Raw genomic sequence first — 57671 nt, forward strand, 5'->3', positions numbered from 1 at the left:
CATTATCCGTCGTGCTGTCGACGCGCCTCCGTTCAAGGCCGATGTGCCAAACGACCTAAGAGCCGCTGTGATAGCTCAGGTCTACATACTGCTTTACCTCGTCGGCGAGGCGGACTTCGATCGGGCGGGTCTGGAGCAGTTCATCGAAGAGGCCACCGCCTACACCGAGCAGTGGCTTGCGGCACGGCAAAGCGAGCAGCGATAGACGACCTGCTGTGCAGGGCGTCTCCACCCGCTCGAAGACCGGCCGGACTTCCGTGTCAGGCCGACCAGTCGGTCGTGATTCTCACGACAACGGGTCACCTGTGCTCGGTTGAACGAAACGGTTTCAGGGGGCCCGTGGATGGGCGCATGAGGGCCTGGAAGTGGCAGACGATCCCCAACGACCGGCGAATGCCGGACGAGGGCCTGGGGACGTACGGCAGACTAAACGCGAGCGAAATGATTGGCGAAGGCTTTGCGGAGTGGCGGGTCAGTCCTCATCCGCGTTCGATATCACGGCCATCGGTCGGTTCATCGACGAGCACTTCAAAGGTAAGCGATGACGAGTATCATCCCGCCGCTGAGCAGTTGCGACTCCTGCATCCGATTGAAGTGGGTTCCGGATCCGGACTATGACCCCGAGAAGAGCCACGACCCGCTGGATACGGGGTCCATCTACTTCTGCGAAGCGTTCCCGGACGGGATTCCCAAGGACATCAGCCGCCTGGGATTCGACCATCGGCTTCCATACCCCGCGGACGGCGGTGTTCGTCACGAACTCCGTCCGGACAGGGCGAATATTCTCGCTTCCTTCGAGCGGGAGACTCCCCTCGGCGTTCGTACCAGGGATGTCAGCGCGAGCGCCCGGGAGTGGATGCGGCAGGTGACCATGCTGAAGGGGCGTCGGCTCAGACTTGCCGAATCTCTCATGGACGCGAAGGAACTCGTCGTGCCGGTCCGGGGTGACGGCAGACCGGCGACCTGGGATTTCGACGACTTCCGCATGCTCGGAGTGAGCAGTACAGGCCCGATCGAACTCGACTTCGATGAGTCCAGCGATTTCAGGGGGTGGAGCGCCAGTTCCCTGGAGCAGATCTCTACCGAGGTCGGTGAAGACGTGCTGCTGTACGTCGACAAGAAAGGGCCGCTGCTTCCCGTAGGCGCACTCCGGAGCTTCAACTTCTCCTTGTTCCGCGCGGCACGAGAGGCTTCCATCGAGCGGCTGCGTGAGGAGTTCCCCGATACCTTGGTCTACCGGCCGGAGGGAGAACGTGTGGCCTTCACATCGCTGCTGGCGCTTGAGGCCGCGAGAGGGTTCGGCGCCAAATGGGAGATGGTACGCGGCCGGGAACTGCTGGTGGAGGGCGCGGTGGCCCTCGATCCCGGCTACCCGCATCAAGTATTCCTGGAGCCGTAGTTCGACGGGGACTCGGGTCGCCGCTCCGTATGACAGCTGTGGTGTCGGCGGTAGTCCACCCCGAACTTGCCACGCATCTCGTCGCGCCACCTGACGGGGCAGCCCGGCCGGGCGCACGGAGCATGGGCTCCCGCATCACCAGCCCGGCCTCGATGGTCTGCCGCGGCCAACGCCGGCGGCGATCAGCAGGGTGACGTGGGGCAAGACAGGGCGGCCACAGTCAGCCGCTCCGGCACTGTGTGCATTTTTCCTCAAACTCTAGGTTGATTGAGTTCACGTGTGCTCTACTTGACGCCATGACATTACAACGTTGGACTGCGCCTGACGGGTTTCGCGGCGAGCCGCACGTCATCCGGCTCTCGGCGAGCGCGCTCGACCTGGACGGCAGGCACTGCCCCCAGCACACCGCTCTCAAGGCCCGGCCTCTGCTCCGGCCGCGCGTGTACGAGAAGCGCCGGTATGCGCCCTGGGAGACGTTCCCGCTGGGCTTGGTCCAGGCCGCGCTCGACCTGGTCGAGTACCGGGACATGACCGCCGACGCCGCCGTGGACAGCGTCGTCAGCGGGAACCGTTCGGCTGTCCATCCCGGCGTCGTGGTCTGGGTGAGGCACGCCTGCGACGCCTATCTCCAGGCCGCCGAATGGATCGCGGACGACCTCGAGGCGCAGGGGGTCGCGCTCGTCCCTGACCCGCTCCCCCGGGTCGTCCAGTACGAGTCGGCGGCGGAGCGGCGGATGCTCACCGCGTGGGGTCGCTGGTACACGTCGGCGGACGGCGACGTCCGCGAGTTCCGGCGGCTGCGGATGGGGCGCGCCGGAGAGCGCGACGCCCCCTCCAACCAGGCGCTGGCCTTCGTGGCGGCGGCGGGGCAGCGCGCCTCCGGGAACGTCTACCGGGACATACCGGTCAGCGTCGTTCCCGACGAGCGCGAACCGTCGCGGGTTCGGGTGGTGGAGGTGGTGCTGGCCGCCGGGGTGCGGCCCCGGGTCCTCGTGGACGACACGCCAGCCGAGATCCGCCGCGGCTACCGGGAGAAGACCCGGCACCTCGTCACCGACATCGTGTTCGCCGACGTCAAGCGGCCGGGCTCCGACTGCGCCGGCTGCAAGGCGCGGGCGTCCTGTGACGCGCTGCCGCAGGCGCCGGGGCTGCTGGGGATCAACGGCGGCGGCACGCATCGCCGCACGTGGTCGGTCACGACCGGACGGCAGTATCTCGTCTGCCCCGCGCAGGCCCACCTCCGCGAACTGCATCTTCCGGCGGCTACCTGGTCGGACGGTTCGGCGGCGCGGCGCGGCCGGGCCGTCCACCGGTGGCTGGAGGCGGCGCACAGCCGGGTCCCCGCCCGCGCGTGCACCCCGGCCGACCTCCCGGACGGCGACGCGGACGACCTCGGCCTGGCGGCGGCGGTCATGACGCCCGAGGAGTACCGGGAGGCGCGGCCGTACCTGGTCGCTCACCTCGCGTCCTGCTCCCTGGGGGCGGGTGGCCACGTCACCGCGGAGCCGACCGTCGCGGCCTATGACCCGGCGGCGGACGTGGTGGTCATCGCCTATCCCGACCTGATCCGCGACATCGGCGGCCGCGTCGTGTACCGGGAGCAGAAGACGACTCTGGTGGCCGTGCCGGGCGGTGACGCCGGCGAGGTGTTCGCGCGGGTGCCGCAGCTGGCGCTGGCCGTCCGGCTGATCGAGCACGGCGTCCTCGGCGGGGACGGGACCGGCACCGTCGAGCTGGAGACGTTGACGCCGGAGTCGGCGGAGGTCCTGTCGTTCGACGCCGCCGACCCGGCCGTGCGGGAGGCGGCCGCGCGGGAGATCAGGCGGATGGTGTCCGGGTGGCACGCCGACAGCGTGTTCAGACCCGACCCGGGTTCCTGGTGCCGGACCTGCCCGGTCGCGCAGTGGTGTCCCGACCGTGCCCCCGCCGACCCGAAGGCGCCGATCGTCGTGGACGGCGTGCGCATCGACCCCCGGACCGGAGAGGTCCTGAACGCGGCCGGACCGGTGAGCGACCGCGCGGGAGCGGTGTCCGACGGCATCGCCGACCCCGGCGCGGACGACGAGCCGCCCCCGTTCTGAGGAGCCCGGACCATGGCGAACACGGTGAACGATGCGCCGGTGGCGCTGGAACGCGCGGTGACGGCGGCGATCCGGGCCGGTCACGCCTGGAGCGTCCGGCGGGAGCGGCCGGAGGCGTGGGCGGAGATCGCCCGGATGACCGGCGTGATCATGCGGGCGTGCGGGCCCGGCCGTGGCCCGGCGACGCCGGCCGAACTGGTCGCGGCGCTCCGCCGGCCGCTCGGAACATGGCTGCCCGGCTGCGACGCCGCGGCCCGGGACCTGGTCGTCCTCGACGGGGACGACCAGCTGACCGACGCGACGTTCGAGATCGGCTGCGACTACACCGCCGAGGTCCTGGCCGGCCAGGACGACCCGGGGGCCGGCTGGCTGCCGGGGTGGCGGGTGCATCGTGCCGAGCAGATCGAGAAGGCCGCCTTCCAGGCGCTCCTCGCCGGCGGCGACGAGGAGTACAGCCGGGGACGGCGGTTCATCACCGAGCACCCGGCGGGGGTGCTCACCGAACTGGTGGCGGCGAGGAGCGAACTCGGCCTGCCGCCGCTCGTCCCCTACGGGGAGATCCCGGGTGAGCGGCAGCGGGACGGGTCGTGGTGGCCGTGTCCGGTCTGCCGGTGGCCGATGCGGGTTCGCGGGGCGATGGTCCGCTGCGACTTCCCTCGCCACGAGGCCGTCTACACGGTGTCGTCCGCGCCGCCGTCGCTGCAGCCGGCCGGTGGGGCCAGGCGTGCGCCGAAGAGGCGTCCGGCGGACGGCGCCGTGTGCGTCGACGAGTCGGTGTGGCGGTTCATCGTCGTGCCCGGTGTGGTCGAGGTCCGGCTGCACGACCGGATCGCCGCGCTGCCCGGTGTGCGCGCCGAGTTGTATCCGCGCAAGGACCTGTACGACATCCGGGTCACGTCGGCAGGAGACGGGACGTGGGAGTTCACGCTGGACGTCAAGGACTACGCGTCCGCCCGCGCGCTGGCCCGCAAGCTGGAGGAGCGGCCGATCGCCGCCGACCATCTCGTCCTGCCGCGCTACCGCAGCGACCAGGCCGGTGAGCTGCGGCGCCTGCTCCCCGGCACCGGCGTCAGCACGGAGGACCAGATCTACCGCCGGATCCGGCGGGTCGCCTCGAGTGATGGGAGGTCACGATGAGCCGCCCGGGCGGAGGGGGGCGCCGCGCGCGTGAGCGCACCTCCATCTCGTGCGCGCTGGCGTTGAGCGAGGCATTCTTTCCCCACCCGGACGGCACCGTGTCGGAGGCGCACGCCCATTTGCTGCTCACCGGGCGGATCGACGCGTGGCCCGGTTACTGGGATTTGGACGAGGACGACCGGCAGAGGGTGTGCGCACTGCTGCGGCACCGTCCGGACGAACTCGCCAGCGGGGAGTTCTTCGCGTCCGCGTTGAGGAGGGCCGCCGAATCCGGGTGCCTGGCGGGCTACCACGGGCAGGCCGGCGAACCGTTCAAGCCCGACCACGGCCTGCCCGCGCTGGAGCACGCGGACAGGTTGCTGGACGACCTGCGCCGTCTGCACCGCGACGGCGCCAGGGTCACCGGCACCGCCGCCCCCGGCCGGTACAGGACGATCCTGCGCACCGGGCCGCACGGAGCCGCGACGCCCACGACCCGCGCCGTCTACGACCTGGCCGACTTGAGCCCGCAACCCCAGACGGCGTTGCCGGTAGCGGACGCCCCGCGTCTGGACGAGGTGGTCTTCGAAGCCGATCGCCTGTGGGACATGGCCCGGCGCATCGACGCCGTCCGCGGCGAGCGGCACCGGCTGCCGCGGATCAACGAACTGTTCGCCAGGCTCGTCGACGGGAACGGGGACGCCGCCGGCGATGCGCTGCGCATCGGCGCCGGCGGGCTCACCAAGATCCTCCAGGCGCCGACCGGGTTCGGCAAGTCGGTGCTGCTGGAAGTCATGGGGACGCTCGCCGCCGAACGGCATCTGCCGGCCGCGCTCGTCGTCCCGACCCGTGCCGCGGCGCTGCGCTTGGCGTACCGCATCGAGAGCAACCTGTCGTTGCTCGGGATCCCGGCGTCCTGCACGCCGCTGCTGTCGCCGGCCAGGCTGATGGACGACGCGCAGAAGGCCGCGGTCGACGACCCGGACGGGTTCGGCGCCTGGGCGTACGAGCGGCTGTCGTACGGATGCGCGCTCGCGGCGTCCGCCGAGACCGACGCGGACGTGGAGGCGTGGCGGCCGGGGCACGAACCGTGCCGCGACCTGCGCGAGGCCCGTCCGGGCGGGGACGACCGGCCGGGCAGCCCGCGCGCCTGCCCGTGGCTCGCCGGGTGCGGCAAGTTCCGGCTGATGCGGGAGGCCGCCGGCGCCGACGTCATCGTCACCGCTCACCAGACGTTCTTCACCGGGCGGATGCACATCCCGCTCGAAGCCTCCGGCGGGGCGGCGCCCGCGACGTCGGACCGGCTCAGCGTGGAGGAGTTCCTGCTGCGCCACTGCCGGCTCATCGCCATCGACGAACTGGACCAGTTCCAGGCGGCGGTGATCGGCCGCAGCGCCCGGCATCTCGTCCTCGCGGACGGGCCGAACACCACGCCGCTGCACACGCTGGAGGACGAGTTCCGCACCGCGTTCGGGCAGGTGCCCGCCGAGATCGACGGGGCGGTCCGCCCGATCCTGTCTGATCTGCAGCTGCTGTCCATGGGATACGCGGCGAGCCTCGCGCACGGCTGGCTCCAGCCGGTCAGGGCGCACCGGCCGGGGTGGCGCACCGACCACTGGATCGTCCCGCGCGGCCAGGACGCGTGGATCACCGCGCGGCTCCTCGGGCTCGCCCCGGACGAGCGGGACGTCGCGCCGGAGGAGACGCAGGCACTCCATGACCTCTACACCGGTTCCGTCTCCGACGCGGCCGGCGCGCTGCGGCTCGCCGGAGTCTCCGAAGCCGACCGGGAAGGTGTCCTCGGTGAGATCGCCTCGATCCTGCGGGCGATCTCGGCGGGTTGCCGGGACGCCATCCTGCCGGCGCATCTGGCGCGGCTCGCCCGGCTGCTGGAGCCGGTCGTGCCGGACGACCGCGAGCGCGGCGCCCTCACCGAGCGCATGGTCCGCCGCGCCTACCTGGAGCCGCTGCGCCTGCGGCTCCAGGAGCTGTTCGTCCACACCTCGCACCTGCGGGCGGTCGGCGCCGAGTCCGCCGAGCAGGTCGCCGACGCGCTCGGCGGGCTGACGACGTGGACGGCGATGCCCGGCAGCCCGCTCGGCCGGCTGTTCCTGGCGTTCAAGGAGCGCCACGACCCCGAGTCGCCGCGGCAGTCGAAGCTGTCGATGGCCGCCTTCGGCGGCGACCCCCACGGGTACGTGCTGTATCTCGGGGAACTCACCGCGCGTGCGCGCGCCGGGGTGCCGAGGGCGGTCCTCGGGCTGTCGGCGACCTCCTATTTCCCCGGTGCGCCGCACCACCATGTGCACACCGCGCCCACGTGGAGTGTGCCCGACACCGACCCGACCGGGGTGACCGTCCTCCCGGCGCAGGCGTTCACCGGCGACCGGACGCCGATCCGGGTCTCGGGCGTCCAGGGGCGGCAGCGGGAGCTGAACCTGCGGGAGCTGGGCGAGTCCTTGCATCGCGCGAGTCTCCAGCCGGAACTGGATCGGCTGGCCGCGAACCGGGACCGGGCGGGGACGCCGGGGCGTGACTTGATCCTGGTCGCCACGACCTCCTACGCGAGTTGCCTGGACCTCGCCGAAGGGATGGTGCGGGCGGGCGCGGCGTCCGGTTCGCTGTGCGTCGTCGCCAGGCAGGACGACGAGCACGTGATGGCCGACTCGCGCTGGCACACGCTCACCGCGGACGAGGTGGAGCAGTTCCCGTCGACGGGGGCCCGCATCCTGATCGCGCCGCTGGCCACCGTGGAGCGCGGGGTCAACATCCTGGACGGGGCGGTCTCCGCGTTGGGCGCCATCTATCTCGTCGTCCGGCCCATCCCGATCATCGACGAGCCGACCGAACTGCTCGCCCACATCAACCACCGGCTGTGGGCGGAGCAGCGGCGGCGCGACGACGAGCCGCTCGACCGGCTCAGGCGGCGCATCAGCCGGGCGGGCCGGCACTTCGACGAGGTGGTGCGGTCGGCGCAGTTCTTCCGGTCGCAGCCGGGCTGGGTGCAGCACGGCGTCGTCGCCGAGATCGTCATCGGGCTCGTCCAGCTGGTCGGCCGGGCCCGCCGCGGCGGCACCCCCGGCAAGGTGTACCTGGTCGACCACGCCTTCTTCGACACGCGCGGCAGGTCGGACCTGCCGCATCTCATCCGCGAACTGCGGGAGGCGTGGGCCGCGTCCGGCGAGCTCGACCGCCTGCTGCGCCTCTACGGCCCCACCCTGCGGGCCTTCTTCGAATTCGCCGACCGGCGCGCGGCCGGTCCCTCCCCCGAGGAGTGACGATGTTGCAGACGTCCGCTTTCCGGCTTCCCGCCGAGACGCTCGGCGACCTGTGGGTGTATCCGCTGCCCGCCGGGGTCATGGACGCCCTCTCCGACCTGGGCAAGCGGTGGCGCGGCAGGAACGACCGCGCCCGTGCGCCGCACGCGTCGCTGGCCAACGCGCTGTCCGCGACGACGGGGCGTCCCGTGCTCATCCTCCCCCGGACCCGGCGGCGGGACGGTGACGTCCTGCTGGTGACAACGGAGCCGATCGACCCGGGCATCCTCGGTATCGCCGTCCGGGAGTGGGAACGGCTGTGCCGCGGCTCGGACACGAACGTGCTGGCGCCGCTGCTGGCCGGGGTCGCCCCGCTGCGGACATCCCTCGGCGACGCCGTGGCGCGGCCGGCCGCCGGGCGAGTGGCCCCGGAGCCGTGGATCTTCCGGGTGCTGCACTGGGTCGTGGCGCGGCGCCTGGCCGCCCGGCCCGTCGCCTTCGACGGGCGCGAGGTACCGTTCCGGCTCGACAGCGCCGGCTCCCTCGTCGCCTGGGACGACCCGGTCACCAGGCCGCGGCGGGGGCGGGAGGACGCGCGGGCGCTGATGCGGGTCACCCCGCACATCAAGACGGTGCCGGGCGTCGGCGATCTCGTGTGCGTCCTCGATGCGAGCCTCACGCGCCTGCACGACCGGCTCTACGACGTCCGGAAGGTGTGGATCGACCACGGCCGGGACCACGGCGGCGGCGCCCTTCTGCGGCTCCCGGTCGGATACCGCAAGGGGCCGGACGGCGGGTGGAGCGTCCTCGGCGACTTCAGCGCCGACATCGTCACGGCCTGCGGCTTGGACGCGCTGCCCTGGGGGCCGGACGTGCTGCGCGAGCATCCGGACCGCGTCCGGGCGGGGCGGGCGACCAGCGCCGAGCACCCGATCGGCTCCGGGGTCGGGCCGCGGACGTATCTGCGGCTCGGCGAGCACGCCGCGGAACTGCTGAACGCCGAACCGCTCACGTACCGGCCGTTCACCGGGCCGGGCAAGAGCGCGCGCCGCATGGAGGTGCGGGTCCGGGCGTCGGCCGACGGCTCACGCCTCGGCGCGGACGCGCTGGACGCCGCCATCGGCGCGGCCGGGCACGGGCGCCTCCGCATCGTCACGCTGACCGGGACGCCCGAGATGCGAAGGCGGCTGCGGGGAGAGCTGGAGAAGTACCGCCACGCCGAGGTGCCCGGCCTCACACCCGAACTGGGAGTCGCGCAGCGGCTCACCCGGCGCGCCGAGGTCGTCGGCTACGACGTCGCGGCGCTGCTGCGCGATGACCGGCCGGACGCCCCGGACCTGCTCTCCCAGGCACCGATGCTGAAAGCCGAACCGGGGACTCTCGTCCTGGCGCTGGTCGAGACCATCTACCCCGCGGACGAGGACGAGGGCGTGCCCGACGCCAAGCGGCCGCTCCGGCGGGCGCTGGCCGGGCTCGGGGTCGCCTCACAGTTCGTCGCGGCACGGCCGGCGGCGGACGAGCGGGACCATCCGGCCGAGGCGGCGCTCAAGGACCTGATGCGGGTCGGCGGCTTCAGCGACGGCCGGCTCCGGGACGCCACCGTCATGCAGCCCTACGCGCTGGACCGACCGGTCCGGCTCGTCGGCGTGCACGTGCGGCGGCAGAACGCCGCCGCGGCCAAGGCACGGCCCACGCTCGTGGCATCGCTGGTGGCGGTGCACGCCGATCCCGATCCGTCGCGGCCGTGGGACATGCACATGTACGTCCCCGGCCGTGGATGGCGTCCGCACGCCGAGGGCGTCGCGGCCTTCCACGCCGGGCCCATCGGGGCGGAGATCAGCCGCGAGCAGGCGTCCTTCGAGGAACTGCGCGACCTCGTCGACCAGGCCCTGGACACGCTTCCCCGGCTGGACGAGGACCCGGTCGTCGTGATGATCGACGCGGACGCGAGCCGCCGCGTGTGGTCCGGGCTCAGCAACCCGGGACTCGGGGCCGGCACGCTCCCCGGCGACGGGCTTCCGGACGCCGGCGGCATCACGGTCGTGCGGGTCTGCGCGGACGACCACGAGATCCCGCGTCCCGTGCACCGGGCGGCCGGCGGGCGGCGGCCCGCCGATCCGGGGCAGCCCGCCAAGCCGGACGGGCGGATCTACGTCCACGAAGGGGACGACGGCACGCGGAGCTGGCTGCTGGGGCGGACGTCGAAGACCTACGAGTCCGGGGCCGACGGCCGGTGCGGAGCCGCGTACACGCGCTTCACTCTGCCGCCGGAGAAGAAGGCGCTGCAAGGCAAGCCGTGGCACTCGTTCACGGGCACCGAGTTCGTGGTCGCGCGAGCCGGGCGGCTCCCGGAGGAGGCCGCCGTGTCGCTCGCCGCCCGGCTGTGCGCGCAGCCGGTCTCCTGGGACGGCCGCACGCGCTGGCCCGTCCCGCTTCACATGGCCCGAATCGCCGACGAGGACCACCCGTCCTACCGGTCGGAGGCCGACCACCCCGGCACCGGCTGAGATCCATGACCGCCCGGGGCGGGTCGACGTCCAAGGGACGATCCGCGCGCCGGCGAGCGGGCAGCCGGCGGTGGCGGAGCAAGGGTGACCGGCCTGTCGATGCCGGCGGTGACGGTCAGGGTGGGAGCCGGGCGTCGTGGGTGCGCGCGGTCTCGTGCACGCGGCGCCCCTACGGGGGCGGGGGAGGCTGGGAGAAGAGGCGTTCGCGTTCGGCGGCTATGACCTCGCGGGCCAGGTCGGCTTCGGAGATGTCGACGGCTTCGGGGGCGCTGGCGGCGGTCTCGCTGATGCGCGCGAACTCGTCGAACAGCTCCCGTTTGCGGGCGAGGATCTCGGTGACGCGCAGATCGACTCCTTCTTCGGACAGGAGGCGGTGGACCTGCACTGATTCGAGCTGCCCCATTCTGTGCGCCCGCGCGATCGCCTGCCATTCGGTCGTGGGCTTCAGCTGGGGTTCGCAGATGACGACCACCGAGGCGGCCTGGATGTTCAGGCCGACGCCTCCGGCGACGATCTGGGCGACGAGGACGGCGCCGTGGCCGGCCGCGGAGAACCGGTCGACTATCGACTGCCGCGCGGCGGCGGGCACCGAGCCGGTCAGCGGGCCGAAGACCTCGCCTGGAAGCACCTGAACCAGCCTGTCGAGCACCGCGCGGAAATGGGAGAAGACGATGACGCGGCGTCCGTTGTCCTCCGCTTCGGCGACGATCTCGATGAGCCGCTGGACCTTCTCTGACGTGTTCTGCAGCATCGCCGCCTGCCGCATCGTCATGAAGTTGCCCTCGGAGACGGCCTTCCGGTAGGCGAGGGAGTCCTCGTGCGACATCGGGAGCCATTCCTCGACCTCGACGAGTTCGGGCAGCTCCGTGAGCACGTCTTCCTGGTTGCGCCGCAGGTACGCCGGCGCCACCTGGCGGCGGAAGCGGCGCGGCGCGAGTTCCTCGGCGTCCACCAGCAGGTCGGGGCGCAGGTAGCCGACGAGGTTGCGGAACTCGTCGATGCGGTTCTCCAGCGGGGTTCCGGTGAGGAGGAGCGCGCGGTCGGCGGCGTCCATCACGCGCCTCGTCCGGCGGGTGCGGTTGGCGGACGGGTTCTTGATGTAGTGGGCCTCGTCGACGACGACGCAGCCGAGGCCGGGCATCGGGGCGGCGTTCTCGAACCAGGCGAGCGTCTCGAACGTGGTCACCGCCACTCCCCCGTTGCGGGCCCAGTCGCGTGCCGCGCCCTCGCGGCCCGGCCCGTGCACCCGGTGGGGGCGGAGCGACGACTTCGCGGAGATTTCGCGGACCCAGTTGGTCACCACCGCCGCCGGGCACACCACGACCGAATGGTGGTGGCCCTTGGCCCGCAGGTGGGCCAGGACGGCGAGGGCCTCCACGGTCTTGCCCAGGCCCATCTCGTCGCCGATGATCACCTTGCGCTGGACGAGCGCGAATCGCGCGCCGAAGCTCTGGTAGCCGCGCAGTGACGCCGACAGGTACTCGGTGTCGAGCTGGAGGCGGCGGACCGCTTCGACGATGTCGTCGGGGAGGTCCCCATGCGCCTTCTGCTCGTCCTCGGTCAGGAAGCCCAGCTCGGACAGCATGGCGAAATAGTCGGCGGGACGGCTCGTGAAGTCGTCCCAGGGGTCGCCCGGCGCCGCGCCGCCCGCGCCCGTGACGGAGCGGGCGCGGCGGCCGACCGCGGCGACCGTCTCCCGGAAGTCCGCGAGCTGCGAGCCGGCGGCGAAGACGATGAGGTGACTGACGTCGGCGGTGAGAGCCGACGCGAGCGGCGCCAGCGCTCGGGCGCGCGCGATGTCGGTCGTGGCGCCCTTCGTCCCGCGCACGGCGTCCCACGCCCCGAGGCGGCGGAGCAGCTCGGTCGTCTCGGCGGTGCGGTTCTTGATGTCGATGCGGACCGGCATCTCGTCGTAGGTGACCTGCCACAGCGTCTGCGCGGCGCCGCGCATCCGGGCGGCCGTGGTGGGTCCGATGCCGGGCAGGTGCTCCAGCCGGGCGCCGAAATCCAGCACGGACTGGACGGTGGTGAACCCCGCGTCGGTCAGGGGGCCGATGCGTAGCCGGTCACGTGTGGCGTCCTTGAGGCGCTCCACCGGCATGTCCGCCAGCATGCGCCGGGTCTCGGACATGCGGACGGCCTGCCCGGCGGACACGGCGGCCGCGCGGAAGCGGGCCTCGTCCCGGAGCGCGGCCTCGATGGCTCTGATCGAGTCCGGCAGGTCCGCGACCACCGTGCGGGGGACGACCTCCATCGGCTGCCCCAGGTCCGCGATCCGCGGGCCGAGGCCGACCCAGTCGGCGAGCGCGTCGGCGACGTCGACCTGGGCGATCCCGTTGGGCGGCGAGCCGAGGCGCTGCAGAAGGTGCGGGACACCGGCGGAGGCGCCCCACGCGCGGTAGGCCCAGAGGAACCGCGCCGCGCCCTCGCCCGTATCGCGCTTGGCTCGGCCGCTGAGAAGCCGCCGGGCGCCGAACAGGGCTTTCGCGTCGTGCAGCGCTCGCGCGACCTCGGAGTCGAGACGGCGGAGCGTCTCCTCCTCGCCGGGCGCCAGGGGCGGCTGGTGCAGCGCTCGGGCGGTCTGCGCCAGGAGCCGGCCGTCGGCCGGGCGCAGCGGCATGGCGCGCCAGGCGACCGTCCCGTCCCATCCGACGTTCACGACGGCCCGGCGGAGCGCCCCCGCGGCACTGTCGGCGGCCGAGGCGATCTCGTCGCGGTGCGCGAGGACGGCGCGGGCCCGGCCGGCCCAGCCGGCGACCTCGTCGCGTGCGCCGCGGAGGTGCTGTCGTTCGTTTCGTTCCATGCCAGAGCGTCGGTAGGTCTTTGCGGAGATGAGCCCCGAACGCCGACACTGGGCCCGGAACCTGACTTGCCGGATCTCAGAGTAGCGGCCGCCCGCCGTCCGCCAGGGAGTCTTCAGTGCTGCTTGAGGAGCTTGAGCCGGGCCTGCGCATCGAGGGGCTCATCCCCGCCGAGGTGCTGACCGTCATCGCCGTGCAGTGGCACGGCGCCGATGCGCTCGAACTCACCTACAAGGCGGCGGACGGCTCCCTCGGGCAGCGGGTGGTCTTCCGGAAGGACGAGGGCGGGCTCCGCGTCGCGCGGTCCGGCGGCCGCGCCTTCGACGCGCCCGCACGGGACTTCCGGCTCGCGGCGGAGGCGCAGCGCATCACGCTGGCGGGCCTGTCCGACCCGATGCTCGCGGTCACGACCAGCGACGTGCGGCCGCTGCCGCACCAGATCCGGGCGGTGTACGGGGAGCTGCTGCCGCGCACGCCGCTGCGGTTCCTGCTGGCCGACGACCCGGGCGCCGGCAAGACGATCATGGGCGGGCTCTACGCCAAGGAGCTCATCCTGCGCGACGACGTGAAGCGCTGCCTGATCGTCGCGCCGGGCGGGCTGGTCGAGCAGTGGCAGGACGAGCTGTTCTTCAAGTTCGGCCTCCGGTTCGCCCTCCTGACCAACCAGCTCGCCGACGCCCACGCCGGAGCCGGCGCGTTCGAGCGCAACCCGCTGCTCATCGCGCGTATGGACCAGCTGTCCCGCAACGAGCGGCTGCAGGGGCTGCTGAAGGAGACCGAGTGGGACCTGGTGATCGTCGACGAGGCGCACCGGATGGGGGCCCACTACTTCGGCGGGAGGGTGGAGAAGACCAAGCGGTTCCAGCTCGGCGAGCTGCTCGGCGGCCTGACCCGCCACCTGCTGCTGATGACCGCGACCCCGCATTCGGGCAAGGAGGAGGACTTCCAGCTCTTCCTCACCCTGCTGGACCGGGACAGGTTCGAGGGCAGGAGCAGGGCGCCCGCCGACACCGGCGGAATCATGCGCCGCATGATCAAGGAGGATCTGCTGACCTTCGAGGGCAGGAAGCTGTTCCCGGAGCGGATCGCCGAGACCGTCCCCTACCGGCTCACCGAGCTGGAGTACGACCTCTACGAGCGGGTCACGTCCTACGTGCGCGAAGGGATGAACCGGGCCGAGCGGGTCGGCGGGAAGCGGCGGAACACGGTCGGGTTCGCGCTGACGGTCCTCCAGCGGCGCCTGGCGTCCAGTCCCGAGGCGATCTACCGGAGCCTCGTCCGCAGGTCGGCGCGGCTGCAGCGCAAGAGGCAGGAGATCCTCGACGGCACCTACCGGGAGGCCGAGCCCCCGCTCGACCTGAAAGGGCTGGACGCCGACGAGTACAGCGCCGGGGAGGTCGAGGAACTCGAAGAGGAACTGCTCGACGCCGCCACCGCCGCGCAGACGGTCGCCGAACTCGACGCCGAACTGCGGGAGCTCGCCGAGCTGACCGCGGCCGCCGAGCGGGTCCGGCGCCAGGGCACCGACCGCAAGTGGGCCGAACTGTCCGCGATCCTGCGGGACAACGCGCTCACCACGGACGCGGACGGCAGGCCGCGGAAGTTCATCATCTTCACCGAGCACCGCGACACCCTCGGCTACCTGACCGCGCGCATCGGCTCGCTGATCGGCGCGCCGGGCGCCGTCGCGGCCATCCACGGCGGCGTCCCCCGGATCGAGCGCCGCCGGATCACCGAGGAGTTCACCCGGAACCCCGGCTGCCGCGTCCTGGTCGCCACCGACGCCGCCGGCGAGGGCCTGAACCTGCAGGCCGCCCACCTGATGGTCAACTACGACCTGCCGTGGAACCCCAACCGCATCGAGCAGCGGTTCGGCCGCATCCACCGCATCGGCCAGGAGGAGGTCTGCCGGCTGTGGAACCTCGTCGCGTCCAACACGCGCGAGGGCGAGGTCTTCACCCGGCTGCTCCTCAAGATCGAGGAGCAGCGGCGGGCGTACGGCGGCAGGGTCTTCGACGTCCTCGGCGAGGCCTTCACGGAGACCCCGCTCCGGGACCTCCTCATGGAGGCCGTCCAGTACGGCGAACGCCCCGAGGTGAAGGCCAGGATGCACCAGGTCATCGACCACTCGGTCGGCGACGGCCTCCGGGAGCTGCTCGCCGAGCGGGCGCTGGCGGCGGAGCACCTCGCCGACGCCGACCTCGCCGAGCTGCGGGCGGCGATGGACGACGCCCGCGCCCGCAGGCTCCGGCCCCACCACGTCGAGGCGGCCTTCAAGGAGGCGTTCGCCAGGCTCGGCGGGCGCATGGTCCAGCGCGGGCGAGGGCAGTACGAGATCGTCGACGTCCCCCCTCACATCCGGGCGGGCGGGCGAGGTCCCGTCTTCGGCCGCTACGAGCGGGTCGCGTTCGACCTGTCCCTCGTCCCGCCGGACGGCTCCGCGCACGTCGACCTGCTCGCCCCCGGGCATCCGCTGCACGACGCGGTGATGGAGCAGACGCTCCGGCACCTCGGCGGCGCCCTGAACGCCGGCACCGTTCTGGTGTCCCCGGCGCTGCGGGAGCCGCACCTCCTCGTCGGCGTCGTCGAGGAGGTCGCGGACGGCACCGGCGCCTCCATCGCCCGGCGCTTCGGCCATGCCTACGTCGACAGGTCCGGAACGGTCGTCCCCGCCGGGCCGGCGCCGTACCTGGACCACGCCGCCGCCCCGGACTCGCCCGCGGTGAGCAGGGCGAAGGCGCTGCCGTGGCCGGCCGACGCCGAAGAGCGCGCGAAGAGCTGGATCATCGCCCACCGGTTGCCGGCGTATCTCGCCGAGGTCCGGACCCGGCGGTCGGCCGAGCTGGCCCGGACCCGGGAACTCGTCACCGGGCGGCTCGAAGGGGAACGCGACCGGCTCCTCGCCGAGGCGGCCGCCGCGGCGGACAGGGAGCGCGCCGGCGAGAAGCCGAAGCAGTCGTCGGAGAGCCTCCGCCGCAAGGCGGTCGAGATCGACCAGCGGCTCCGCGGCCGGCTGGCGCTGCTCGACCGGCAGGCCCAGATGTCCACCAAGCCGCCGCTCATCGTGACCTCCGCACTCGTCCTGCCGAGCGCCATGGTCGATGGCCGCGCCGTCTGACGATCAGCGGGCGAGAGGATCAGCGGGCGAACGAAGAGGATGCCCTGCCGAGCCGGCGGCGTCCACCGGCATCGGGTGATTCGTCGAGGGCCTCCGCCGTGGTGGTCGAGTTCCGGGGTTGTCCGGAGGCGGCCGGGGGGTTGTACGGGGTTCAATCTTCTCGGAGGCCGGGGGCTCCTAGGATGTTCGGACCTGACAGCGTGTCAGGGCTGGTGGAAGGACGGTGCGGGGTGGCTCAGCTTGCTATTGCGGATTCGTTCATGCCGCAGTACGCCAAGTTGGAGCCGAAAGTGCGCAAGGGCGTGGAGGCGGCGATCGCGAAGTTCGCCGAGCACACCCATGCGGGGCTGCACCTGGAGAAGCTCAACAACGCCAAGGACCCGCGGATCCGGACGATCCGGATCGACCAGTTCTGGCGCGGGGTGGTGCTGGCGCCGGAGAAGGGCGACGTGTACTGCCTGCTCGCCGTGATGGCGCATGACGACGCGATCGCGTGGGCGAGGAGCCGGAAGTTCTCGGTCAACCAGGCGATCGGCGTGCTGGAGGTGCGGGACCAGGTCGCGATCGAGGAGATGTCGCCGGCGCTGGAGAAGGTCGCGGAGGGGACGAACTACCGGCTGCTGGGCCATGTGTTCGACAGAGATCTGGTGCGGCTCGGGATCGATGAGGAGCTGATCCCGGTCGTCAAGCTGCTGACCGAAGAGGCCCATCTGCAGGCGATGGAGAAACTGCTTCCCGAGCCGCAGTACATCGCTCTGCTGGCGCTGGCGCAGGGCATGAACGTGCAGCAGGCGTGGGAAGAGGTCGCGCAGTGCCTGCCGGTGGAGGAAAAGCCGGCGGCCGTCGATCCCGACGACCTGGTCACCGCGATGCGCAGGACGCCGGGCAAGGTCGTCTTCGTCAACGGGCCCGAAGAACTGCGCGAGGTGCTGGCCCATCCTTTCGACACTTGGCGGATTTTCCTGCATCCGGTGCAGAGCCGCGTGGCGCTCCGGGCCTCGTACAGCGGGCCGGCCCAGGTGACCGGTGGGGCCGGTACGGGGAAGACCGTCACGGCATTGCACCGGGCGAAGTTCCTCGCGTCCAAAGGCGGGCGCGTTCTGCTGACCACGTTCACGCGGAACCTGGCGGAGGCGCTGGAGAAGCAGCTTGGGCTGCTCGTGGACGATCCGGAGGTGCGGGAACGGATTCACGTGAAGAACGTGGACTCCGTTTCCTACGGAATCGTGGGGCGGCATCACAAGCCCGTCATCGCCGGTCCGGACGTGCTCGACCCGCTGTGGGAGGAGGCGGCGGACGGGACGCCGTTCTCGCCGTCCTTCCTCGACCGGGAATGGGAGCAGATCATCCTCGCTCAGGAGATCGAGAGCGAGGAGGGCTACCTCGCGTGCACGCGGACGGGGCGCGGCGTCCCGCTGGGGAAGGCGCAGCGGTCGGTGGTGTGGCGGGCGGTCCGGCACGTGGTGGACGGGCTCGCCGCGGAAGGGAAGTCGACATTCCCGCAGCTCGCCAACGAGGCGGCGGATCTGGTGGAGGGGCCCGAGTACGACCATGTGATCGTCGACGAGGCCCAGGACATCCACCCCACGCAGTGGCGGCTGCTGCGCCGGCTGGTGCCCGTGGGGCCGGACGACCTGTTCGTCGTCGGGGACCCGCACCAGCGGATCTACGACAGCCACGTCTCGCTGACGAGCCTCGGCATCAACGTGCGCGGCCGCAGCACGAAACTGAAGATCAACTATCGGACCACGCAGGAGATCCTCGCCTGGTCGGTGCCGCTCCTGGGGCTCTCACCGGCCCAGGGCCTCGATGACTCCGCGGACACGCTGGACGGGTACCGCTCCCCCATCCACGGGCGGCGGCCGGTGGTCAGGGCCTACCCGGACGCGGACGCGGAGCTGGACGGGCTCGTCGCGCAGGTCCGGAGCTGGCTCGACGACGGGGTGGAGCCCAGCGCGATCGGGGTCGCGCATCGGTACGGGTGGGTCGTGAAGAAGGCCGTCAAGCGGCTGAAGGAGCAGGGCGTCCCCGCATACCAGGTGCCCAGCAAGTCGGCGGGCGTGCAGGTCGGGACCATGCACCGGATGAAGGGCCTTGAGTTCCGGTGCATCGCCGTCATCGGCGCCGATGAGAACTCGCTTCCCTCGGCGCAGGCGATCACGCCCGAGGACGAGGACCCGAAGGCGCACGCGCAGGACGTCCAGAAGGAGCGGTGCCTGCTGTTCGTGGCGTGCACGCGAGCGCGCGACCATCTCTATGTGTCGTACGCGGGGTCGCCTAGCCCGTTCCTGCCTGGCTGAGGTCGTACAGGAGGGTCCGCAGGCCGACCGCCTGCGGGTGGTCGTCGCCGTACAGGCCGGTTATGTCGGCCAGGAGGTCGGTGAGCTCCTTGTGGGCCTCGTCCGTGCGGCCCGCGGCCAGCTTCAGGCGGGCCACGCGTTCGCGGATGCGCAGGGTCAGGGCGTCGTAGGGGCTGCCCGGGGAGACGTCGTCCAGGAGTTCCTGCAGGTGGGCGAGGGCGGTGTCGGTTGCGCCGAGGTGGGCCTGGCTGACCGCCTCCTGTTCGCGGCAGTTCAGCACCTGCGGGTCGTCCGGCCCGTAGAACTCCGACAGGGTCACGGCGGCGGCGCGGTAGGCGTAGACGGCGCGGCGGTAGTCACCGCCCTGGAAGAGGGCCTCTGCGAGATCCAGGCGGAGACCCATGTACTCGGGGTCGTCCTCCCCCAGGGCCAGGCGAGCGGGTTCGGTCAGGCCGGACAGGAGTTCCGCCGCCTGGGTGTAGCGGCCCTCCTCCGCCAGGTCGCCTGCTTCCGCGCGCGCTTGGACGACCTCGTCGAACGTGGGCAGTTCCACCGGTTCTTCGGGACGGGCCACGGGTGCCGTGCCGGTGATCCGGATGCGGCTGACGGCGGTCGAGTAAAGGTGCGGCGGGACGAACGTGTCCACGATTCCCGGCAGCGGCTCCAGGGACGAGACGAACTCCAGGAGGCGGTGGTATACCTCGTCGGCGTTGGCCGGGCGGTCGCCCGGCTGCTTGGCGAGGAGCTGCATGACGAGGGCGTCGAGCGCGGGCGGAACGTCCGGGCGCAGGACGCGCAGCGAGGTCGGAGGCTCCTCCTCATGGCGGCGCAGCACCTCGTAGGGCGTCTTCCCGGGGAAGACCTGGCGGCCGGACAGCATCTCGTAGAGGACGCAGCCGAGCGAGTACAGGTCGCTCTGCGGGCTGGGGCTGCCGTACACCTGCTCCATGGCCGTGTACCCGGGCGTGTAGGGGGCGCCGAGGCCGGTGGTGGTGCGGCGTACATCGCCTGGCCCGAGACCCACCGCCGCACCGAAATCGAGGACTTTGACCGATCCGTCCGGGCACAGCATCAGGTTGCTGGGCTTGAGGTCCCGGTGCACGAGAGGACGCTGGTGCGCGACGTTCAGCACCGCGCACACCTGGGCGGCTATCAGCGACGCCCACGAGACGGAGAGGCGCTCCTCGGCGTCCAGGACGTGGTCGACGGTCGTGCCCTCGACGTACTGCATCACCAGGTAGAAGCATCCGTCGTGGCTGCCGAAGTCGTACACGGTCGGGACGCCCGGATGCTCGAACCAGGCCGTGCTGCGGGCCTCCTGCTCGAACCGGCCGACGAGCGACTCGTCGGACACGCGGGTGAACTTGACGGCCAGGCGCCGGTCGAGGAAGCGGTCGTAGGCGCGCCACACCTCGCCCATCCCGCCGCGCCCGATCGCCTGATCGAGCTCGTACCGTTCGCGTTCTCCGAGGAGATCGCCCCGTCGCAACGCCCACCTCCACTTGCCCGTGCAGGCAGCGTACCGGCGTCGCCCGGCGGGCGGCGGGCGCCCGCGGAAGCGGCCCGAACCGCCGTGCGGCGCGGCGGCGGCGCGTCAGCCGGACGGGCGGAGCGTCCCGGCGCCGAGCCCTTCGAGGCCGAGGCGCAGGACGTCGGCGCCGAGGCGGGACGTCTCCCGGAGGGCGGCCTCGAGCTCGGTGAGCTTGCGGAACGCCCTGCCGAGTTCGACCTGCTCGTCCAGGGTGAGGCGGGGCAGCCGGGCGCGGCGCACGTCGAAGCGCGCGGACGAGGTCGAGCTGCGCAGCGCGGCGCCCCGCGCGCCCAGCAGCAGCCAGCCGGCGATGAAGTCGGGGTCGGTCCGGGACGGTTCCGCGCGCACGAGGGCCAGGCCCGTGCCGAGCACCGCGCCAGGCTCGGTGATCACCCGCGCCACCGGATGGCGTGCGGCGAGCGACACGACGACGTCGCCGCTCTCAAGGCGCACATGGTCGTCGTCCGGTGCGGCCCTCCCCGAGGGTTCCCGCCCTGCCGCGAGGTCGTCCAGGGTGAGGACGGGCACGTTCCCCCCGCCCATCCGCACCTTGGCGGGGGGCCGGAGAACCTGCAGCACACCTGCCTTGGCCAGTTCACCCACCGTCGTCATGGGGACGTCGGCCGGCGCGGAGGTCTGCACTAGGGACGACAACTCTGCGGCCACTCGCGGCAGCTCCGCGACCTTCTTCTCCAGGATGTCGCGCGCGGCGACGAACGAGCCCTCGCCCCTGGGCGCGCTCCGCTGCGGCAGGTAGCGGGCGGGGGTCAGGTCGACCTCGTCGTCCAGCAGGTCGATGATGCGCACGACGACACCGGAGTCGGCGTTGACGGGCTTGCCCTTCTCGTAGCGGCGCCACGCGTCCAGGGCCGTCTTGCGGAAGTTCTCGGGGTCGGCCGAAGTGTCGACCATCAGGACATCGTCCGCCGGGGTGTCCCCGGGGGACGGACGGCGGAGAACCCACACCGCCAAGGCGACCGCCATGTTCGGCACCGCGCCCGGGGGCAGGCCGATGACGGCACGCAGCGTCCCGCGGCGGAGCAGTTCGGAACGGACACGGCGTCCGGAACGACGGTTCGCGACAGCCGGGGGCATGAGCAGGACGACATGGCCCCCTGGCTCGACGTGGGCGAGACCGTGCTGGAGCCACGCCAGTTCGGATTCCATGCGCGGCGGGAGCCCGTACTCCCAGCGCGGGTCGCCGGTCAGCTGCTCGTAGCCCCATCCCCGGTCGTTGAAGGGCGGGTTGGAGACGACAAGGTCGACCGTCCGTCCGGGGAAGGCGTCGGCGAGGAGGGAGTCTCCGGCGCAGACCTCGGCCGGGGCGCCGCGCAGCGCGAGCTGTATCGCGGACATGCGCGCGGTCGTGTCGTCGATCTCCTGCCCGAGGAGCCGCTCGGCGTCCTTGAACATCTCCTGGGCGGCCTTGAGGTACGTGCCCGTCCCGCAGGCGGGGTCGAGCACCGTGCGCGCGGGGCCGCCGAGTTCGAGCATCAGCCGCACGACCGGTTCCGGCGTCAGGTACACGCGGCGGCTGTGGTGCTCCAGGTAGCGGGTGCGCAGGAACTCGAACGTCTCGGCGACGCCCAGCTCGTCCACGAGCTGGGACAGGGCGCGGACCAGCGGGGCGGACGAGGGCGGCGCCAGGCCGGCCCCGGCCGGCCCCCGGACGGTCTCGGGCAGCGCGCGGACGGCTTCGGGCAGGGCGGCGGCGACCTCGTCGTCCGGTGCGTCCGCCAGGCCGGCCCAGCGGCCGGGCTCGGTGCGGAGCCGCAGCAGGAAAGCGCCGGCGAAGGTGAGGACGTCGGCGAGCTCCATGTCCCCCGAGGCGGCGGCGCGGAGGGTCTGCCAGACGCGTTCGCGGACGGGCGAGTCGGCCAGCTTCCCCTGCCCGCGGAGCCACTCCTCCACCTCGGCGAGGGAGAACGTCGGGCTGACCGCCGTCCCGCCGACGGGCTGCGGGAAGTCGTCGTGGCGGCGGCGCCAGTTGCTCACGGCCGCGCGGCCGACCGCGGCCAGGCGGGCGATGTCCGCCGCGGTCACCGTCGCATCGTTCGACACCAGCACTCCCATCAGCCGACGTGCACGATGACCTCACCCTAGCGCCTATCACGCCGGTTGATCTGGTTCACGTCACCCGTGACCGGCATCTCCGACCTCACTTCCGCGCGCATAAATTCTTGGGTTGATTGCGTTCACAGGCTCTCGTGTGGTTTGCTGTGTACAGAAGTTCCGCTTCCCCCTGATCAGAGCGGAGTTGATGAGCGATGCACGTCCCGACGATGCCGCTGCGGGAGTTCGACGACGCGCAGCGCGAGGCGCCGCCCGGCCTCGCCGCGCGGACGCAGCGTTTACGGGCCTGCGCGACGCGGGCCGGAATGTGCGCGTGCTGCGGGGTGGCCAGGCGGCTGCTGTGGCTGTGCTTCGCCGCCGTCCGGAACGGCGACGACCGCATCGCGGAGATGCTCGCCGCCGAGGCCGAGCACTACGTCGACGCGGGAGAGCACCACCCGGGCTGCCCGCACCTGCCGCCGCGTCCGCGCGGGGGCCGGACGCCGGTGGAGGGGCGGGTGCCCGGGTGGCCCGGGGACGGGCTCGTCGCCGCGACCGACGCGAGCTGGAAGCGCGGCGCCTGCGGGATCGGCTACGTCGTCAGCGACGGCCGGTGGGGCATGCGCGGCTGGGCGTCCGGCCCGCAGGACCCGACCGGCCCCAGCAGGGTGCTGGTCGGCGAGCTGCGGGCGGTGGGCCTGCTGCTCGACCGGATCGGGGACGGCCCGGAGCTGAGGCTGCTGCTCGACAGCCTCCCGGCGCTGCGCTTCCTGCGGGCCTGGCGGCGCGGCGACACCGGGCTGATGCCGGCCGGCTACGACCTGCGCGACCGCCCCGCCGGCCCGCCGTCCCTCGTCCGGCTGGCCCGCCGCGTCGCCGGGCGCCCCGGGCTGGCGTTCGCGCACGTCAAAGGGCACTCCGGGCATCCGCTCAACGAGACCGCCGACTCCCTCGCATCCATCGCCCGCCGCAACGTCACCGAGCCGTTCGACATCCGCCCCCGCGCCGAGGGCCTCGTCGAGGCGTTCCTGCGCGCGTGGCACGACGCCCCTCGCGACGCCCCCGGCGGGATCGCCGCCTGACCTCCGGAGAACCAGATGACCCAGCCATACGCGGCCGCGCCCGAGGCGATCGGGCCGCACGACCCGGTGCGGTCCGGCGGCTCCGTCCCCGGCGACCGCTGACCCGGGGACGCGACATGCGCGCCACCGTCGTCTTCGCCGGACGCGACGAGATCGCCGGCCGCCTCCGCGACAACGTCGTGGAGGCGGCCCGCGCCGTGCTGGACGGGCACCCGGAACCGGCGGTCCGGGACCTCCTCCTGGCCGGCGGCGGGCGGTTCCCGCTCGCCCACGTCCTGGGGACGGCCGACGCGGGCGCGGCGGAACTGATCGGCTCGGCGGTCCGGGCCGTCCACCGGCTGGCCCGGGAAGCGGGCACCGGGGACCCGGAGGCGTACGTCCGCCGCTCCCCGGTGACCGCCCGGATCGTCGACGCCCTCCTCGACGCCCTCCGCGACCGCTTCCTCCTCCTGGACGAGGGCGACCTGCACCGCGACCCGTCCGGCTGGCCCGAGTCGTGGACCTGGGAGACCCGCGACCAGGCCAGGTTCGACCGGGTCCTGGCCCGGTTCACCGGCGACGACCCCGCACACCGCGGCCGCCTCTTCACCCCGCTCGTGAAGTTCATCGAGACGTCCACTCCCTGAAGGAGCCCGAGCTTCCGAGCGAGCGGGGGATTCCGGGCAGTTCCCGACGGCCTGCCGCCCGGCGCACTGCCCCGCGTCTTTCCGCGCGGACCCATGAATTAGTCATTTCTGCGGCGACTCTCAACATGAGTCGATTCTTGATCGTGCCCGCGAAAAGTCCTGGCCAAGGCCGGGGTGGCGGCTCATCGCCGCGGGTACCGACCGAAATGAATCGACGCAATTCCCAAATAGAGAGGACAGCCATGCCCGGCGAGGAACAATATTCTCGTGAATCACTGCCGCCACCCGGCCTGTTCAGTGCCGAGGTCCCCAATTTCGGGCCGGTCGTCGATCCGCCATTCGTCGACGTCCCGGAATTCAGCCGGTACCTTCACCCGGCCGACCGCACACCCGTCGAGTTCGAGACGCTCGAACCCAGAATTCCGGACGAAAGCCGCCATCGGGCGGCGGACCTGGCGCTCGCCTCCGAAAGGGTCGCCGCGAAATTGCGGGACAAGCGCTACGAGATCCTGGACATCGGAACGCGGGCGAAGGACCGCGAAACCGACCACCCGCTGGTGATCATCTACGACTACACCGACGACGCCGTCGTGGAGGTCGAGGTCGATCCCGTGCGCAGGGCGGTGCAGGACGTCCGCGTCGAGCGCTACCAGCCGCCGGTGACCGACTCCGAGCTGAGCGACGCGCTGGACCTCGTGCGCGAGCACGGCGTCCTGTCCGAGGCCGGGATCGACATCGCCACCGGCGTGGGGCTGATCGTCGAGGACGTGAACGCGCAGAGCCCGCGCCACGGGCACCGGCTCGTCGACGTGCGCTTCGGGCCCGCGGACCGCTACGTGCCCACCGCCTTCGCCATCGTCGACCTGAGCGCGCGCGAGGTCGTCAAGGCCGGCCTGATCACGGAGTCGGCCTCATGACCGTCTACGGCCGGGTCAGCTGGCCTCCCGAGGCCCCCAAGTGGACGTTCCTGTGGGAGCTCGTGGACGGCGACACCGAGGCCATCGCCTTCCGGGACGTGTACTTCAAGGGGATCAAGGTCCTCCACAAGGCGAGCCTGCCGATGATCCGCGTCCACTACGACTCCGGCGCGGGCCCCTACAAGGACCAGCTCGGCATCGGGAACATGCGGGTGCCGGTCAAGGTGTACGAGCACGTGCAGTCGGGCCACCGCCACCTGGTCGTGGAGAGCTACCACGTCATCAGCAGGTACCACATCGTCAACCGGTGGTTCTTCCGCGACGACGGGCTCATCCAGCCGCAGCTGCACAGCGCGGGCCTGCAGCACAACGCCACCCACCAGCACCACGTCTACTGGCGGTTCGACTTCGACATCGGCGGAGCGTCCAACAACCTGCCGCTGGAGCACGACCCCGGCCAGACCACGAACTGGGGCTACGGCCCCGGCTGGAGACCGATCCGGGGCGAGGAGGCGTTCTGGTTCTGGAACCGGTCGTGGGCCGTGATCAACAAGCAGTCCGGCCTCGGCTACCTCCTCAACCGCGGGGAGTTCGACGGCAAGAGCGACTCCTTCGGCCGGATCGAGGGCGCCGCGGTCGCCTACCGCGCCTCCGAGGACCTCAAGGGACGCCTGGGATCCCGCTTCGACGACGAGATCTACCAGCACGTCACGGGCGAGTCGGTGGACGGGAAGGACGTGGTGCTCTGGTACGTCGCGCACCTGCAGCACATCTACCACGGCCCCGAGTTCGAGTGGCACGTCTGCGGCCCTCTTCTCTGGCCGCTCCGCTACTGATGCCGGCGGAGGCGCCGCGTGCGCTCCCGTCCCTGACCTGACCACGCGTCCGGCGGGCGCAGCCGGGCCTCGCGCCCTCTCGCCCGCCGGCACCCCCTGCCGATCGCCCACGCCCGCCGCCTCGCAACTCACGAAGGCGAACGGCCCGGCCTTGAGGGGTCAGGAGGCGTTGGTCATGGTCAGGGGGCCGCCGCCCGGGGCGGTGCCCACGGCGACCATGGCGCCGTTCGTGCCGGAGACAGGGGCGAGGTCGAAGCCGCCTCGGTTGCGGGAGCCCGTGCCCGTCTGGGCGGGCATGGGGGTTGACTGCCAGGTCTCGCCGTCGAAGCGGTAGAAGACGGCGCCCGGCTCGGTCGGGTCGGAGCCGGTCCACAGGGAGCCGTCGTCGCCGACGCGGTAGCCGATGTGGGCGGAAGGCGGTTTCGGTATGGCGGTCCAGGCGCCGCCGGTGCGGAGCATGAGGTCGTCCTTGCCGGGGCCGCTGAGCAGGACGGTGCCGGGGCCCGCGGTCACAAGGTCGGTGTAGCCCTCGGGGACGTCCGGGACCTCCCAGGAGTCACCGTCCCATCGGACGATGGCGGGACGGAAGGGGCCGAGGACGCTGCCGGCCGCCCAGAGCTCCGTGTCGCTCACCGTGTAGACCGCGTGGACGAACACGCCGGTGTCGTAGGTGGTCCAGGTGCCGTTCCGCCATCTCGCGAGGCAGCCGTTGCTCACCCAGACGCCGTCGTCGACGGCCTCCACCTGGATGTAGTGGGAGCTTTCGCAAGCCTCGGGGAGCTGGATCTGCGACCAGCGGGATCCGTCCCAGTGGGCCAGATAGCCCCCGCCGCCCTTGGCTCCGGACAGCCAGACGTTCCCGGGGAGCGCGTCGATGTCCACGGGCTCCAGGTTCCACACGCCGGGCGGGTTGCGGTTCTGCCAGGAGGAACCGTTCCACTGGCGGACGATCGCGTTGGAGCTGCAGATGGTGCCCGCTCCGAAGCCCGGCCACGACCAGTCCACGCAGGCGTGGCCTTCGAAGCCGGCCGCCCAGATGTCCTGCGGGCCGGGCGCGGTGACGCCGGTCAGGCCGCTCTCGGGCCAGAGGCGGGGCGGGGGCTCCGTCGTCCGCCACGGGCGTTCGGCCGCGTCGGCGGGGGCGGCCAGGCCGGTGAGGAGGACGGCGACGGCTCCGAGCATCCATGCGCGTCTCATGTCCGGCATGGTCCCGCAAACCCGGGCGCCGTTACTTGTATCAACCGTGACAGGAAATACTGGCAAGTTTGCGTTATCGTGCGGGGTTCGCGTCCTAGAAGGTGCAGTCGGGGATGTCGGGGACGGGCTGGTCGCGCCAGGTCGGCGAGACCGAGGAGGCCGGGTACCAGCCCCAGCCCTGGTTCCGGTAGCGGTCGTCGCCCTGGGTGTAGAGCCAGGTGGTCCCGGTGCCCTCGGGGTTCGCGGCGCCCTCGGTCTGGCACACGAACCAGTTGGTGGACGACCGCAGGTAGCCGGTGCGCGTCCCGGCCGCGGGTTCGAGGAAGATCGGCCCCTGCTTCGCGGTGCGGCAGGACCAGGTGTCGAAGCTGCGGCCCTCCGGATCGGTCACCTGCCGCCCTTCGAACGAGCAGCGCTGCGCCGCGGGCGTCCGGCCCGCCGCCGGGGACGAGGGGGCGGACGGGGCGGACGGGCCGCCGCCGCGATTCGACGCGATGAGCAGGCCGGTGACCAGGGTGGCGGCGAGGCCCAGCGCGCCGATGCCCACCCAGAGCGGCCATGTCCTGCGGGCGGGCGGCACCGCGGCGGGGGCGGGCGGGTACGGGCCGGGGGCGTACCCGGGCGGCGGGGCGGGGGCGTACCCGGGCGGCGGGGCGGGAGCGTACTCGGGGGCGTACGCGGGCGGTGCGGCCGCGGTGTGCCCGGCGGGCGGCATGGTCGTCGTGGCCTCGGCCCGGTATTCGTCGACCATCCGGGTCGCCGGGGCGGGCAGCCATTCGCCGATCGGGCCGGCCGCGCCGTCCTGCCCGGTCCGCGCCAGCACCTCGGCGGGCGAGGGGCGGGCGGCGGGGTCCTTCGCCAGGCAGGAGGACACGATGTCGCGCAGCCCCGACGGCAGCTCGGACACGTCCGGCATCTCGTGGACGACCCGGTACAGCAGGGTGTGGGCGGGGCCGTCGCCGAACGGGCGGACGCCGGCCGCGTGGCACAGGACCGCGCCCAGCGCGAAGACGTCCGCGGGCGGGCCGACGTCCTCGCCCCGGACGTGCTCGGGGGCCATGAACCCGGGCGTGCCGACCGAGCCGCCCGGCACCGTGAGCGCGGTGCCCTCCAGCGCCTGCGCGATCCCGAAGTCGATGACGCGGGGCCCGTCCGAGGCGAGCAGGATGTTGGACGGCTTCAGGTCGCGGTGCACCAGGCCCGCGGCGTGGATCGCCTCCAGCGCCTCGGCGAGGCCCGCGGCGAGGACGCGCAGCGACCGTTCCGGAAGGGCGCCGTGCTCGGCGACGACGGCGGCGAGGGACGGCCCCGGCACGTAGGCGGTGACGAGCCACGGCGGGTCGGCGGACAGGTCGATCTCCACCACCTGCGCGGTGTGGAAGCCGCCGACCCTGCGGGCCGCCTCCGCCTCGCGGGCGAACCGGTCGCGGAACTGCGCGTCGGCGGCCAGTTCGGGGCGGATGACCTTCACCGCCACCGCACGCCCGCCCGGCGAGTAGCCGAGGAACACCTCGCCCATGCCGCCGGACCCGAGGCGCCCCGCAAGCCGGTAGCGGCCGATCGCCTGCGGATCTGCCGGACGCAGCGGCTCCATCTCTTCCCGACCCTCCCGAGTCCCGCCCGCGGGCGGCCCGCCCACCCCGGTTTCCCTGGACGGCACCATAACGCTCGCGGGCCGTCGCCACCCGGCCGTCGGCCGGCGGAGCGGCGCGGGCCCGGCGGCCGGACCCGCGCGGCCGGTCGGACGGCGGCCTGCGGAAGATCGTCCGGGGCCCCGGCCGGCGCGGCCGGAAGCGGACGGCGGCGCGTCAGCGGGGGCTGGTGCGCGGGCGGGGTGAGAGGGCGGAGAGGAGGACGCCGCCGAGGCCCTTCGCGCTCGCGGCGAGGAAGGTCGTCCAGTCGAAGTAGTCGCGCCAGAGGGTGATGCGGCCGTCGTGCACCTCGAAGGTGCCGCAGACCCAGAACTCGGCGCGCCAGGAGCCCCTCTCCAGCACGTCGGTGCGTTCGGTGAGGACGACGGGCCCGTTCGCGGCGATGTTGCGGACCCGGGCCTCGAAGCCGGTGCCGTAGCGGGCCATGCCGCGCAGGGTCTTCTCGACGGCGGGCAGGCCGCGGGCGGGCGGCAGCGGGACGTTCTGGTAGACCATGCCGGGCGCGGCGTAGGTCAGGGCCCGGTCGATGTCGAGGTCTTCGAGCGCGGAGAGGAAGTCGGTGACGGTCTGGATTTCGGTCATGGCGCTCCTCCGGGGTCGGAGACACCACGGTAGTGCGGGAGAATCCGGGCATGCGGTTCGGCATCCTGGGAGCGGTCGAGGTCCGGCGCGGCGGCGAGGCCGTGCCGGTGGGCGGGCCCGCGGTGCGGGCGCTGCTGGCCATGCTGCTGCTGGACGCGGGGCGGATCGTCCCGGCCGAGCGGCTCATCGACGGCCTCTACGGGGATGACCCGCCGAGCGGCGCGGCGAACGCGCTGCAGTCGCAGGTGTCGCGGCTGCGGCGGAGCCTCGGGGACGCGGCGCCGGTGGAGGGCCTGGCCGCCGGGTACCGGATCGGCGTCGAGCGCGACGATGTGGACGCGCACCGGTTCGAGCGGCTCGCCGGCGAAGCGCGGCGCGCCGCGACCCCGGAGGCGGCGGCCGCGCTGTTCGAGGAGGCGCTCGGGCTGTGGCGCGGCCCCGCGCTCGCCGACGTGAGCGCGCCGTTCGCGGCGGGGCAGGCGGCGCGGCTGGAGGAGGAGCGGGCCGCGGCCGTGGAGGGCCTCGCCGAGGCGCGGCTGCGGGCGGGCGACCCCGAGGCCGCGGTCGCGCCGCTGCGCGGCCTGGTGGACGCGCAGCCGCTGCGGGAGCGGGCGCGGGCGCTGCTGATGCGCGCGCTGCACGGCGGCGGGCGGCAGGCGGAGGCGCTCGCGGTGTTCGAGGACGGGCGGCGGGTGCTCGCCGACGAGCTGGGCGCCGACCCGTCGAAGGAGCTCGCCGAGGTGCATCTGAGCATCCTGCGCGGCGAGACCGGGCCCGAGCCGGTCAGGCCGAACCTGCCGGCGCAGCTCACCAGCTTCGTCGGGCGGGACGAGGAGCTGCGCCGCGTCCGGAAGATGCTCGCGGAGGGGCGGCTCGTCACGCTGCTCGGCCCCGGCGGCGCGGGCAAGACGCGGCTGGCGATCGAGGCGGCGGGCCGGGAGGACGGCGAGGTCTGCTTCGTCGACCTGGCGCCGGTCGTCGCGGACGAGGTCCCGAAGGCGCTGCTCGGCGCGCTCGGGCTGCGCGAGGGCGGCATGCTGCCCGTGTCCGGCGAGACCTCGCCGGACACGGTGGAACGGCTGGTCACGGCGCTGGACGGGCGGCGCGTGCTGCTCGTCCTGGACAACTGCGAGCACGTGGTGGCGCCCGTCGCGCGGATCGCGCACCGGCTGCTGAGCGCGTGCCCGCGGCTGCGGGTGCTGGCGACGAGCCGGGAGGCGCTCGCGATCACCGGCGAGGCGCTGCGCCCGCTGCCGCCGCTGGAGCTGCCGCCCGACGGCACGCCGGCCGCGGAGACGCAGGCGTATCCGGCGGTGCGGCTGTTCCTGGACCGGGCCGAGGCGGTGCGCCCCGGGTTCGCGGTGGACGAGGGCAACGCCGGCGCCGTCCTGCGGATCTGCCGGGCGCTGGACGGGCTGCCGCTGGCGATCGAGCTGGCGGCGGCGCGGCTGCGGTCGCTGCCGGTCGCCGAGGTCGCGACGCGGCTGGACGACCGGTTCCGGCTGCTGTCGCGCGGGAACCGGGCGGCGGCGCCGCGCCACCAGACGCTGCGCGCCGTCGTCGAGTGGAGCTGGGACCTGCTGGACGAGGCGGAGCGGACCCTCGCCCGGCGGCTGACGGTGTTCTCCGGCGGGCTCACGCTGGACGCGGCCGTGGGCGTCTGCGGCCTGGACGACGCCGACGAGCCGCTGGTCGAGCTGGCCGACAAATCGCTCCTGCAGAGCGACGGCACCCGGTACCGGATGCTGGACACGGTCCGGGCGTTCTGCGCGGAGCGGCTCGACGAGGCCGGGGAGCGGGAGAGGTTCGAGCGCGCCCACGCGGAGTACTTCGCCGGCCTGGCCCGCCGCGCCGACCCGCACCTGCGCGGCGCCGAGCAGCTCGAATGGCTCGACCTGCTCGCCGCCGACCACGGGAACCTGCACGCGGCGCTGCGGTGGGCGGTGCGGGCCGACCGCGCGCTCGCGCTCCGGATGATCGCGGACCTGTCGTGGTACTGGTGGCTGCGCGGGCGGGTGGAGGGCGCGGCGCTGGCCGCCGAGCTGCTGGAGGCCGTCGGCGCCGACCCGCCGGAGGGGCTGGACGAGGAGTACGTCCTGTGCGCGACCAACGCGGTGTCCGGCGGCGTCACGGGCGAGCGCGCGGTCGCGTGGCTCGACCGGGCCGCGGCGCTGCTGCGCGGCATCGACCGGCAGGTGCGGTACCCGGCGGTGGTCGTCATGTGGGCGCTCACCGCGGGGCCGGACCGCACCGACGCCGCGATGTTCGCCCGGCAGGTCGGGGACGACCCGTGGACGCGCGCGCTGGTCCGGATGAGCGACGGGTTCGTCGCCCAGTTCGCCGGCGACATCGCCGCGACGGAGGAGGCGTGCGCCGAGGCGCTGCGGGGGTTCCGGGCCTGCGGCGACCGGTGGGGCATCGCCAACGCGCTCGACACCCTCTCCCAGGCGGCCGGCTGGCGCGGCGACCACGCCCGCGCGATCGCGCTGCTGGACGAGGCGCTGGAGCTCGTCGGCGAGCTGGGCGCGCTGGAGGACACCGCCGACCTGCTGTACCAGCGGGCGCACGTGCTGATCCGCGGCGGGGACCCGGAGGCGGCGCGGGCCGGGTTCGAGCGCGGCATCGAGCTGGGCCGGCGGGCGGGCACCCCCGACAAGGTCGCCGCCGGCTACCAGGGGCTCGGCGACGCGGCGCGGCTGCTCGGGGACGCCGCGCAGGCGCGCCGGCTGTACGAGACGGCGCTGACCGGCTACGCCTCGGAGCGGTTCATCGCCGTCGCGGCGCGCGGCGCGGTGCTGATCGGGCTGGCCTGGCTGGCGATCGCCGAGAACGACACCGGGCGGGCCCGCGGCCTGCTCCGCGAGGCGCTGGAGGGCTCGTTCGACCACCCGCTGTTCCTCTACCAGACGAACGCGGCGACCGCGCTGGCCGGGGTGGCGGCCGCGGAGGGGGACGGGGAGCGCGCGGCGCTGCTGCTCGGCGCCGCGAAGGCGCTGCGCGGCATCCAGGTCGCGGGCGACGCCGACGCCGAGCGGGTCGCGGCGGACGCCCGCGCGCTGCTCGGCGGCGCCGCCTACGAGCGGGCCTTCGCCGAGGGCGCGGCGCTCCCCCGCGACCGGGCCCGCGCCCTGCTGACCGACTCCTGACGGCGCCGGTCCGCGCGGTCAGCGGACGGTGCGGGAACGGTCAGCGCCGCCCGCGACCGTTGGGGCATGAACACCTCGACCCGTGAGAACACGCACCCCCGCAAGTGGAGCACGTTCGCGATCTGCCTGCTGGTCGCGCTCGTCCCGAACATCGACCTGACCGCGCTGAACCAGGCCGTCCCGCACCTGAGCCGGGACCTGGACCCCTCGGCCACCCAGATCCTGTGGATCGCCGACGCCTACGGGTTCGCGCTCGCCGGCCTGCTGATCACCATGGGCGGGATCGGCGACCGGATCGGGCACAAGCGGCTGCTGCTGATCGGCACGGCGGTGTTCGCCGCCGCGTCCGCGCTGACCGCGTACGCGCCGAGCGCCGAGCTGCTGATCGCGGCCCGCGCGCTGCTCGGCGTCGCGGGCGCGACGCTGATGCCGTCGTGCCTGTCGCTGATCCGCCGGGCGTTCACCGTGCCGAAGGAGCGCACGGCGGCGGTCGGCGCGTTCATGGGCATCGCCGGCCTCGCCGTCGGCCTCGGCCCCGTCCTGGCCGGCGCGCTGCTGGACCACTTCTGGTGGGGCTCGGTCTTCCTGATCAACGTGCCGATCATGGCGGTGGCGCTCGTCGCCGGCGCGGCGCTGCTGCCGGAGTCGCGCAACCCGGCGCCCGGCCGGCTGGACCTGCCGAGCGTGCCGCTGTCGGTCCTCGGCGTGCTCGGCGCGGTGTACGCGATCAAGGAGGCCGCCGCGCACGGCCTGGACGAGACCCGCGTCTACCTCTCGCTGGCGGCCGGCCTCGCCGCGCTGGCCGCGTTCCTCGTCCGGCAGGGCCGGGTGGCCGAGCCGCTGATCGACGTCCGGCTGTTCCGCCGCGCCGCGTTCACCGGGTCCGTCGGCACCAACATGTTCGCGATGTTCACCCTGGTCGCCCAGTCGCTGATCTTCTCGCTGTTCTTCCAGCTGGCGCTCGGCTGGTCGCCGCTGAAGGCGGGCCTGGCCGGGCTGCCCGGCGCGGCCGGCGCGATGGTCGGCGGCGCCGCGCTCGCCCCGCCGCTGATCGCCGCGCTCGGCCGCGCCCGCGTCGTCGCGCTGGGCATGGTGCTGTCCGCCGGCGGCTTCTCCGTCTTCACGGTGGTCGGCCTGCACACCTCGTACTGGACGATGCTCCCGGCGATGCTGCTGTCCGGCGCCGGGATGGGGATGGCGATGACGGTCACCGGCGACACCGTGCTCGCGTCCGTCCCGAAGGAGCGGTCGGGCGCCGCGTCCGCGATCTCCGAGACGGCGACCGAGCTGGGCGGCGCGCTCGGCATGGCGGTCCTCGGCAGCGTGCTGAACGCGGTGTACCGCAACGTCCTGGAGCTGCCCGCCGGGACGCCCGCCCCGGCCGCGTCCGCCGCGCGCGACTCGCTGAGCGGCGCCCTCCAGGCCGCCGCGCGGCTCCCTCAGGAACTGGCCGCGCAGGTCGGCGACGCGGCGCGCGGCGCCTTCGTGGACGGCATGCACGCCGCCCTGATGTGCAGCGCCGGGTTCGCCGCGCTGGTCGCCGTCTTCGCGCCGGTGACGCTGCGCAACGTCCCGAAGGACATCGCGGACGCCGAAGAGCCCGAGCTCGTCCCCGCGCCCTGACCCCGCCCCCTGACCGCACGCCCTGCACGGACCGCCGCCCTCCTCCCGGGGATGGAAAATGTGATATCACTTTGCTAGATTAGTGATAACCAGGAGGAGGGCGACATGACGGACACGGGGGCCATGGGCTCGGGGGCCAAGGTGGAGATGCCGCGGCCGAAGATCGAGGAGCGGCCGGCCCGGGACCGCGGCGGATGGACGATGCTCGGCGTCGGCCTGCTCTGGATCGCGGTCGGCTGCGCGGCGATCGCCGTGGGGATCGTCGCGGGCGGCGGCGCCGCCATCGCGACCGGGGGCACGGTGGGCGGGCTGCTGGCGCTGGCCGGCCTGGTCGTCCTGGCCGGGCTGACCCCCGTCGCGCCCGGCGAGGCGCGGGTGCTGCAGCTGCTCGGCCGGTACTCCGGGACGGTCCGCACCGACGGCCTGCGCTGGGTGAACCCGCTGACCGAGCGGCGCCGGGTGTCCACCCGGATCCGCAACCACGAGACCGGCCTCGCCAAGGTCAACGACCTGGACGGGAACCCGATCGAGATCTCCGCCGTGGTGGTGTGGCAGGTCGCCGACACCGCGCGGGCCGTGTTCGAGGTCGACGACTTCGTGGAGTTCGTGGCGTTCCAGACGGAGGCGGCCGTCCGGCACATCGCGGGCAGCTTCCCCTACGACGCCGCCGACCGGACCTCCCTGCGCGACAACGCCGACGAGATCACCGCGCAGCTGTCGGACGAGCTGGCGCAGCGCGTCGCGTCCGCCGGGGTCGTGATCATCGAGTCGCGGATCACCCGGCTGGCCTACGCGCCGGAGATCGCGCAGGCGATGCTGCGCCGGCAGCAGGCGGGCGCGGTCGTGGCGGCGCGGCAGCGGATCGTGGAGGGCGCGGTCGGCATGGTGCAGCTCGCGCTCGACCGGCTGGACGAGGAGAACGTGGTCGACCTGGACGAGGAGCGCAAGGCGGCGATGGTCAGCAACCTGCTGGTCGTGCTGTGCGCCGACCGGGACGCCCAGCCGGTGGTCAACACCGGCACCCTCTACCAGTAGCCCGGAACCAGTGGCGGAACGCAAGAAGATCCTGCTGCGGCTCGATCCGGCCGTCCACGACGCGCTGGCCAGGTGGGCGGGGGACGAGCTGCGCAGCACCAACGCGCAGATCGAGTTCCTGCTCCGGCAGGCGCTCGCCGACGCGGGCCGGATGCCCCGGTCGGCGGGACGGATGCGAGGGCCCGGCCGCCCGCGCAAGGCGGAGCGCGCCGCGGACGTGGACGAGAACGAGGACGAAGACGAGGACGACCCGCCGGCCGGCGGGGGCGAGGACTAGCCATGGTCGATGTTCCGGAGTCGCTGCCGGCGCGCATGTACCTGCTGGCGTACGACCTGAGGAAGCAGCGGATGACCCGGTGCGGCGCGCGGCTCGGCTACGTGCTGCGGGCCGCCGCGCTGACCGAGCTGTACCTGGACGGGCGGCTCGGCGACGAGCGGCGCCGGCCCGTCCCGGGGACGCCGGGCGACGACCCGTACGGCGTGCTGGCGCAGATCGCGGCCTCGCGGCCCCGGTCGTGGCGGCACTGGGTGCGCAAGGACGCCAAGGCGATCGTGCGGACGGTCCAGGACGAGCTGGTGCGGGACGGCTGGATCCGGGTGCGGGGGCGCCGGATCCTGGGCCTGGTCCCGCACCGGGACGTCACCGTGAAGGACCCGCGCGTCGTGAAGACGCTGTGGGGCGGGGCGTCCTCGGCGCTGCGCGGGCGCCCGGTCGCGCACGTGAACAGCTACGACGCGGCGGCGGTGGCGCTGGCGGCGGCGGGCGAGCTGACGTCGGTGCTGCCGGGCGCGGACCGGCGGCGGCACCGCCGCCGGATCGAGGAGCTGACGGCGCGCAGCGGCCCGGCGGCGCCCGCGGTGCGCAAGGTGATCCGGCAGCTCAACGCGGCGGCGGCCGGCGGCTGACCGCGCGGCCGCCCCCGCCAGTGCGGATTCCTACAAGATCCGGGCCTTCCGGTTTGTACCGGGCGCCACCGGCGGCGGGGACGGCGGCGCCCATAGCCTTCTCGGACATGGAACCCGAACGCGTGATCTATCCGCTGCTGAAGCACGTCGTCCTTGGGCCCGCGATGCGCGTCGCGTTCCTTCCGCGGGTGAGCGGGCTGCGGCACGTCCCGCGGATCGGCCCGGTGATCCTCGCCGCGAACCACCTGGCGTTCCTCGACTCGTTCGTGCTGCCGCTGATCGTGCCGCGGCGGGTCCACTTCCTCGGCAAGCATGAGTACTTCACCGGGGCCGGCGCGAAGGGCCGCGCCATGGCGACGTTCTTCCGCAGCGTCGGCGCGATCGCGGTCGACCGGTCCGGCGGGCGGGCGGCATTCGACGCGCTGGACGCCTCGGCGGCGGTGCTGGAGCGCGGCGGCGTGTTCGCGATCCACCCCGAGGGCACCCGCTCCCCCGACGGGCGGCTCTACCGGGGGCGGACGGGCGTCGCGCGGCTGGCGATGCGGACCGGCGCGCCCGTCGTGCCGGTCGCGATCCTCGGCACCGACAAGGTGCAGCCGCGGGGGCGGGCCGTCCCGAAGCCGGGCCGGATCGGGCTGCGCATCGGCCCGCCGATGGACTTCCGCGGCCGGGACGACGGCGTCCCGCGCGGCAAGGCGGCGCGGCAGGTCACCGACGAGATCATGGAGGCGATCCAGGGGCTGTCGGGGCAGGAGTACGTGGACGACTACGCGCCGCGGCCCGCCGACACGGAGTGACATTCCGGACGTCCGGACCATGTTTGAGCCCGACCGAAAGGGCACGACATAAGGGGACGGACGGAGATGACGTGGAAATCAGCCTGGATCTCCAGCTCCCGAGGGACGCCGCCAGCGTCCCGGCGACCCGGAGGCTCCTGGACGCCGCGCTCGCCGCACTCGGGGTCGAGAACCGCATCCGCGACGACATCGAGATGATGCTCACCGAGGCGTGCACCAACGTGATCAAGCACGCCGAGCACGGCGCCGACTACACGGTCCGGGCGGTCATCCAGGGCCGCCGCTGCGTGATCAAGGTGATCGACTCCGGCGCCGGGTTCGACGCCGAGCGGGTGCCGCGGCCGGATCCGTCCGCCGAGCACGGCCGCGGCCTGCTGATCATGCGGTCGCTGGCGGACGACGTCCGGTTCCGCTCGTTCCCCGAGGACGGCGCCCTCGTCTCGCTGGAGAAGCGGCTGACCTACGGGGAGGACAGCCTCGGCGGGCTGCTCACCGCGGGCAGCAGGGTCCCGGTCCTGACCGGGACCGACCCGGGGATGGAGGACTTCGCGGCGCGGCTGTTCGACCTCGCGCGGTCCGGCGACACCCGGCGGCTGGTCGACTTCGTCGAGGCCGGGGTGCCGGTGAACCTCGCCACCGAGCGGGGCGACACGCTGCTCATGCTCGCCGCCTACCACGGCCACCCGGAGACGGTCCGGGCGCTCGCGGCGCGCGGCGCCGACCCCGAGCGGGCGAACGACCGCGGCCAGCGGCCCCTCGCGGGCGCGGTGTTCAAGAAGGAGGCGAAGGTGGTGCGGGCCCTGCTGGACGCGGGCGCCGACCCGCGCGCGGGCTCGCCGTCCGCCCTGGACACGGCGCGGATGTTCGGCAACGCCGAGTTCCTCTCCTGGTTCGAGGAGGCGGCCCCGCCCGCCTGACCCGGCCGCTTGACCCGCCCGCCTGGCCCGGCCGCTTGACCCGCCCGCCTGGCCCGGCCGCCTGACCGGCTCACGGCCGCACCCGCAGGACGAGCACGGCGACCAGCAGCGCGGCGGCGGCGAACCCGGCGCCGGTCGCGAACGCCGCGTCCATGCCGCGCATCGCGTCGCCGCCGGACGCGGCGTGCCCGTGCACGGTGACCATGACCGCCGAGCCCAGCGACGCACCCGACCACAGCATCGTCTGCGCCACCCCCGACGCCGCGCCCGACTGCCCGGGTTCCACGCTCGCCAGGATCGTCGCGTTCAGCGGCAGAATCGCCAGCCCGCCGCCCGCGCCCACCAGCAGGAACGGCACCAGCAGCCCGGTCGCGTAGCCGTCCCCGGGCGAGAGCCGCGACAGCCACAGCAGGCCGCCCGCGACCAGGACCGCGCCCGCGGCGACGAGCGGCCGGGCGCCGGCGCGCGCCATCAGCCGCGGCGCCAGCCGCACGACGGCGAACTGCATCCCCACCATCGGCAGGAACGCGGCGCCCGCGCGCAGCGGCCCGTACCGCAGGACCTGCTGCAGGTACTGGGTGAGGAAGAAGAACGCCCCGAACATCGCCGCCGTCAGGCACAGCTGGACCAGGTAGGACGCGGCGCGGTCGCGCCCGGTCAGCAGCCACAGCGGCATGACGGGCTGCCGGGCGCGGTGCTCGATCGCGGCGAACGCGGCGAGCAGGGCGGCGGCGGCCCCGGACGCGGCGAGCGTCCGCGCGTCGCCCCAGCCGGCCGATCCGGCCCGGATCAGCGCGTACACGAGCGCGGTCATGCCGAGCGTGGAGGCGACCGCGCCGGCGGCGTCGAAGCGGCCGGGCCGGCGGGCGGTCTCCGCGAGGACGCGCGGCGCGGCCAGGAGCAGCGCCAGGCCGATGGGGACGTTGACGAAGAACACCCACCGCCAGGACCCGGCCTCGGTCAGCACTCCCCCGGCGATCATGCCGATCGCGGCGCCGGCGCCGGTCACCGCGGAGAAGACGCTCAGCGCGCGCACACGGGCCTGCCCCTGGAAGCCGGCGGCGATCAGCGCCATCGCGCTGGGCGCGGCGACGGCGGCGGCGACGCCCTGTGCGGCGCGCGCGGCGAGCAGCCAGGCGCCGGTCCCGGCGAACCCGCCGAGCAGGGACGCGGCGGTGAACAGCGCGACCCCGGCGGTGAACGCGCGGCGGCGGCCGAACACGTCCCCGGCGCGCCCGCCGAGGAGCAGCAGCCCGCCGAACGCGAGCATGTAGGCGTTCTGGATCCAGGCGAGGCCGCCGGTCGTCAGGCCGAGGCCCCGCTTCACCTCCGGGAGCGCGATGGTGACGATCGAGGTGTCCAGGCCGATCATGAGCTGGCCGCCGACGATGACGGCGAGGACGATTCCTGGGCGATGATGGGAGGAGGCGGCATCTCCCGGGGCGGCGGGCTCCGGGGGCGCGGCCGTCCGTTCGTTCGACGAGGTCAAGGCGGGACCTTCCCGAGGATTTAAGGAACGGCGACGTACACTATGTGGGGAACCTATCACCGATTCGCCCGAAAGAGAACGGTATCGTTCACTATTTTGGGGAGCGCGTCGTGACCCCGGCCACCCGCCGCCGCGGCGGCGACCTGGAAGCAGCGATCTTCGACGCCGTGTTCGCGCAGCTGGAGACCACCGGCTACCGGAAGCTGACCATGGAGGGCGTCGCGGCCGCCGCCCGCACCGGCAAGGCCGCGCTCTACCGGCGGTGGAAGTCGAAGGACGAGCTGATCACCGACGCGCTCAAGCACGTCCTGCCCGAGCCGCCGACCGCGCCCGACACCGGCAAGGTGCGCGAGGACCTCCTGGCCATCCTCACCTGCACGCGCGACACGCTGGTCGCCTGCCGGGGCGCCGCGTTCAAGGTGCTGAAGGAGGAGACCGAGCAGGGCAAGGGGCTCGTGCACGAGGTCGTCCACGACCGGCTGTCCAAGCCCGTCCGCGACCTGCTCTACGACGCGCTGCTGCGGGCCGCCGAGCGCGGCGAGATCCGCCCCGGCGCGGCGACCCGGCAGATCGCGAACGTCGGCCCGGCCGTGATCGTCTACTACAACCTCGTGGAGGGCGGCCCGCTCGACGACGCCTACGTGGCCTCGGTCGTGGACGAGGTGATGATGCCGCTCATCCGCCCGTGACGGGCCGGAGGACCGTGACGGGCCTGCGGGCCATGTCCGGCTAGAGGGCCAGCTCGTCCTTGCGCGGCACGCCGTTCGCGCGGGACGGCTCCTCCAGGGCCACGCGGTGGTGCCAGTACGGCGGCGCGATGCCCTCCTCGCGGAGCGCCCTGTGCAGGCGCTTGAGGAACTCGTGCTTGATGGCGAACTGGTCGCCGAACTCGCTGGACCGCAGGATCACGTGGAACCCGACGGTGGCGTCGTTGAAGTCGTCGAAACGGACCAGGACGTTGGAGTCGGCCACTCCGCCCTGGACTTCCTTCATCACCTCGTGGCCCACCCGGATGAGGAGCTGCTCCACCTCGTCGAGGTCGACCTCGTAGTGCACCTTCGCGTACACCAGCACCGACATGTCCTGCGCGGGCCGGTGGTAGTTGGTGAGGATCGTGTCCGAGAAGCGCTGGTTCGGGATGACCTCGATGTTGTCCGACAGCGTCCGGATGGAGGTGTTGCGCCAGTTGATGTCGACGACGTACCCCTCCTGCCCGGTGGACAGCTTGATGTAGTCGCCCGGCTCGATCGTCTTGGACGCGAGGACGTGCACGCCCGCGAACAGGTTGGCGAGCGTGTCCTGCAGGGCCAGCGCCACCGCGAGGCCGCCGACGCCCAACGCGCCCAGCAGCGGGGTGATCGACACCCCGATGCTCTGCAGCATCACCAGCAGGCCGATGCCGAAGACGATCACCCGGGTGATGTTCGCGAAGATCGTGACGTTCGCGGCGACGCCCTGCCGGGCCAGCGCGATCGAGGTCACCGACGCCGCGATCAGCCGGGCCAGCGCCAGCGAGACCACCAGGATCGTCGCCGCCGTCAGCACCTTGGCGATCACGTCCAGGGTGCCGCGCGGCAGCTCCAGCACCTTCGCCGCCGTCCACAGGCCGAGCAGCACCGCGAGCGGCATCGCCAGGTCCCGGATGAGGCGGGCGGCCAGGTCGTCCCACGCCCACCGGGTGTCGCCCGCGCGCCGGGTCAGCCGGCCGGTCAGCAGCCGCAGGAGGAGCGCGGCCGCCAGCGCGACCGCCATCACGACGGCGGCGGCGATGACGCGCGTCCAGCTCAGGTCGCCCAGGTCGCCCATGACGCGTGAAACTCTCCCTCCGCGAACCGTGCAGGCCCGCAAGATCCCGATTTGCCGTGTTACGCGTCCCCGATCGTAGTGAAGACCCGGAGTGCTGCGAGGCACATCACGGGGGTTGTGGCTCCGGGTTCGGCCGATCTGGCGATTACGATCGGTCGGGTGGTAGGGGTGGGAATGATGCGCCGGCTGGGGGTCACGGCGCTGGGACTGCGGAACGGGCCCCACAGGGTGGCGGTCGAGCGCGACCTCCCCGTTCCCGCCGCCGACGGGGTGACGCTGCTGGCCGACCGGTACGCCCCCGTCGACGTCGACCGGGCGCCCGTCGTGCTCGTCCGCTCGCCCTACGGGCGGCGCGGGCCGTTCGGGCTCATGTGCGGGCAGGCGTTCGCGTCGCACGGGTTCCAGGCCGTGGTGCAGAGCGTCCGCGGCGGCTTCGGGTCCGGCGGCGTGTTCGAGGCCCTCGACGAGCGCGAGGACGGCCTGGCGACCATCGAGTGGCTGAAATCACAGCCGTGGTTCGGCGGGACGTTCGCCATGCACGGCCCGAGCTACCTCGGCTACGTGCAGTGGGCCGTCGCCGCCGACGCCGGGCCCGAGCTGAAGGCCCTGTCGATGCAGGTCACCGCCTCGACGTTCCGGGACGCCGTCAACGTCGGCGGCACGTTCGCGCTCGAGTCCGCGCTGATCTGGGTCGACCTGACCGCCCGGATGAAGAACTCCCTCTCCGGCATCACGACCGGCATCATGTCGCCGCGCCGCGCCCGCCGCGCCGCGCTCTCCGGGCGCCCCATCGCCGAGCTCGACCGGATCGCGACCGGCGCGCAGCAGCGCTTCTTCCAGGAACTGCTGGTCAACGGCCCCGACACGCCGTTCTGGGACAAGCGCGACTTCAGCCCCACCGTCTCCGAGGTCACCGCGCCGGTGAACATGACGGGCGGATGGTACGACATCTTCCTGCCCTGGCAGATGAAGGACTACGCGGCCCTGCGCGCCGCCGGGCGGCGGCCCTACCTGACGATCGGCCCCTGGTTCCACGCCGACCAGCGGATGATGCGCGGCTCGGTCGCCGATTCCGTCCGCTGGTTCCGCGCGCACCTCCTGGACGACCCGTCCGAGCTGCGCGAGCAGCCCGTCCGCCTCTACATCACCGGCGCCGGCGAGTGGCGCGAGTTCCCCGACTGGCCCGTCCCCGGCATGCGCGAGGAGCGCTGGCACCTGCAGCCCGGGGGCGCCCTCTCCCCCGCCGTCCCGCCCGAGTCCGAGCCCGACGCCTACCGGTACGACCCGAACCACCCGACCCCGTTCCTCGGCGGCCCGACCCTGCTCGGCGAGACCCGCCCGTCCACCGACCAGCGGCGCCTGGAACGCCGCCGGGACGTGCTCACCTACACCTCCGCCGTCCTGGACGACGACGTGGAGATCATCGGCCCGGTCACCGCCGACCTGCGCATCCGCTCGAACCGCGAGCACACCGACTTCGTCGTCCGCCTCTGCGACGTCACCCCCGAGGGCGAGTCGCTGAACCTCTGCGAGGGCATGCGCCGCCTCGTCCCCGGCGCCCCGGAACCCGGCGCCGGCGGCGTGCGCGCGGTCGCCGTCGAGCTGTGGCCCGCCGGCCACCGCTTCCGCCGCGGGCACCGCATCCGCGTCCAGGTGGCGAGCGGCGCCTACCCGCGCGTGGCCCGCAACCCCGGCACCGGCGCGCCCATGGGCACCGCCACCGAGATGCTCACCGCCGACCAGGAGATCTTCCACACGCCGGAGCACCCCTCGGCGATCAACCTCCCCGTCGTCGGCAGGGCGGCCGCCGCGGGCTGACGCCCGCCGCGCCGACGTGCGCGACCGGACGGAGCCCTCACCGCTTGCGGAGGGCCTCCAGGGCCTTGTCGGCGTGGGCGTTCATGCGGACCTCGCTCTTGACGACGGCCAGGACGCGGCGGTCGGTGTCGATGACGAAGGTCTGGCGTTTGGCGGGGAGGAAGCTCAGGGCGCGCGCGACGCCGAAGCGGGCGCGGACCTCGCCGGACGGGTCGGACAGGAGGGGGTAGCCGAGGGAGTGCTTGTCGGCGAACTCCTTCTGCTTGGCGACCGGGTCCGCGCTGATGCCGACCGCCTGGGCGCCGGCCTCGGCGAGCTCGGCGGCCAGGTCGCGGAAGTGGCAGGCCTCGGCGGTGCAGCCGGGGGACAGCGCGGCCGGGTAGAAGAACAGGACCACCGGGCCCTTCTCCAGCAGGCCGCTCAGGGTGCGGGGCTCGCCCGTCTCGTCGGGCAGCTCGAAGTCGTCGACGATGTCACCGGGGTTCATGGCCCGAACCTAGCAGCGCCGCGATCGCCTGCTCGGTCCAGGCTCCCCGGGCGCCGGGCCGGGCGGCGAGGTAGGACGCGGCGCGGCCGGCGGTCCAGCCGTGGGCCTCGCGCAGGCCATTGCCGAGCATGGCGAGATACGGGGCCGTCGGCGCGTTTGGGGCGGCCGGGTGCGGTGAGGTGAAGGTGAGCATGGGGTGGCCGGCCCGTTCGCCCACCCGGAGGACGGTCTCGTAGCGGCCGGGTCCGAGGCGCTGGCGGCCGCGGGCGAGGACCTCGGACAGGTCGTGGTCGGTGCCGGGGTCGCGGCGCATCTCCTGGGAGAGGACGTCGCAGAACTGGCGCCGCGTGAGGAGGTAGGCGCGGGCGGCGGCGCGGCCGGGGAGGTCCGGGTCGTAGAAGGCCATCCCGCCGCCCCAGGTCGAGGAGGTGTGCGCGAAGTAGATGCCGCCGGGGATCGTGATCGACTGCTCGGCGCGGGCGGGCCGCGGGTCGCGGCAGCCGGCGTGCCGCCGGGCGCCGCCGGGCGGGCGGCCGCCGGCGAGGTAGCACTGGAATCTCTCCCGGAAGAGGTTTGAGCCGTAGGCCACATACCAGATCGGATCGTCGCTCACTTGGCCCAGTATTCCCGCAGGTCGGGGGTGGTTTGTTCGGGCCAGGGCGGGCCGGGCCGCGTTTCGCCAGGTTTGACGGCCGGTGGGATCGGATATGAAACTGGCCGAGCAGGTGTCTACGACGCAGATACCTCCGTGCTTCCCCTGTGTTGTCCCGGAGGATCCGTCATGCATCGCTCGCTCAACATCGCACTCGTGTCCGCCTCCGACCTCGACGGCGAACACCTGCAGTCAATCCACGTCCGGGATCTCGCTCGTTCGCTGACCCGTCCGCTCACCGCGGACGGCGAGCCGAACCAGGTGACGGTCTACGCGCGGCGGCAGGACAAGTCCGCCCGCGGCCGCACCAAGCTCGCCCCGGGCGCCGTGCTGGTCAACCTCGACGCCGGGCCCGCCCGGCCCCTGTCGGACGAGGAGCTGCTCCAGCACATCCGCGACTTCGCGGACGGTCTGCGCCGCCGCTGGTCCGGTTCCGGACGCCCCGACATCGTGCACGCGCACGGCTGGGTCGGCGGCCTGGCCGCCTGCGCCGTCGCCCGTGAGCTGGGCATCCCCTTCGCGCAGAGCTACCACGGCGTGGCGGCGGCCGAGCGCCGCGCCGGGCGCCGGGTGCACCCGCACCGCGACCGGCTGGAGAAGGCCATCGGGCGGGACGCCGACATCGTCCTCGCCGGGCACGCCGAGGAGGCCGGCCAGGTCGTGCGGATGGGCGTGCCGCGCCCGTCGGTCGCGGTCGTCCCCTACGGCGTGGACGGCGAGCACTTCGCCCAGGTCGGCCCCGCGATGCCGCACGGCGACCGGCGCCGGCTCGTGATGGTCTGCGACGACCTGGAGACGGGCGACGTCGGGACCGCGCTGCGCGCCCTCGTGCACGTCCCGACCGCCGAGCTCGCCGTCGCCGGCGGCCCGGAGCGCGAGGACCTGGAGAGCGACCAGGGGGTGCACCGGCTGCGCCTGCTCGCCAAGGAGCTGCACGTCGCCGACCGGGTGATCTTCCTCGGCCGGGTGCCGCGCAAGAACCTGCCGAAGCTGCTGCGCACCGCGAGCCTGGCGCTCTGCCTGGCGCCGCACGGGCCGTGCCCGTCGGTGCCGCTGGAGGCCATGGCCTGCGGCGTGCCGGTCGTCGCGACCCCGGCCGGCGGGAGCGCCGACGAGGTCCTCGACCACATCACCGGGCTGCACGTCCCGGCGGGGCGGCCGGTCGTGATCGGCCGCGCGGTCCGGCAGCTGCTGTCCGAGGCGACCACGCTGCACGGCTACTCGATCGCCGCCGCCGACCGCGCCCGCTCCCGCTACTCGCTGGAGCGGATCGCCGCGGAGACGCTCCGCGCCTACCTGAAGGTGCTGCCCGCCCCCGAGCCCGAGGCCGGGCCGGCGGAGGACGAGGCGGCCGAGGCCGGCCGGACCCCCGCGCTGGTCGGCTGAGCCGGCCCCCGCTCTGCGGGCCCCGGATCCCTCCCCGGATCCGGGGCCCGCGCACGTCCGGCCCGGTGGAATACTCGACGGGGTGAGCGGCGTGCTGATCGGCCGGAGGGCGGAGCTCGGCGAGCTGACCGCCGCGCTGGCGCGGGCGGGGTCCGGCTCCGCCGGCGCCGTGCTGGTCAGCGGCGACGCGGGGGTCGGCAAGTCGCACCTGGTGGCCGCGCTGACCCGGGCGGCGCGCGACGAGGGCTGCGCGGTGCTCGTCGGGCAGTGCGCGGAGCTGGGCGAGAGCATGCCGTACCTGCCGCTCGCGGACGCGCTGTGGACGGCCGCGCACTCCGGCGCCCCCGAGGCCGGCGAGGTGCGCGCCGCGCTCGACGCCCGCCCCGTGCTGCGGCGCCTGCTGCCGGACGGCGACGGCGGCCCCGGCACGGCCCCGGAGCTGGGCCAGCAGCAGCTGTTCGGCGCGGTGCTCGGGCTGCTCGGCGAGCTCGGGCGGGACCGGACCGTCCTGCTCGTCCTGGAGGACCTGCACTGGGCCGACCGGTCGACCCGGCACCTGCTGACGTTCCTGTGCCGGGTCCTGCAGCGCGAGCGGGTCTGCCTCGTCGGCACGTACCGGTCGGACGACCTGCACCGGCGGCATCCGCTGCGGCCCGTGGTGGCGGAGCTGCTGCGGCTGCCGAACGTGACCGGCGTGGAGGTGCCGCCGTTCGGCCCCGCCGAGACCGCCGAGTACCTGGCGGCACTTTCGCGCGGCGCGGCGCCGGTGACGGCGGAGATCGTGGAGCGGGTGCACCGCCGGTCGGAGGGCAACCCGTTCTACGCCGGCGAGCTGTACTCGGCCGAACCCGACCTGCGAGAGGGGGCGGCGGAGCTGCCGTCCGGGCTCGCCGACCTGCTGCTGTCGCGGGTGGAGCGGCTGTCGGACGCCGGGCAGCGGGTGGTGCGGGTCGCGGCGGTCGCGGGCCGGCGCGTGGACGACGAGCTGGTGCGCCGGGTGTCCGGGCTGGACGAGGCGGCGGTCGGCGAGGCGCTGCGCGAGGTGGTGTCGCACCAGCTGCTCGTCCCGTCCGGGACGGGCTACACGTTCCGGCACGCGCTGCTGCGCGAGGCCGTCTACGCCGACCTGCTGCCGGGCGAGCGGACCCGGCTGCACGCCGACTTCGCCCGCCTCCTCGCCGACCTGCCCGCCGGGACGCGGGGGTCGGCGGCGGAGCTGGCCCACCACAGCCTCGCGGCGCACGACCTGCCGGCCGCGTTCGCCGCGTCGGTGCGGGCGGGGCGGGAGGCCGACCGGCTGGGCGCGCCCGCCGAGGCGTTCGGGCACTACGAGCGGGCGCTGGAGCTGTGGGAGGCGGTCCCCGGCGCGGAGGAGGCCGCGGGCACCGACCGGATCCGGCTGGCGCTGAACGCCGCGCAGGCGTCCGCGCGGGCCGGGGAGCTGCGGCGGGCCGTGCACCGGCTGCGCCGCCTGCTGGACGTCGCCGACCCCGCCGACCCGGCGCTCGGCTCGACGCTCCGCGAGCACCTCGCCGCCTACCTCGGCGACCTCGACGAGGACGCGGAGTCGCAGGCGATCGCGCGGGAGGCGGTCGCGATGCTGCCCGCCGACCCGCCGACGCGGGAGCGCAGCTGGGCGCTCGCCACCTACGCCCGGACGCTGCTCTCCCGGGATCCGCACGGCGAGCTGCCCGGGCTGGCGGAGAAGGCCGTCGAGGAGGCGCGCGCCGCCGGGGCGCCCGGCGCGGAGGCCAGCCTGCTGACGACGCTCGGCCTGTACCGGGAGTCGCGGGAGGCCGACACCGGCGTGGCCGAGGTGTTCGCCCGGGCCAGGGACCTCGCGGCCGCCCGCGGCGAGACGTCGATGAGCGCGATGCGGGCCGCGTTCCACTACGCGCGGACGAAGTTCGACCGCGGCGACCTCGCGGGAGCGATCCGCGCCGCCGACGAGGGCGTGAAGTTCGCCCTCGACAACGGGCTCGGCTGGAGCACGTTCGGGACGGTGCTGCGCTCGCTGCGCTACCTGATCCACTACACGACGGGCAACTGGGCGGAGGCGAACCGGCTGGCGGCCGGCTTCGCCGTCCAGGTCGTCCGGCCCCATGAGGCGCAGGTGTCGGCGTACGCGCTGTTCGTCGAGGTCGCGCAGGGCGGCCCCGACGTGGCGGAGCGGCTGCGGTGGATCACGCCGCTGTGGGACCAGGACGCGTTCCTCAACTACGTCGCCCGGGGCCTCGCCGCCGAGCACGCGCTGTGGAACGGCGATCCCGACACCGCGATCGATCACGTCGAGAACGTCCTCCGCACCGTCTACGCCGAGACGGTCGGCGCGATCCGCATCGCCGCGACCGGGCTGTGGGCGGAGGCCGAGCGGGCGGCGCGGGCTCGCGCGGCGGGCGACGAGGCGGCGGCGCGGGCGTCGGCCGAGGCGGGCGACAGGCTGCTGCGGATCGCGCGGGCCGTCGTCGCGGTCACCACCGACGGGCAGCCGCGCACCTGGCTCGGCGTCGAAGGGCTGGCGTGGCTGGCCCGCGCGGAGGCGGAGCGGCGGCGCGTCGACGGCGTCCACGACGTGGAGCTGTGGCGCAGGACCGCCGACCTGTTCACCTACGGCGACCCCGCCGGCGGGTTCGTCTACGAGGTGGCGCGGTCGCGGTGGCGGCTGGCGGAGGCGCTCGCCGAGAACGGCGACCGGGAGGAGGCGGCGGCCCAGTGGCGCTCCGCCGTGGAGATCGCCGAACGGCTCGGCGCGCGGCCGCTGCTCGCGGCGCTGCGCGACCTCGGCGCCCGGGCGCGGCTCGGCCCGGCGCGCCCGGCGCCCGCGCCGTCCGGCGGCCCGCTCTCCGCGCTGACCGCGCGGGAGCGGGAGGTGCTGAAGCTGGTCGCGGAGGGCCGCAACAACCGGGAGATCGCGGCGGCGCTGTTCATCTCCCCGAAGACGGCGAGCGTGCACGTGTCCAACATCCTCGCCAAGCTGAACGTCACCAGCCGCACCCAGGCCGCCGCCGTCGCGCACCGCGAAGGGCTCTGACGATTCCCATTCGTGTGATCTCGCATTTCCCGAGGGCTCCCGGATGGTGAGCCGCGCCTCGACCGGGAGGAGGAGCGGCTCGTTCCGCTCCTCGACACGGTTCGGCCTCTAGCGGGACCGTCTAGAGCAGGCCCCGGCCGGTGATCAGGGGCAGGTCCAGCGCGGTGAGCAGGCCGGGCGGGGCAGCGGCGACGGCCGGGATCGCGTTGACCAGGCGCATCGCGGTGGCCTTCAGGCCGGCGGTGTTGATGTCGCCGTCCGAGCCGAGGAGGCGCAGGTCGACGGTGTAGTCCGGCTCGCCGCTGACCTCCACGCGGTAGCAGCCCGCGCCCGCCGGCCGCGGCCAGTCGGGGGCGAGGTCGTCGCGCAGCCGGGTGACGTGCTCCAGGACGATGACGGCCTCGCCGCCGCGCATGCCCAGCAGTTCCCACCGCAGCGCGGCGGCGGTGCCCTTCCGGACCGTCCCGGCGGAGACGTCGAACGTCTCGGGCGCGGGGAGGCGGGCGTGCCGTTCGGCGATCCCGTCCAGCTCGACGTCCAGGCCGGCGGCGAGCTGCCGGACGACGCTCCCCCACGCCAGCGTCAGCTCGCCGGGCCGCAGCAGCGGCGGGATCTCGTCCAGGGGGCGGCCGAAGCCCATGAAGTCGAACAGGACCGTGGCCTGGTCGTAGGTGGCGAGGTTGATGATCTCCATGCAGCGGAGCCGGTCGATGCGCTCGCTGATGCCGGTGACCGCGAGCGGGAGCAGGTCGTTGGCGAAGCCCGGGTCGATGCCGTTGACGAAGATCGACGCGCCGCCCGCGGCGGCGGCCTCCCGCACCGGTTCGACCAGCTCGGCCGGGACGGCGCCGCCGTCCGGGAACTGCAGGAACATCGCGCTGCTGGACACGACGTTCACGCCGGCGCGCAGGATGCGGCACAGGTCGCCGACGGCCTCGGGCAGCCGGACGTCCGCCATCGCGGTGTAGACGACGCAGTCGGGACGGAGCGCGAGCAGCGCCTCGGCGTCGCCGGTGGCGGCGACCCCGAGGCGGCGGCCCAGCCCGGCGAGCTCCCCCGCGTCCCTGCCGATCTTCCCGGGGGTGGACGTCCAGACGCCGGCGAGCTCCAGGTCGGGGCGGGCGTCCACGCCCGCGATGGCGTGCCGGCCGACGTTGCCGGTGGCCCAGACGACGACGCGGCGGGTCACAGGTCCTCCAGTCCGAGGTCGAGGTTCGGGGTCTCGATCCCGCCGTCGACGCGCAGCAGGCTGCCGGTGACGTAGGCGGAGGCGGGCGAGGCGAGGTAGAGGACGGCGGCGGCGACGTCCTCGGGGTCGCCGACGCGGCGCAGCGGCGTCCTGCGCTCCATGTCGGTGCGCAGCCCGTCGTCGGTCATCACGACGTCGAGCGCGGACGTCGCGACCGAGCCGACGGCGATCGCGTTGACGCGGACGCGCGGCGCCAGGTCGAACGCGGCGAGCCGGGTGTAGTGGGCGAGCGCGGCCTTGGCGCTGCCGTAGGCGAGGTAGCCGCGGCCGGCGATGCGGCCCACGGCCGAGGAGATGTTGACGACGCTGCCGCCGCCCGCCTCCAGGAGGTGCGGGACGGCGGCGCGGGTCAGCGCGTGCGCGGTGGCGACGTTGAACCGGAACGCCTTCTCCAGGTGCCGCGGCTCGGTGTCCATGAAGGCGGCGGGCATGGCGCCGCCCATGTTGTTCACGACGATGTCGATGCGGCCGAACTCCCCGGCGGCGCGTCCGGCCAGCTCGGCGGCGGCGTCGGGTTCGGCGAGGTCGGACGGGACGACCAGCGCCCGCCGCCCGGCGGCCTCGATCTCGGCCGCCACCTTGCGGAGCTGCTCCTCCGTGCGGGAGGCGATCACCACGTCGGCGCCCGCCTGCGCGAGCGCCACCGCGGCGGCCGCGCCGATGCCGCGGCCGGCGCCGGTCACGACCGCCGCCCTGCCGTCGATTCGGAACCGGTCCCAGATCACCGGCGTCACCTCCGGTTCGTCGCCGCGCCGTCGGCACAGCCTACGCAGAAAATAGAACGTGTTTCAATATTCTGCGATCATGCCAGGAAGTCGAACTCCACGCCGGCGCCGGCGGCGCGGGCCGCGCGGTAGGCCGTCCAGCTCAGTGCGAGGTCCTGCCAGGGCAGCCCGACCGGCGCGTACACGGTGACCTCGGCGCGCCTGACCCGGCCGGGCACCTCGCCGCACAGCAGGTCGCGCAGCGTGCCGGCGGCGTGCTTGACGTCGAGGCCGGCGCCGGCGAGCACGCCCATCTCGACGGCGAGCGGGACGTCGTCGACCACGACCCGTGCGCCCTCCAGCAGGTCGGCGCCCAGCTCGGCCTTGCCGGGCTCGTCCGCGCCGAGCGAGGTGAGGTGCGTGCCGCGGGCGACGTCCGCGGCGTGCAGGAGGGGGCGGCGCGCCCAGGTCGCCATGACGACGATCCCGGCGTCCCGGACGGCGGCGCGCGGGTCGGCGGCGACGGCCGCGCGGACCCCGAGCCGCGCGCCGTGCCGCTCGGCGAACCCGGCGGCGCGGGCGGCGTCCAGGTCGCAGACGGTGAGGCCGCGCACCTCGCGCAGCTCGGACAGGCCCCGCATGACCAGCTCCGCCTGCGCGCCGGCGCCGATCACCGCGACGGTGTCCGCGTCGGGGCGGGCGAGCGCGTGGGTGCCGAGCGCGGCGGCCAGGCCGGTGCGCCAGGCGGTCACGGTGGCCGAGTCCAGCTGGGCCAGCAGCTCGCCGGTGCCGAGGTCGTGCAGGCAGACGACGCCGCGCAGCGCCGGGCGGCTGCCCGGGAACTTGGCGTTGACCTTCACGGTGTAGGCGGGGATCTCCGCGACCACGCCGGGCAGCAGCGCGGTGGCGGTGCCCTGGCCGGGGAGTTTCGCGATCACCCGGCGCGCGGCCGTCCCGTCCTGCGCGGCGGTGAAGCCGCGGCGCAGCGCGTCGAGGCAGGTGGCGGGGTCGAGCACCGCTTCAAGGTCGGAACGGGTCAAAAGGAGCGTCACCGAACCATTCTCCCGTTCCACTCGTCCGGTGACCACCCAGGCAGATAACTCACCGTGAACGGGTCAGCCCCGCAGCCGCCGCGCCGCGACCAGTTCGTCCCAGTCGGCCAGCCAGTCCCGGCCCTGCTCGTCGATGAACGAGCCCGGCGGCGGGGTGACGCCGTGGTCGCGCAGCCACTCGCCGGGGCGGCGCATCGAGGGGCGCAGCCGGCCGTCGCTCGGCATCAGCTGCGGCGGGATCGGCGCCGGCATCGGCAGGGCCTGCGGCTCGGCGGCGATGTCGGCGACGTCCTTCTCCTCCGCCATGCCGATCGGGCCCTGGCGGCGCGCGTTGAAGAACTGGTTGACCGCCGGGTGCGTGCTGGACAGCACCATCTCGCGCGGCCCGAACATCACCAGGCCGCGGCGGAACAGCAGGCCGAGGTTGTCCGGCAGGACGCGGGCCGTGCCGATGTCGTGGGTGACGATGAGGAAGGTGGCGCCGAGCTCGGTGTTGAGGTCGACGAACAGCTGGTTGAGGTAGGCGGTGCGGACGGGGTCGAGGCCGGAGTCCGGCTCGTCCGCCAGGATGATCTCGGGGTCGAGGACGAGGGCGCGGGCGAGCCCGGCGCGCTTCTTCATCCCGCCGGAGATCTCGCCGGGCAGCTTGTGCTCCGATCCGGTGAGCCCGACCATGTCCATCTTCTCCAGCACGATGCGCCGGATCTCCGACTCGCCCTTCTTCGTGTGCTCGCGCAGCGGGAAGGCGATGTTGTCGTAGATGTTCATGGAGCCGAACAGGGCGCCGTCCTGGAACAGCACGCCGAACTGGCGGCGCAGCTCGTAGAGCTCGTGCTCGCGCAGCCGCGGGACGTCGCCGCCCCCGACGTAGACGTGGCCGCGGTCGGGCCGCAGCAGCCCGACGAGGTTCTTGAGGAACACCGACTTGCCCGTGCCGGACGGCCCGAGCAGCGCGGAGATCTCGCCCGCCGGGACGGTGAGGGACACGTCCTCCCAGATGACCTGCCGCCCGAACGACTTCCTGAGCCCTTCCACCCGGATCTCGACGCCCATGCGCACTCCCGTGCCGGGAACCGGGGGCGGGGAATCCGCGTCAAAGGTCCGGTCCCCCGTCGATGTCGACTGTACGTCGGGAACGCCGCGCCGGGGAGACCCATTGGACGCGCGGTCCAGGAGCGGGGACCGGGGTCCGGGATGCCGCTGCCGCATCCCGGGACATAATCGCGTCCGGCGGGACGGGCCGGCGCTCCGCCATGCCCGGACTGACCACCTGCGGCCTCGCAGGATGCCAACGACGCTGCCCGGAATTAGTCACCTTCTGCGTCTTACGTCCGCATTGACGGTTCTTACACCATGTCCAGGACCTCCGGCGCACCACAAGGGTGCGCCAAACCCCCCGCTGGAGGCACAAGTGAAGAACCGTCACAGGCGCGCCGGCGCCGCCGCCGTCACCACGGCAACGGTCGGCCTCGTGGCCGCCACCCTCGCGGCCGCTCCCGCCGCGTCCGCCAGCCCCGCCGCGCCGGCCGCTCCCGCCGGGCCCGGCACGCTGGCCAGCTCCCTCGCGCACCAGCTCGGCTCCCAGACCGCCGGCTCCTACCTCAAGGGCGGCAAGCTGGTCGTCACGGTCACCACCGCGCAGGCCGCGCAGGCCGTCCGCGCCGCGGGCGCCGTGCCGAAGACCGTCGCGCGCAGCGGCGCCGACCTGCAGAAGGTCATGAAGGCGCTCAAGCGCGACGCGGCCGTCCCCGGCACCGCGTGGGCGGTGGACCCGGCCGCCAACCAGGTCCTGCTGACCATGGACAGCACGGTCAAGGGCGCCAAGCTCAAGAAGGTGCGGGCCGCGGTCGCCGAGCTGGGCGCGGCCGTCCGCACCGAGCGGGTCGCCGGGAAGTTCCAGAAGTTCACCCGCGGCGGCGAGGCCATCTACACCGGCGGCGCGCGCTGCTCGCTGGGCTTCAACGTCCGGTCCGGCAGCACGTACTACTTCGTCACCGCCGGGCACTGCACCAACATCGGCACGACCTGGACCGACAGCTCGGGCCGGACGCTGGGCCGCACCGTGGCCAGCAGCTTCCCCGGCAACGACTACGGGGTCGTGCAGTACACCTCGGCGCCCACCGACACGCAGGGCACCGTCAACCTGTACTCCGGCACCCGCGACATCACGAGCGCCGGGAACGCGGCGGTCGGGCAGACGGTGTACCGCAGCGGCAGCACCACCGGCCTGCACAGCGGCCGGGTCACCGCGCTCAACCAGACGGTGAACTACGCGGAGGGCAGCGTCAGCGGCCTCATCCGCACCACGGTGTGCGCCGAGCCGGGCGACAGCGGCGGCTCCCTGTTCGCCGGGTCCACCGCGCTCGGGCTGACCTCCGGCGGCAGCGGCAACTGCACCTGGGGCGGGACGACGTTCTTCCAGCCCGTCACCGAGCCGCTCTCCCGCTACGGGCTGAGCGTCTACTGATCTCGCGGCCCCACCCAGAGACGGCACCGTGAGAGGCGGGCCGCCCCCACCCCGGACTCCCGTGGGGGCGGCCCGTCCGCCGTTCCAGGGCCGGACGCTCCGGCGTCGGGGCGCGCCCGCGTCAGGCGGGCACTTCGAGGGCGCGGTGGATCTCGGCGATGACGGCGGACTGCCGGTCGGTCAGGTAGAAGTGGCCGCCCGGCATCACCTTCAGCGCGAACCTCCCGTCGGTGACCCGCGCCCAGCCGCGCGCCTGCTCCTCGGACACGTGCGGGTCGGAGTCCCCGATGACGGCGGTGAGCGGGACCTCCAGCCGCGTCCCGTCCCGGTGCTCGTAGTTCTCGATCAGCGCGAAGTCGTTGCGGACGTACGGCAGGACCAGCTCGCGCAGCTCGGGATCCCGCAGCGCCTCAGCGTCGCTGCCGCCCAGCTCGATCATCTCCTCGACCACGCCGTCGTCGTCCATGTCGGAGACGCGGCGGCCGTCGTCGCGGTCGTGCGGCGGCCGGGCGCCGGAGGCGAACACGTGCACCGGGGCGCTGCCGCGCTCCTGCAGCAGCCGCGCCACCTCGTAGGCGAGGACGGCGCCCATGCTGTGCCCGAACAGCGCGGCGGGACGGTCCATCAGCGGCGCCATCGCACCGGCGACGAGGCGGGCGAGCTGGTGGGCGTCGGTGACCATGGCGTCGGCCAACCGGTCGGCGCGGCCCGGGTACTGCACGGCGTGCACCTCGACGGCCTGGCTGACCTCCTTGGCCCACGGCCGGTAGAACACCGCCGACCCGCCCGCGTGCGGCAGGCAGAACAGCCGCATCGACGCCCAGGGGCGCGTCTCGGCGCAGCGGAACCACGTCACGTGACCAACTCCTCCTCCTCGTGCCGGCGGGAGACCGTGCGGGGGTCCTCCGGCAGCGGCCACGGCGCGACCCTGGGGTCGGGGACGAGCTTGGGCGCGGTGGTCTCCGCGGCCACCTTGAAGCCCCGGCGCCGGTAGTTGGCGATCGCGTTCGGGTGGTCCAGGCTGCTGGTGCGCAGCCAGACCCGCGACGCGGGGCCGGAGTCCTGGGCCCACAGCTCGCCGCGCTGCCAGGCGCGGCGGGTGCACTGCTCGACGAGGTAGCCGCCGTAGCCGCGGCCGACGAACGCGGGGGTGAGGCCCACCAGGTGGATCTCGGTGTCGCCGCCCGGCTGCGCCTCGATCTCGAAGAAGCCCGCGATGGTGCCCTCGGCCATGGCGATCCACGTGGACAGCTCGGGGCGCTCGACCCAGCGGCGCCACTGCTCGTACGTCCACGGGAAGCGGTCCGTCCAGCAGACGCGGGCGCCGACGGCCGCGTACAGGGCGCGGTTGACGTCGGCGGACGGCAGCGCGGCCAGCGTGAACGTCATCTCGACGCCGGGCAGCGGCGCGGGACGCAGGTCGGCCGCGTCCAGCATCTCCATCGTCCACTCGGTGACCGACGGGATCTCGACCTCGGTGCCTCCCGGGGGCGCCCCCCGGCCCGTGTCACTCACCCATGGCCTCGATGAGGCTCTTCGGCCGCATGTCGGTCCAGTTCTCGCTGATGTAGTCGAGGCACGCCTCCCGGGTGTCCTCGTCCTTGGCGACCGTCCAGCCGGCGGGGACCTCGGCGAACGACGGCCACAGCGAGTGCTGGCCCTCGTCGTTGACGAGGACGAGATACGTGCCGTCCGGGTCCTCGAATGGGTTGCTCATCTGTGTTCCCTTTCAGTGGCTGCTGCGCAGCTTGTCCAATTTAGCGGCGAGCACGGCGCCCATCTCGGCGGCCGGGCCCGGCTCCATGAGGAGGTGGTGGTCGACGTCGATCGGGTAGTCCTCGATCTCGCCCTCGACGAGCGGCCCCCAGTTGGACCGCCCGGTGGGCGAGTCGCCGGTGCGGCCCCGGAGCGCGGTGAAGAACACGATGTCGCCGCGGAACCGCCCCGGCCGGTACTCCTCCGCCTGGCGCAGCCCGTTCTCGTAGTTGCGGTAGACGTTGACGAGGTCGTCCTCGCCGAGGGTGGCGAGGGCGTCGTCGCGTTCGGCGAGCACCGCCATGATCTGCGCCATGTCGGGGTTGCCGTCCTCGGCGACCATCTTCGCGTCGATGCCGATGGCCTCCAGCAGCTCGGGGAGCACCTCGCGCCGCTCCGATTCGAGGTCCTGGCCGTGGTAGGCGTCGATGAGCGCGAGCAGGCCGACGCGCTCGCCGGCCTCCTGGAGCCGGACGGCCATCTCGTAGGCGACGAGCCCGCCGAGCGACCAGCCTACGAGGTGGTAGGGGCCGGACGGCCGGACGGCCCGGATCTGCTCCAGGTAGTCCGCCGCCATCTCCTCCACCGACCCGGGCAGCTCCGGCTGGGTGAACGCGCGGGCCTGCAGCCCGTAGATCGGCTGGTCGGGGCCGAGGTACCGCTGGAACTGCAGGTACCCCCAGGACAGCCCGCCGGCGGGGTGGACGAAGAACACCGGCGGCCGGGTGCCGGTGGTGCGGATGGGCAGCAGCACCTCGAAGCCGAGCCGGTCCTCGGGGTCGCCGGCCCTGGCCAGCGCCTCGACGGTCTGGTGGGTGAACACGTCGCGGGGGGTGAGCTCGATGCCCGCCCGCCGGGCGCGGGTGACGAGCTTCAGCGCGGCGATGCTGTCGCCGCCGAGGTCGAAGAAGCTGACGTCGGCGCCGACCCGGTCGAGGCCGAGGACGTCCGCGACGATCCCGCAGAGCAGCTCCTCCTCGGGGGTGCGCGGGTCGCGCCCGGCGGCGGCCTCGCCGTAGTCGGGGGCGGGGAGGGCGCGCCGGTCGAGCTTGCCGTTCGGGCCGACGGGGAAGGTGTCGAGCCGGACGAACGCGGCGGGCACCATGTACTCGGGCAGCCGGTCCTCGACGAACTCGCGGAGCCCGTCGATCGACGCGGCGATGACGTAGGCGACGAGGGTCTTGACGCCGGGTGCGTCCTCGCGGGCGACGACGGCGACGTTCTGCACGGCCGGGTGCGCGGCGACGGCGGCCTCGATCTCGCCCGGCTCGATCCGGAACCCGCGGACCTTGACCTGGAAGTCGGCGCGGCCGACGTATTCGAGGGTGCCGCCCGGCCGCCACCGGACGAGGTCGCCCGTCCGGTACATGCGGTCGCCGGGCGCGCCGAACGGGTCGGCGACGTAGCGCTCGGCGGTGAGCGACGGGCGGCGCAGGTAGCCGCGGCCGAGCCCGGCGCCCGCGATGTAGGCCTCGCCGACCACGCCGGGCGGGACGGGCCGCAGCCCCTGGTCCAGCACGTAGACGCGCATGTCGTCGATGGGGCGGCCCAGCACGGCGGACGTCTCGGCCGGGTCGGCGAGCGGCGCCCGCTGCCCGGCGATGGTGGTGTAGGTGGTGGCCTCGGTCGGCCCGTACACGTTGCCGACCTCGGTGCCGGGGCAGGCGGCGAGCACCTTGCGGATCGCGGCCGGCGACCCGGCCTCCCCGCCGGTCAGCACCTCGCGGAGCCGCGCGAAGGCGTGCGGCCGCTCGTCCGCGACCAGGTTGAACAGCGTGGTGGTGAGGAACAGGCCGGTGAGGTCCTCGGCGGCGATGATCTCTTCGAGGGCCTCGCCGTTCAGGTGGCCGGGCGGCGCGACGACGGCGGTGCCGCCGTGCAGCAGCGGCGTCCAGATCTCGTAGATGGACGCGTCGAACGCGTGCGGCGAGTGGACGAGGACCCGGTCGTGCGCTCCGCCCGCGAGCCTGCCGTCGGTGGCGAGGTCGAGCGCGTCGCGGTGCCGCAGCATGACGCCCTTGGGCACGCCGGTCGACCCGGAGGTGAACAGCACGCAGGCGAGCTGCTCGGGGTGGCATGGGACGCCCGGGTCGGTGTCCGGCTGCGCGTCGGTCTCCGGGTCGTCGTCCACGACGATGACGTGCGCGGACGTGTCGAGGCCGGCGACGCGCTCCCGCATCGGCGTGTTGACCACCAGGACGGGCGCGTCGACCTCGGCGACCGCCCACGCCGTCCGCTCGGGCGGGTAGCCGTGGTGGATCGGCGCGTAGGCCCCGCCCGCCTTGAGGACCGCCAGC

The 57671-nt window shown here is 73.7% G+C and carries 42 protein-coding genes (1 of these 42 running past the window's edge); 24 read left to right on the top strand and 18 right to left on the bottom strand.

Annotated features, from left to right (window positions below):
• From ACIWVC_RS13800 to ACIWVC_RS13825, 6 genes are all read left to right on the top strand, one after another.
• On the top strand, positions 1–205 hold a 205-nt coding region (locus tag ACIWVC_RS13800; protein WP_396447703.1), incomplete at its 5' end, for a hypothetical protein.
• A gap of 336 nt (positions 206–541) precedes the next feature.
• The gene (locus ACIWVC_RS13805) at positions 542–1399 is read left to right on the top strand and encodes a hypothetical protein (protein WP_396447704.1); all 858 of its coding nucleotides are present in this window, start codon (positions 542–544) and stop codon (positions 1397–1399) included.
• A gap of 296 nt (positions 1400–1695) precedes the next feature.
• On the top strand, positions 1696–3480 hold the full coding sequence (locus ACIWVC_RS13810; RefSeq protein WP_396447705.1) for a PD-(D/E)XK nuclease family protein: 1785 nt from the start codon (positions 1696–1698) through the stop codon (positions 3478–3480).
• Positions 3481–3492: 12 nt separating this feature from the next.
• Positions 3493–4617, top strand: coding sequence for a hypothetical protein (locus ACIWVC_RS13815; protein WP_396454192.1), 1125 nt, complete (start codon positions 3493–3495; stop codon positions 4615–4617).
• Complete coding sequence (locus tag ACIWVC_RS13820) at positions 4614–7874, top strand: hypothetical protein (protein ID WP_396454193.1); 3261 nt, start codon at positions 4614–4616, stop codon at positions 7872–7874. Before ACIWVC_RS13815 ends, ACIWVC_RS13820 begins: the two co-directional genes overlap by 4 nt.
• Positions 7875–7876: 2 nt before the next feature.
• Positions 7877–10360, top strand: coding sequence for an RNaseH domain-containing protein (locus ACIWVC_RS13825; RefSeq protein WP_396447709.1), 2484 nt, complete (start codon positions 7877–7879; stop codon positions 10358–10360).
• A 169-nt stretch (positions 10361–10529) separates the two neighbouring features.
• On the opposite strand, the gene ACIWVC_RS13830 is transcribed toward ACIWVC_RS13825, so the two are convergent.
• On the bottom strand, positions 10530–13163 hold the full coding sequence (locus tag ACIWVC_RS13830) for an SNF2-related protein (protein ID WP_396454194.1): 2634 nt from the start codon (positions 13161–13163) through the stop codon (positions 10530–10532).
• A gap of 116 nt (positions 13164–13279) precedes the next feature.
• Between ACIWVC_RS13830 and ACIWVC_RS13835 the strand changes: the two genes are divergently transcribed.
• Together ACIWVC_RS13835 and ACIWVC_RS13840 are read left to right on the top strand one after the other, a co-directional pair.
• Positions 13280–16279, top strand: a complete 3000-nt coding sequence (locus ACIWVC_RS13835; RefSeq protein WP_396454195.1) for a DEAD/DEAH box helicase — start codon at positions 13280–13282, stop codon at positions 16277–16279.
• A gap of 230 nt (positions 16280–16509) precedes the next feature.
• A complete protein-coding gene (locus ACIWVC_RS13840) occupies positions 16510–18579 on the top strand; it encodes a UvrD-helicase domain-containing protein (RefSeq protein ID WP_396454196.1) in 2070 nt (689 codons plus the stop codon).
• Here ACIWVC_RS13840 and ACIWVC_RS13845 read toward each other — a convergent pair.
• On the bottom strand, positions 18557–20068 hold the full coding sequence (locus ACIWVC_RS13845; RefSeq protein WP_396447713.1) for a protein kinase: 1512 nt from the start codon (positions 20066–20068) through the stop codon (positions 18557–18559). The genes ACIWVC_RS13840 and ACIWVC_RS13845 overlap by 23 nt on opposite strands.
• Before the next feature lie 105 nt (positions 20069–20173).
• Positions 20174–22171, bottom strand: coding sequence for an N-6 DNA methylase (locus ACIWVC_RS13850; RefSeq protein WP_396447715.1), 1998 nt, complete (start codon positions 22169–22171; stop codon positions 20174–20176).
• A gap of 206 nt (positions 22172–22377) precedes the next feature.
• Between ACIWVC_RS13850 and ACIWVC_RS13855 the strand changes: the two genes are divergently transcribed.
• The 4 genes from ACIWVC_RS13855 (at position 22378) to ACIWVC_RS13870 (ending at position 25623) form a co-directional block, all read left to right on the top strand.
• Entirely contained in the window at positions 22378–23244 is an 867-nt protein-coding gene (locus ACIWVC_RS13855; RefSeq protein WP_396447716.1) for a ribonuclease HI, read from the top strand.
• Positions 23245–23360: 116 nt separating this feature from the next.
• The gene (locus ACIWVC_RS13860; RefSeq protein WP_396447717.1) at positions 23361–23870 is read left to right on the top strand and encodes a hypothetical protein; all 510 of its coding nucleotides are present in this window, start codon (positions 23361–23363) and stop codon (positions 23868–23870) included.
• A gap of 242 nt (positions 23871–24112) precedes the next feature.
• Positions 24113–24787, top strand: a complete 675-nt coding sequence (locus ACIWVC_RS13865) for a hypothetical protein (protein WP_396454197.1) — start codon at positions 24113–24115, stop codon at positions 24785–24787.
• On the top strand, positions 24784–25623 hold the full coding sequence (locus ACIWVC_RS13870) for a hypothetical protein (RefSeq protein WP_396447720.1): 840 nt from the start codon (positions 24784–24786) through the stop codon (positions 25621–25623). Before ACIWVC_RS13865 ends, ACIWVC_RS13870 begins: the two co-directional genes overlap by 4 nt.
• 159 nt (positions 25624–25782) lie before the next feature.
• On the opposite strand, the gene ACIWVC_RS13875 is transcribed toward ACIWVC_RS13870, so the two are convergent.
• The 3 genes from ACIWVC_RS13875 to ACIWVC_RS13885 form a co-directional block, all read right to left on the bottom strand.
• Positions 25783–26820: a hypothetical protein gene (locus ACIWVC_RS13875; protein ID WP_396447721.1), complete on the bottom strand. Its 1038-nt coding sequence runs from the start codon at positions 26818–26820 to the stop codon at positions 25783–25785.
• Positions 26821–26914: 94 nt separating this feature from the next.
• Positions 26915–28414 carry a serine/threonine-protein kinase gene (locus ACIWVC_RS13880; RefSeq protein ID WP_396447723.1) on the bottom strand — a complete coding sequence of 500 codons (1500 nt, stop codon included), beginning with the start codon at positions 28412–28414 and terminating at the stop codon, positions 26915–26917.
• Between the two features lie 214 nt (positions 28415–28628).
• Complete coding sequence (locus ACIWVC_RS13885) at positions 28629–29054, bottom strand: limonene-1,2-epoxide hydrolase family protein (protein ID WP_396447724.1); 426 nt, start codon at positions 29052–29054, stop codon at positions 28629–28631.
• 50 nt (positions 29055–29104) lie between these two features.
• Here ACIWVC_RS13885 and ACIWVC_RS13890 point away from each other — a divergent pair, with 50 nt between their 5' ends.
• The 7 genes from ACIWVC_RS13890 (at position 29105) to ACIWVC_RS13920 (ending at position 37478) form a co-directional block, all read left to right on the top strand.
• A complete protein-coding gene (locus ACIWVC_RS13890) occupies positions 29105–32200 on the top strand; it encodes a BTAD domain-containing putative transcriptional regulator (RefSeq protein WP_396454198.1) in 3096 nt (1031 codons plus the stop codon).
• A gap of 66 nt (positions 32201–32266) precedes the next feature.
• Positions 32267–33823 carry an MFS transporter gene (locus ACIWVC_RS13895; protein ID WP_396454199.1) on the top strand — a complete coding sequence of 519 codons (1557 nt, stop codon included), beginning with the start codon at positions 32267–32269 and terminating at the stop codon, positions 33821–33823.
• 105 nt (positions 33824–33928) lie between these two features.
• Positions 33929–34858, top strand: coding sequence for an SPFH domain-containing protein (locus ACIWVC_RS13900; protein WP_396454200.1), 930 nt, complete (start codon positions 33929–33931; stop codon positions 34856–34858).
• Between the two features lie 10 nt (positions 34859–34868).
• Positions 34869–35135, top strand: a complete 267-nt coding sequence (locus tag ACIWVC_RS13905; protein WP_396447728.1) for a hypothetical protein — start codon at positions 34869–34871, stop codon at positions 35133–35135.
• Between the two features lie 2 nt (positions 35136–35137).
• Complete coding sequence (locus ACIWVC_RS13910; protein ID WP_396447729.1) at positions 35138–35764, top strand: GPP34 family phosphoprotein; 627 nt, start codon at positions 35138–35140, stop codon at positions 35762–35764.
• Between the two features lie 107 nt (positions 35765–35871).
• Positions 35872–36561, top strand: coding sequence for a lysophospholipid acyltransferase family protein (locus ACIWVC_RS13915; RefSeq protein WP_396447730.1), 690 nt, complete (start codon positions 35872–35874; stop codon positions 36559–36561).
• Positions 36562–36632: 71 nt separating this feature from the next.
• Positions 36633–37478: an ATP-binding protein gene (locus ACIWVC_RS13920; RefSeq protein ID WP_396447731.1), complete on the top strand. Its 846-nt coding sequence runs from the start codon at positions 36633–36635 to the stop codon at positions 37476–37478.
• A 70-nt stretch (positions 37479–37548) separates the two neighbouring features.
• Here ACIWVC_RS13920 and ACIWVC_RS13925 read toward each other — a convergent pair whose 3' ends face one another.
• Positions 37549–38967 (bottom strand): MFS transporter, encoded by a 1419-nt coding sequence (locus tag ACIWVC_RS13925; RefSeq protein ID WP_396454201.1) that lies wholly within the window; start codon positions 38965–38967, stop codon positions 37549–37551.
• Between the two features lie 110 nt (positions 38968–39077).
• Here ACIWVC_RS13925 and ACIWVC_RS13930 point away from each other — a divergent pair, with 110 nt between their 5' ends.
• Positions 39078–39656 (top strand): TetR-like C-terminal domain-containing protein, encoded by a 579-nt coding sequence (locus ACIWVC_RS13930; RefSeq protein ID WP_396447733.1) that lies wholly within the window; start codon positions 39078–39080, stop codon positions 39654–39656.
• Positions 39657–39696: 40 nt separating this feature from the next.
• Here the strand turns inward: ACIWVC_RS13930 and ACIWVC_RS13935 are convergent, their stop codons facing one another.
• On the bottom strand, positions 39697–40773 hold the full coding sequence (locus ACIWVC_RS13935) for a mechanosensitive ion channel family protein (protein ID WP_396454202.1): 1077 nt from the start codon (positions 40771–40773) through the stop codon (positions 39697–39699).
• Positions 40774–40932: 159 nt separating this feature from the next.
• Here ACIWVC_RS13935 and ACIWVC_RS13940 point away from each other — a divergent pair, with 159 nt between their 5' ends.
• Entirely contained in the window at positions 40933–42591 is a 1659-nt protein-coding gene (locus tag ACIWVC_RS13940; protein ID WP_396447735.1) for a CocE/NonD family hydrolase, read from the top strand.
• A gap of 37 nt (positions 42592–42628) precedes the next feature.
• Here the strand turns inward: ACIWVC_RS13940 and ACIWVC_RS13945 are convergent, their stop codons facing one another.
• Both ACIWVC_RS13945 and ACIWVC_RS13950 read right to left on the bottom strand, forming a co-directional pair.
• A complete protein-coding gene (locus ACIWVC_RS13945) occupies positions 42629–43078 on the bottom strand; it encodes a peroxiredoxin (protein WP_396447736.1) in 450 nt (149 codons plus the stop codon).
• Positions 43065–43691, bottom strand: coding sequence for a histone deacetylase (locus ACIWVC_RS13950; protein ID WP_396447737.1), 627 nt, complete (start codon positions 43689–43691; stop codon positions 43065–43067). Before ACIWVC_RS13950 ends, ACIWVC_RS13945 begins: the two co-directional genes overlap by 14 nt.
• Before the next feature lie 168 nt (positions 43692–43859).
• Here ACIWVC_RS13950 and ACIWVC_RS13955 point away from each other — a divergent pair, with 168 nt between their 5' ends.
• Together ACIWVC_RS13955 and ACIWVC_RS13960 are read left to right on the top strand one after the other, a co-directional pair.
• Positions 43860–45116, top strand: a complete 1257-nt coding sequence (locus tag ACIWVC_RS13955; RefSeq protein ID WP_396447738.1) for a glycosyltransferase — start codon at positions 43860–43862, stop codon at positions 45114–45116.
• 82 nt (positions 45117–45198) lie between these two features.
• Complete coding sequence (locus ACIWVC_RS13960) at positions 45199–48147, top strand: AAA family ATPase (protein WP_396447739.1); 2949 nt, start codon at positions 45199–45201, stop codon at positions 48145–48147.
• Between the two features lie 121 nt (positions 48148–48268).
• Here the strand turns inward: ACIWVC_RS13960 and ACIWVC_RS13965 are convergent, their stop codons facing one another.
• The 4 genes from ACIWVC_RS13965 to ACIWVC_RS13980 all read right to left on the bottom strand — a co-directional run bounded on the left by ACIWVC_RS13965 (position 48269) and on the right by ACIWVC_RS13980 (position 52205).
• Complete coding sequence (locus ACIWVC_RS13965; protein WP_396447740.1) at positions 48269–49336, bottom strand: dihydrodipicolinate reductase; 1068 nt, start codon at positions 49334–49336, stop codon at positions 48269–48271.
• Positions 49333–50121, bottom strand: coding sequence for an SDR family oxidoreductase (locus tag ACIWVC_RS13970; RefSeq protein WP_396454203.1), 789 nt, complete (start codon positions 50119–50121; stop codon positions 49333–49335). Before ACIWVC_RS13970 ends, ACIWVC_RS13965 begins: the two co-directional genes overlap by 4 nt.
• Before the next feature lie 77 nt (positions 50122–50198).
• Positions 50199–51152: an ornithine cyclodeaminase family protein gene (locus tag ACIWVC_RS13975; protein ID WP_396447742.1), complete on the bottom strand. Its 954-nt coding sequence runs from the start codon at positions 51150–51152 to the stop codon at positions 50199–50201.
• 63 nt (positions 51153–51215) lie between these two features.
• Positions 51216–52205, bottom strand: coding sequence for an ABC transporter ATP-binding protein (locus ACIWVC_RS13980; protein WP_396447743.1), 990 nt, complete (start codon positions 52203–52205; stop codon positions 51216–51218).
• 358 nt (positions 52206–52563) lie between these two features.
• Here ACIWVC_RS13980 and ACIWVC_RS13985 point away from each other — a divergent pair, with 358 nt between their 5' ends.
• Positions 52564–53619, top strand: coding sequence for a S1 family peptidase (locus ACIWVC_RS13985; RefSeq protein ID WP_396447744.1), 1056 nt, complete (start codon positions 52564–52566; stop codon positions 53617–53619).
• A gap of 121 nt (positions 53620–53740) precedes the next feature.
• On the opposite strand, the gene ACIWVC_RS13990 is transcribed toward ACIWVC_RS13985, so the two are convergent.
• The 4 genes in view from ACIWVC_RS13990 to ACIWVC_RS14005 are tightly spaced (at most 12 nt apart) and all read right to left on the bottom strand, a layout consistent with a single transcriptional unit that may run on beyond the window.
• Complete coding sequence (locus ACIWVC_RS13990; protein ID WP_396454204.1) at positions 53741–54475, bottom strand: thioesterase II family protein; 735 nt, start codon at positions 54473–54475, stop codon at positions 53741–53743.
• On the bottom strand, positions 54472–55134 hold the full coding sequence (locus tag ACIWVC_RS13995) for a GNAT family N-acetyltransferase (protein WP_396447746.1): 663 nt from the start codon (positions 55132–55134) through the stop codon (positions 54472–54474). Before ACIWVC_RS13995 ends, ACIWVC_RS13990 begins: the two co-directional genes overlap by 4 nt.
• The gene (locus ACIWVC_RS14000; RefSeq protein ID WP_396447747.1) at positions 55127–55336 is read right to left on the bottom strand and encodes an MbtH family protein; all 210 of its coding nucleotides are present in this window, start codon (positions 55334–55336) and stop codon (positions 55127–55129) included. Before ACIWVC_RS14000 ends, ACIWVC_RS13995 begins: the two co-directional genes overlap by 8 nt.
• A gap of 12 nt (positions 55337–55348) precedes the next feature.
• Positions 55349–57671, bottom strand: partial view of an amino acid adenylation domain-containing protein gene (locus tag ACIWVC_RS14005; RefSeq protein ID WP_396454205.1) — the 3' portion only. Its footprint extends 1571 nt past the window's final position; 2323 of the gene's 3894 nt are visible here — the last part of the coding sequence; its start codon lies beyond the right edge, outside the window; the stop codon is at positions 55349–55351.

This window comes from Actinomadura sp., assembly GCF_044508335.1.
Lineage (GTDB): Bacteria > Actinomycetota > Actinomycetes > Streptosporangiales > Streptosporangiaceae > Spirillospora.

Excerpts from the sequence above, each read along its gene's own strand:
- ACIWVC_RS13955 (WP_396447738.1), top strand. The coding sequence starts at position 43,860 with ATGCATCGCTCGCTCAACATCGCACTCGTGTCCGCCTCCGACCTCGAC.
- ACIWVC_RS14000 (WP_396447747.1), bottom strand. The coding sequence starts at position 55,336 with ATGAGCAACCCATTCGAGGACCCGGACGGCACGTATCTCGTCCTCGTC.
- ACIWVC_RS13880 (WP_396447723.1), bottom strand. The coding sequence starts at position 28,414 with ATGGAGCCGCTGCGTCCGGCAGATCCGCAGGCGATCGGCCGCTACCGG.
- ACIWVC_RS13805 (WP_396447704.1), top strand. The coding sequence starts at position 542 with ATGACGAGTATCATCCCGCCGCTGAGCAGTTGCGACTCCTGCATCCGA.
- ACIWVC_RS13885 (WP_396447724.1), bottom strand. The coding sequence starts at position 29,054 with ATGACCGAAATCCAGACCGTCACCGACTTCCTCTCCGCGCTCGAAGAC.
- ACIWVC_RS13815 (WP_396454192.1), top strand. The coding sequence starts at position 3,493 with ATGGCGAACACGGTGAACGATGCGCCGGTGGCGCTGGAACGCGCGGTG.
- ACIWVC_RS13870 (WP_396447720.1), top strand. The coding sequence starts at position 24,784 with ATGACCGTCTACGGCCGGGTCAGCTGGCCTCCCGAGGCCCCCAAGTGG.
- ACIWVC_RS13825 (WP_396447709.1), top strand. The coding sequence starts at position 7,877 with ATGTTGCAGACGTCCGCTTTCCGGCTTCCCGCCGAGACGCTCGGCGAC.
- ACIWVC_RS13865 (WP_396454197.1), top strand. The coding sequence starts at position 24,113 with ATGCCCGGCGAGGAACAATATTCTCGTGAATCACTGCCGCCACCCGGC.
- ACIWVC_RS13945 (WP_396447736.1), bottom strand. The coding sequence starts at position 43,078 with ATGAACCCCGGTGACATCGTCGACGACTTCGAGCTGCCCGACGAGACG.
- ACIWVC_RS13810 (WP_396447705.1), top strand. The coding sequence starts at position 1,696 with ATGACATTACAACGTTGGACTGCGCCTGACGGGTTTCGCGGCGAGCCG.
- ACIWVC_RS13935 (WP_396454202.1), bottom strand. The coding sequence starts at position 40,773 with ATGGGCGACCTGGGCGACCTGAGCTGGACGCGCGTCATCGCCGCCGCC.
- ACIWVC_RS13980 (WP_396447743.1), bottom strand. The coding sequence starts at position 52,205 with ATGGGCGTCGAGATCCGGGTGGAAGGGCTCAGGAAGTCGTTCGGGCGG.
- ACIWVC_RS13860 (WP_396447717.1), top strand. The coding sequence starts at position 23,361 with ATGCGCGCCACCGTCGTCTTCGCCGGACGCGACGAGATCGCCGGCCGC.
- ACIWVC_RS13900 (WP_396454200.1), top strand. The coding sequence starts at position 33,929 with ATGACGGACACGGGGGCCATGGGCTCGGGGGCCAAGGTGGAGATGCCG.
- ACIWVC_RS13820 (WP_396454193.1), top strand. The coding sequence starts at position 4,614 with ATGAGCCGCCCGGGCGGAGGGGGGCGCCGCGCGCGTGAGCGCACCTCC.
- ACIWVC_RS13855 (WP_396447716.1), top strand. The coding sequence starts at position 22,378 with ATGCACGTCCCGACGATGCCGCTGCGGGAGTTCGACGACGCGCAGCGC.
- ACIWVC_RS13830 (WP_396454194.1), bottom strand. The coding sequence starts at position 13,163 with ATGGAACGAAACGAACGACAGCACCTCCGCGGCGCACGCGACGAGGTC.
- ACIWVC_RS13910 (WP_396447729.1), top strand. The coding sequence starts at position 35,138 with ATGGTCGATGTTCCGGAGTCGCTGCCGGCGCGCATGTACCTGCTGGCG.
- ACIWVC_RS13875 (WP_396447721.1), bottom strand. The coding sequence starts at position 26,820 with ATGAGACGCGCATGGATGCTCGGAGCCGTCGCCGTCCTCCTCACCGGC.
- ACIWVC_RS13915 (WP_396447730.1), top strand. The coding sequence starts at position 35,872 with ATGGAACCCGAACGCGTGATCTATCCGCTGCTGAAGCACGTCGTCCTT.
- ACIWVC_RS13895 (WP_396454199.1), top strand. The coding sequence starts at position 32,267 with ATGAACACCTCGACCCGTGAGAACACGCACCCCCGCAAGTGGAGCACG.
- ACIWVC_RS13890 (WP_396454198.1), top strand. The coding sequence starts at position 29,105 with ATGCGGTTCGGCATCCTGGGAGCGGTCGAGGTCCGGCGCGGCGGCGAG.